This is a genomic window from Paraburkholderia fungorum (assembly GCF_046027215.1).
GTDB classification, from domain to species: Bacteria; Pseudomonadota; Gammaproteobacteria; order Burkholderiales; family Burkholderiaceae; genus Paraburkholderia; species Paraburkholderia fungorum_D.
Genome location: NZ_JAQQEN010000001.1, coordinates 4,529,700 through 4,587,199, shown reverse-complemented (window position 1 = coordinate 4,587,199; position 57,500 = coordinate 4,529,700). Strand labels below are relative to the sequence as shown.

The 57,500-nt window shown below is 62.1% G+C and carries 50 protein-coding genes (2 of these 50 cut by a window edge); 25 read left to right on the top strand and 25 right to left on the bottom strand.

Features of this window, described 5'->3' with window-relative positions; genetic code table 11:
• On the top strand, window positions 1–661 hold the 3' portion of the coding sequence (locus PQR27_RS20640) for a diguanylate cyclase (RefSeq protein ID WP_408525352.1). 449 nt of this gene lie to the left of the window's left edge; 661 of the gene's 1,110 nt are visible here — the last part of the coding sequence; its start codon lies off the left edge, out of view; the stop codon is at window positions 659–661.
• A 2-nt stretch (window positions 662–663) separates the two neighbouring features.
• Here PQR27_RS20640 and mdeB read toward each other — a convergent pair whose 3' ends face one another.
• Entirely contained in the window at window positions 664–3,399 is a 2,736-nt protein-coding gene (mdeB, locus tag PQR27_RS20635) for an alpha-ketoglutarate dehydrogenase (RefSeq protein WP_408525351.1), read from the bottom strand.
• Window positions 3,400–3,551: 152 nt separating this feature from the next.
• Between mdeB and PQR27_RS20630 the strand changes: the two genes are divergently transcribed.
• Window positions 3,552–4,079, top strand: coding sequence for an Lrp/AsnC family transcriptional regulator (locus PQR27_RS20630; RefSeq protein ID WP_408525350.1), 528 nt, complete (start codon window positions 3,552–3,554; stop codon window positions 4,077–4,079).
• On the opposite strand, the gene PQR27_RS20625 is transcribed toward PQR27_RS20630, so the two are convergent.
• Window positions 4,076–4,888, bottom strand: coding sequence for an SDR family NAD(P)-dependent oxidoreductase (locus PQR27_RS20625; protein WP_408525349.1), 813 nt, complete (start codon window positions 4,886–4,888; stop codon window positions 4,076–4,078). The genes PQR27_RS20630 and PQR27_RS20625 overlap by 4 nt on opposite strands.
• Before the next feature lie 177 nt (window positions 4,889–5,065).
• On the opposite strand from PQR27_RS20625, the gene PQR27_RS20620 reads away from it, so the two are divergent.
• From PQR27_RS20620 to PQR27_RS20610, 3 genes are all read left to right on the top strand, one after another.
• A complete protein-coding gene (locus PQR27_RS20620; RefSeq protein WP_408525348.1) occupies window positions 5,066–6,001 on the top strand; it encodes a GlxA family transcriptional regulator in 936 nt (311 codons plus the stop codon).
• 71 nt (window positions 6,002–6,072) lie between these two features.
• Complete coding sequence (locus tag PQR27_RS20615; RefSeq protein ID WP_408525347.1) at window positions 6,073–6,498, top strand: HIT family protein; 426 nt, start codon at window positions 6,073–6,075, stop codon at window positions 6,496–6,498.
• Window positions 6,499–6,891: 393 nt separating this feature from the next.
• Window positions 6,892–7,605: a fimbrial protein gene (locus PQR27_RS20610; RefSeq protein WP_408525346.1), complete on the top strand. Its 714-nt coding sequence runs from the start codon at window positions 6,892–6,894 to the stop codon at window positions 7,603–7,605.
• 163 nt (window positions 7,606–7,768) lie between these two features.
• Here the strand turns inward: PQR27_RS20610 and PQR27_RS20605 are convergent, their stop codons facing one another.
• Window positions 7,769–8,182 carry a hypothetical protein gene (locus PQR27_RS20605; protein ID WP_408525345.1) on the bottom strand — a complete coding sequence of 138 codons (414 nt, stop codon included), beginning with the start codon at window positions 8,180–8,182 and terminating at the stop codon, window positions 7,769–7,771.
• Between the two features lie 28 nt (window positions 8,183–8,210).
• Here PQR27_RS20605 and speG point away from each other — a divergent pair, with 28 nt between their 5' ends.
• Both speG and sap1 read left to right on the top strand, forming a co-directional pair.
• The gene (gene speG / locus PQR27_RS20600; RefSeq protein ID WP_408525344.1) at window positions 8,211–8,753 is read left to right on the top strand and encodes a spermidine N1-acetyltransferase; all 543 of its coding nucleotides are present in this window, start codon (window positions 8,211–8,213) and stop codon (window positions 8,751–8,753) included.
• 454 nt (window positions 8,754–9,207) lie between these two features.
• Window positions 9,208–9,546 (top strand): surface attachment protein Sap1, encoded by a 339-nt coding sequence (sap1, locus tag PQR27_RS20595; protein WP_408525343.1) that lies wholly within the window; start codon window positions 9,208–9,210, stop codon window positions 9,544–9,546.
• 243 nt (window positions 9,547–9,789) lie between these two features.
• Here the strand turns inward: sap1 and PQR27_RS20590 are convergent, their stop codons facing one another.
• The 5 genes from PQR27_RS20590 to PQR27_RS20570 all read right to left on the bottom strand — a co-directional run bounded on the left by PQR27_RS20590 (window position 9,790) and on the right by PQR27_RS20570 (window position 16,860).
• Window positions 9,790–11,523 carry an IlvD/Edd family dehydratase gene (locus PQR27_RS20590; protein ID WP_408525342.1) on the bottom strand — a complete coding sequence of 578 codons (1,734 nt, stop codon included), beginning with the start codon at window positions 11,521–11,523 and terminating at the stop codon, window positions 9,790–9,792.
• Window positions 11,524–11,585: 62 nt separating this feature from the next.
• Entirely contained in the window at window positions 11,586–12,590 is a 1,005-nt protein-coding gene (araH, locus tag PQR27_RS20585) for an L-arabinose ABC transporter permease AraH (RefSeq protein WP_408525341.1), read from the bottom strand.
• 57 nt (window positions 12,591–12,647) lie between these two features.
• The gene (gene araG / locus PQR27_RS20580) at window positions 12,648–14,198 is read right to left on the bottom strand and encodes an L-arabinose ABC transporter ATP-binding protein AraG (RefSeq protein ID WP_408525340.1); all 1,551 of its coding nucleotides are present in this window, start codon (window positions 14,196–14,198) and stop codon (window positions 12,648–12,650) included.
• A gap of 70 nt (window positions 14,199–14,268) precedes the next feature.
• Window positions 14,269–15,273 carry an arabinose ABC transporter substrate-binding protein gene (locus tag PQR27_RS20575; RefSeq protein ID WP_408525339.1) on the bottom strand — a complete coding sequence of 335 codons (1,005 nt, stop codon included), beginning with the start codon at window positions 15,271–15,273 and terminating at the stop codon, window positions 14,269–14,271.
• Between the two features lie 138 nt (window positions 15,274–15,411).
• On the bottom strand, window positions 15,412–16,860 hold the full coding sequence (locus tag PQR27_RS20570) for an aldehyde dehydrogenase family protein (protein ID WP_408525337.1): 1,449 nt from the start codon (window positions 16,858–16,860) through the stop codon (window positions 15,412–15,414).
• A 176-nt stretch (window positions 16,861–17,036) separates the two neighbouring features.
• On the opposite strand from PQR27_RS20570, the gene PQR27_RS20565 reads away from it, so the two are divergent.
• Both PQR27_RS20565 and PQR27_RS20560 read left to right on the top strand, forming a co-directional pair.
• Window positions 17,037–18,014: a LysR family transcriptional regulator gene (locus tag PQR27_RS20565; RefSeq protein ID WP_408525336.1), complete on the top strand. Its 978-nt coding sequence runs from the start codon at window positions 17,037–17,039 to the stop codon at window positions 18,012–18,014.
• Window positions 18,015–18,156: 142 nt separating this feature from the next.
• Window positions 18,157–18,705, top strand: a complete 549-nt coding sequence (locus tag PQR27_RS20560) for a YaeQ family protein (RefSeq protein ID WP_408525335.1) — start codon at window positions 18,157–18,159, stop codon at window positions 18,703–18,705.
• A 125-nt stretch (window positions 18,706–18,830) separates the two neighbouring features.
• Here PQR27_RS20560 and PQR27_RS20555 read toward each other — a convergent pair whose 3' ends face one another.
• Window positions 18,831–19,256, bottom strand: a complete 426-nt coding sequence (locus PQR27_RS20555) for a VOC family protein (RefSeq protein ID WP_408525334.1) — start codon at window positions 19,254–19,256, stop codon at window positions 18,831–18,833.
• A gap of 405 nt (window positions 19,257–19,661) precedes the next feature.
• Here PQR27_RS20555 and ada point away from each other — a divergent pair, with 405 nt between their 5' ends.
• The 4 genes from ada (at window position 19,662) to PQR27_RS20535 (ending at window position 24,306) form a co-directional block, all read left to right on the top strand.
• A complete protein-coding gene (gene ada, locus PQR27_RS20550) occupies window positions 19,662–20,801 on the top strand; it encodes a bifunctional DNA-binding transcriptional regulator/O6-methylguanine-DNA methyltransferase Ada (protein ID WP_408525333.1) in 1,140 nt (379 codons plus the stop codon).
• Window positions 20,798–21,715 (top strand): DNA-3-methyladenine glycosylase family protein, encoded by a 918-nt coding sequence (locus tag PQR27_RS20545; RefSeq protein ID WP_408525332.1) that lies wholly within the window; start codon window positions 20,798–20,800, stop codon window positions 21,713–21,715. The genes ada and PQR27_RS20545 overlap by 4 nt, the downstream gene beginning before the upstream one ends.
• A 252-nt stretch (window positions 21,716–21,967) precedes the next feature.
• The gene (gene gshA / locus PQR27_RS20540) at window positions 21,968–23,584 is read left to right on the top strand and encodes a glutamate--cysteine ligase (RefSeq protein WP_408525331.1); all 1,617 of its coding nucleotides are present in this window, start codon (window positions 21,968–21,970) and stop codon (window positions 23,582–23,584) included.
• Between the two features lie 209 nt (window positions 23,585–23,793).
• Complete coding sequence (locus PQR27_RS20535) at window positions 23,794–24,306, top strand: hypothetical protein (RefSeq protein ID WP_408525330.1); 513 nt, start codon at window positions 23,794–23,796, stop codon at window positions 24,304–24,306.
• A gap of 347 nt (window positions 24,307–24,653) precedes the next feature.
• Here PQR27_RS20535 and PQR27_RS20530 read toward each other — a convergent pair whose 3' ends face one another.
• Both PQR27_RS20530 and PQR27_RS20525 read right to left on the bottom strand, forming a co-directional pair.
• Entirely contained in the window at window positions 24,654–26,219 is a 1,566-nt protein-coding gene (locus PQR27_RS20530; protein ID WP_408525329.1) for a DHA2 family efflux MFS transporter permease subunit, read from the bottom strand.
• A 133-nt stretch (window positions 26,220–26,352) separates the two neighbouring features.
• Window positions 26,353–26,895: a MarR family winged helix-turn-helix transcriptional regulator gene (locus tag PQR27_RS20525; protein ID WP_408525328.1), complete on the bottom strand. Its 543-nt coding sequence runs from the start codon at window positions 26,893–26,895 to the stop codon at window positions 26,353–26,355.
• Window positions 26,896–27,144: 249 nt separating this feature from the next.
• Here PQR27_RS20525 and PQR27_RS20520 point away from each other — a divergent pair, with 249 nt between their 5' ends.
• Window positions 27,145–27,486 carry a hypothetical protein gene (locus tag PQR27_RS20520; RefSeq protein WP_408525528.1) on the top strand — a complete coding sequence of 114 codons (342 nt, stop codon included), beginning with the start codon at window positions 27,145–27,147 and terminating at the stop codon, window positions 27,484–27,486.
• A 1,035-nt stretch (window positions 27,487–28,521) separates the two neighbouring features.
• Window positions 28,522–30,093, top strand: a complete 1,572-nt coding sequence (locus PQR27_RS20515) for an efflux transporter outer membrane subunit (protein WP_408525327.1) — start codon at window positions 28,522–28,524, stop codon at window positions 30,091–30,093.
• An 86-nt stretch (window positions 30,094–30,179) separates the two neighbouring features.
• Here PQR27_RS20515 and gspN read toward each other — a convergent pair whose 3' ends face one another.
• From gspN to gspG, 8 genes are all read right to left on the bottom strand, one after another.
• The gene (gene gspN / locus PQR27_RS20510; protein ID WP_408525326.1) at window positions 30,180–30,959 is read right to left on the bottom strand and encodes a type II secretion system protein N; all 780 of its coding nucleotides are present in this window, start codon (window positions 30,957–30,959) and stop codon (window positions 30,180–30,182) included.
• Window positions 30,960–30,981: 22 nt separating this feature from the next.
• Window positions 30,982–31,485 carry a type II secretion system protein M gene (locus PQR27_RS20505; RefSeq protein WP_408525325.1) on the bottom strand — a complete coding sequence of 168 codons (504 nt, stop codon included), beginning with the start codon at window positions 31,483–31,485 and terminating at the stop codon, window positions 30,982–30,984.
• Window positions 31,482–32,891, bottom strand: coding sequence for a type II secretion system protein GspL (gene gspL, locus PQR27_RS20500; RefSeq protein WP_408525324.1), 1,410 nt, complete (start codon window positions 32,889–32,891; stop codon window positions 31,482–31,484). The genes PQR27_RS20505 and gspL overlap by 4 nt, the downstream gene beginning before the upstream one ends.
• 28 nt (window positions 32,892–32,919) lie before the next feature.
• Entirely contained in the window at window positions 32,920–34,017 is a 1,098-nt protein-coding gene (gene gspK / locus PQR27_RS20495) for a type II secretion system minor pseudopilin GspK (RefSeq protein ID WP_408525527.1), read from the bottom strand.
• A 703-nt stretch (window positions 34,018–34,720) separates the two neighbouring features.
• The gene (locus PQR27_RS20490) at window positions 34,721–35,407 is read right to left on the bottom strand and encodes a PulJ/GspJ family protein (protein WP_408525323.1); all 687 of its coding nucleotides are present in this window, start codon (window positions 35,405–35,407) and stop codon (window positions 34,721–34,723) included.
• Window positions 35,385–35,789, bottom strand: coding sequence for a type II secretion system minor pseudopilin GspI (gene gspI, locus PQR27_RS20485; protein ID WP_408525322.1), 405 nt, complete (start codon window positions 35,787–35,789; stop codon window positions 35,385–35,387). The genes PQR27_RS20490 and gspI overlap by 23 nt, the downstream gene beginning before the upstream one ends.
• 1 nt (window position 35,790) lies before the next feature.
• On the bottom strand, window positions 35,791–36,270 hold the full coding sequence (locus PQR27_RS20480) for a GspH/FimT family pseudopilin (protein WP_408525321.1): 480 nt from the start codon (window positions 36,268–36,270) through the stop codon (window positions 35,791–35,793).
• Between the two features lie 196 nt (window positions 36,271–36,466).
• Window positions 36,467–36,931: a type II secretion system major pseudopilin GspG gene (gspG, locus tag PQR27_RS20475; protein ID WP_408525320.1), complete on the bottom strand. Its 465-nt coding sequence runs from the start codon at window positions 36,929–36,931 to the stop codon at window positions 36,467–36,469.
• 229 nt (window positions 36,932–37,160) lie between these two features.
• Between gspG and PQR27_RS20470 the strand changes: the two genes are divergently transcribed.
• Window positions 37,161–37,574 (top strand): type II secretion system protein N, encoded by a 414-nt coding sequence (locus PQR27_RS20470; RefSeq protein ID WP_408525319.1) that lies wholly within the window; start codon window positions 37,161–37,163, stop codon window positions 37,572–37,574.
• Window positions 37,575–37,641: 67 nt separating this feature from the next.
• On the opposite strand, the gene gspF is transcribed toward PQR27_RS20470, so the two are convergent.
• The 3 genes from gspF to gspD are packed head-to-tail and all read right to left on the bottom strand — an operon-like array spanning window position 37,642 to window position 42,765.
• Window positions 37,642–38,859, bottom strand: coding sequence for a type II secretion system inner membrane protein GspF (gene gspF / locus PQR27_RS20465; protein ID WP_408525318.1), 1,218 nt, complete (start codon window positions 38,857–38,859; stop codon window positions 37,642–37,644).
• Window positions 38,860–38,863: 4 nt separating this feature from the next.
• Window positions 38,864–40,414, bottom strand: coding sequence for a type II secretion system ATPase GspE (gene gspE / locus PQR27_RS20460; RefSeq protein ID WP_408525317.1), 1,551 nt, complete (start codon window positions 40,412–40,414; stop codon window positions 38,864–38,866).
• Window positions 40,411–42,765: a type II secretion system secretin GspD gene (gene gspD, locus PQR27_RS20455; protein ID WP_408525316.1), complete on the bottom strand. Its 2,355-nt coding sequence runs from the start codon at window positions 42,763–42,765 to the stop codon at window positions 40,411–40,413. The genes gspE and gspD overlap by 4 nt, the downstream gene beginning before the upstream one ends.
• Before the next feature lie 510 nt (window positions 42,766–43,275).
• On the opposite strand from gspD, the gene PQR27_RS20450 reads away from it, so the two are divergent.
• Both PQR27_RS20450 and PQR27_RS20445 read left to right on the top strand, forming a co-directional pair.
• Window positions 43,276–43,722: a lytic transglycosylase domain-containing protein gene (locus tag PQR27_RS20450; protein WP_408525315.1), complete on the top strand. Its 447-nt coding sequence runs from the start codon at window positions 43,276–43,278 to the stop codon at window positions 43,720–43,722.
• Between the two features lie 207 nt (window positions 43,723–43,929).
• The gene (locus tag PQR27_RS20445) at window positions 43,930–45,267 is read left to right on the top strand and encodes a GTP-binding protein (RefSeq protein ID WP_408525314.1); all 1,338 of its coding nucleotides are present in this window, start codon (window positions 43,930–43,932) and stop codon (window positions 45,265–45,267) included.
• Between the two features lie 110 nt (window positions 45,268–45,377).
• On the opposite strand, the gene PQR27_RS20440 is transcribed toward PQR27_RS20445, so the two are convergent.
• Complete coding sequence (locus PQR27_RS20440) at window positions 45,378–45,656, bottom strand: HU family DNA-binding protein (RefSeq protein WP_408525313.1); 279 nt, start codon at window positions 45,654–45,656, stop codon at window positions 45,378–45,380.
• A 423-nt stretch (window positions 45,657–46,079) separates the two neighbouring features.
• On the opposite strand from PQR27_RS20440, the gene mnmC reads away from it, so the two are divergent.
• The 7 genes from mnmC (at window position 46,080) to PQR27_RS20405 (ending at window position 55,269) form a co-directional block, all read left to right on the top strand.
• On the top strand, window positions 46,080–48,047 hold the full coding sequence (gene mnmC, locus PQR27_RS20435) for a bifunctional tRNA (5-methylaminomethyl-2-thiouridine)(34)-methyltransferase MnmC2/FAD-dependent 5-carboxymethylaminomethyl-2-thiouridine(34) oxidoreductase MnmC1 (RefSeq protein WP_408525526.1): 1,968 nt from the start codon (window positions 46,080–46,082) through the stop codon (window positions 48,045–48,047).
• A gap of 855 nt (window positions 48,048–48,902) precedes the next feature.
• Window positions 48,903–50,108, top strand: a complete 1,206-nt coding sequence (locus tag PQR27_RS20430; RefSeq protein ID WP_408525312.1) for a cation:proton antiporter — start codon at window positions 48,903–48,905, stop codon at window positions 50,106–50,108.
• A gap of 103 nt (window positions 50,109–50,211) precedes the next feature.
• On the top strand, window positions 50,212–51,327 hold the full coding sequence (locus PQR27_RS20425) for a YbdK family carboxylate-amine ligase (protein ID WP_408525311.1): 1,116 nt from the start codon (window positions 50,212–50,214) through the stop codon (window positions 51,325–51,327).
• 537 nt (window positions 51,328–51,864) lie between these two features.
• Window positions 51,865–52,503, top strand: coding sequence for a MarR family winged helix-turn-helix transcriptional regulator (locus PQR27_RS20420; protein ID WP_408525310.1), 639 nt, complete (start codon window positions 51,865–51,867; stop codon window positions 52,501–52,503).
• Between the two features lie 125 nt (window positions 52,504–52,628).
• The gene (locus PQR27_RS20415; RefSeq protein ID WP_408525309.1) at window positions 52,629–53,342 is read left to right on the top strand and encodes a glutamine amidotransferase; all 714 of its coding nucleotides are present in this window, start codon (window positions 52,629–52,631) and stop codon (window positions 53,340–53,342) included.
• Between the two features lie 73 nt (window positions 53,343–53,415).
• On the top strand, window positions 53,416–54,528 hold the full coding sequence (locus tag PQR27_RS20410; protein ID WP_408525308.1) for an NADH:flavin oxidoreductase/NADH oxidase: 1,113 nt from the start codon (window positions 53,416–53,418) through the stop codon (window positions 54,526–54,528).
• A gap of 219 nt (window positions 54,529–54,747) precedes the next feature.
• Window positions 54,748–55,269, top strand: coding sequence for an SET domain-containing protein (locus PQR27_RS20405; protein ID WP_408525307.1), 522 nt, complete (start codon window positions 54,748–54,750; stop codon window positions 55,267–55,269).
• Window positions 55,270–55,332: 63 nt separating this feature from the next.
• Here the strand turns inward: PQR27_RS20405 and PQR27_RS20400 are convergent, their stop codons facing one another.
• Window positions 55,333–56,835 (bottom strand): ATP-binding protein, encoded by a 1,503-nt coding sequence (locus PQR27_RS20400; RefSeq protein WP_408525306.1) that lies wholly within the window; start codon window positions 56,833–56,835, stop codon window positions 55,333–55,335.
• A 134-nt stretch (window positions 56,836–56,969) separates the two neighbouring features.
• On the bottom strand, window positions 56,970–57,500 hold the 3' portion of the coding sequence (locus PQR27_RS20395; RefSeq protein ID WP_013590077.1) for a response regulator. Its footprint extends 156 nt past the window's final position; the window shows 531 of its 687 coding nt (coding positions 157–687); the start codon falls outside the window, past its right edge; it ends in the stop codon at window positions 56,970–56,972.

Genomic DNA, 57,500 nt, shown 5'->3' with positions numbered 1-57,500 from the left:
CGACTACCTGGTGAAACTGCCGGACCGTATCGAACTGATCGCGCGGATTCGCTATCACTCGCGCTCGTATCTGAACCTGCTGCAACGCGACGAGGCCTATCGGGCGCTGCGTCAGTCGCAGCAGCAGTTGCTTGCCACCAACCTGGAACTGCAGCGGCTCACACATTCGGATGGTTTAACGGGTTTGTCGAATCGCCGTTACCTCGATCAGTACCTGGCAGCCGAATGGCGACGCGGCACGCGCGACCAGACCGGCCTCGGCTTTCTGATGATCGATGTGGATAATTTCAAGGCCTACAACGACACCTACGGCCACGTGGCCGGCGACGAAGTACTCAAGCGCGTCGCGCATACCGTCGAGTCCTGTCTCGGCCGCTCGCCCGATCTCGCGGCACGCTTCGGTGGCGAAGAATTTGCCGTGGTGTTGCCGGGGACATCGTCGGGTGGATTGCGCTTGCTGGCCGAGAAAATCCGCCTCGCTATCGAGGACCTGAAGATTCCGCACGCCGGGTCCGCAGCCGGCATCGTGACGATCAGCATCGGCGCGGCGACGCTCGTGCCGTCCGCCACCGAACCCGTCACGACGCTAATCGAAGCGGCTGACGTCGGGCTCTATCGTGCGAAACGCGACGGGAAAAATCAGGTGGCGGTGAGTAGCTGACTTCAGCATTGCCAGGAAGCGCTCGCTAACGGCGCATCGCCACGATATTTGCGGCGCGCTTCGACAAGCACGGCTGGCTCGATTGCACCCTCGTCCACCAGCGCCTTCAAGGCGGCGATCACGATCGCCTTGCGATCCACCTCGAAAAATTCGCGCAAGGCCTGGCGTGTGTCGCTACGGCCGAAGCCATCGGTGCCGAGCGTCACGTAGCGGCGCGGCACATAGGCACGGATCAGTTCCGGCACCGCGCGAACATAGTCGGTCGCGGCAATCACCGGACCTGACGATGCTTCGAGCGCTTTCGTCACGTAAGGCACATCCGTCGCCTCGCCATGACGTTCGAGCCGCTCCGATGCCATGCCGTCACGCTGCAATTCGGTGAAGCTCGTCACGCTCCACACGACGGCGTCGATCTGCCACTCGTCTTTCAGCATCTGCTGCGCGGCGATCACTTCGCCGAGGATCGCACCCGCGCCGAGCAACTGCACCCGGGCGGTCTGCGCGGCGAGTGCGGAGTCGTGCGCCAACGGATAAATGCCCTTCAGGATGCCTTCCCGCGTGGCCTCCAGATCGCCACCCGGCACCGACGGCTGCGCGTAGTTCTCGTTCATCACCGTCACGTAATAGAACACGTCGCGCTGCTGTTCGACCATCTCGCGCATGCCCTCGTCGACGATCGCCGCGACTTCATACGCGAACGCCGGATCGTAGGCGCGGCAGTTCGGTATCGTCGATGCCGCGAGATGACTCGTGCCGTCCTGATGTTGCAGCCCTTCGCCGCCGAGCGTGGTCTTGCCCGACGTCGCGCCGATCAGGAAGCCACGCGCACGCTGATCCGCTGCCGCCCAGATCAGGTCGCCGATACGCTGGAAGCCGAACATCGAGTAGTAGATGTAGAACGGCAGCATCGGCAGGTTGTGCACGCTGTATGAAGTCGCCGCCGCGATCCACGACGACACCGCGCCCGCTTCCGAAATCCCCTCTTCGAGAATCTGGCCCTTCGTGTCTTCGCGGTAGTACAGCATCGAGCCGAGGTCCTCCGGCTCGTACAGTTGCCCCAGCGGCGAATAGATGCCGACCTGACGGAACATGTTCGCCATGCCGAAGGTGCGCGCTTCATCCGCGACGATCGGCACCACGCGCTGGCCCACTTCGGCGTCTTTCAGCAAAGCGGTCAGCATGCGAACCAGCGCCATTGTGGTGGACATCTCGCGGCCGTTCGATTCCAGCGCGAATTGCCCCCAGGAGGACACCGGCGGGACGATCAGCCCCGCCGATGCGACTTTCCGCCTTCTGGGCAGATAGCCTCCCAAGGCAGCCCGGCGCGCATGCAGGTATTGCATCTCGGGGCTGTCGTCCGCTGGTTTGTAAAACTTCACCTGTTCGACGTCCTCATCCGTGAGCGGCAGGCGAAAACGATCGCGAAACGCCTTGAGGTCGTCGAAGCCAAGTTTCTTTTGCTGGTGCGTGGTCATGCGGCCCTGGCCCGAGGTGCCCATGCCGAAGCCTTTCATCGTCTTGGCGAGAATCACCGTAGGCTGGCCGCGATGCGCGAGCGCTTTGGCGTAGGCCGCGTGCAGCTTGCGCACGTCGTGGCCGCCGCGACGCAGGCGGTCGATGTCGTCGTCGCTCAATTGCGCGGCGAGCGCGGCAAGCTCAGGGTTCTGGCCGAAGAAACGCTCGCGGTTGTACGCGCCGTCGTTGGCCGAGAAGGTCTGGAACTGGCCGTCGACGGTATGCGCGAACGCGCGCAGCAAGGCGCCGGTGCGGTCGCGCGAAAACAGCGCGTCCCAGTCCGAGCCCCACACCACCTTGATCACATTCCAGCCGGCGCCAATGAAGTGCGCCTCGAGTTCGTCGATGATGCGGCCATTGCTGCGCACCGGACCATCCAGGCGCTGCAGATTGCAGTTGATCACGAACACGAGGTTATCGAGCCCTTCGCGTGCGGCAATCGACAGCGCGCCGGTCGATTCCGGCTCGTCCATTTCGCCGTCGCCGAAGAAGCCCCACACCTTGCGGCCACCCGTTTGCGCGAGACCGCGGTTGGCGAGGTAGCGCATGAAGCGCGCCTGGTAAATCGCATTGATCGGGCCGATGCCCATCGAGCCGGTGGGAAACTGCCAGAAGTCCGGCATCAGCCACGGATGCGGATACGAGCACAGCCCCGGCCCGCCGATCTCGCGGCGATAGTGCTGCAGGTTTTCTTCGGAGAGAAAGCCTTCGAGATACGCACGCGCATACACGCCCGGCGACGAATGCGGCTGGAAATACACGAGGTCGCCCGTGCCCTCCTCGCCGCCTGGCGCCGCCGCCCGGAAGAAATGATTGAAGCCGACTTCGAACAGATCCGCCGCCGACGCATAGCTCGCGATATGGCCGCCGAGTTCACCGTATGCCTGGTTGGCGCGCACCACCATCGCGAGCGCATTCCAGCGCAATGCGCCGGCGAGCCGCTCTTCGAGTTCGAGATTGCCTGGATAGCGCGGCTGCTGTTCGAACGGGATCGTGTTCGTGTACGGCGTGACGTTGGTCCGCGCCGACTCCACGCCGAGCGACAGCGCATGGCCGGCCAGCTTGTCGAACAGGAACTGCGCGCGATCCCGGCCCACATGCTCGACCACGGCATCGAGCGCTTCCAGCCATTCGGCGGTTTCCTGCGGGTCGGTATCGTCACGTTCCGCACGTCCGGCATTCAAGGTGTGCAACTGCTCGCTACCGCTGGACAAATCCGTCATGGCACCACTCCCGCATCGACGTGTTCGGTTCAAAATCGAGTGAAATAATGGTACCCATGAGCTTACAAAATGAGCGTCTCATTTGCTTGTGATCTTGCTCTGCGATAGGCTATTTATTCCGAATTTTGCGCCCGCCACGGAATATTTCATCTATGACCACGCCACCCAGACGACTCGACCGCATCGACATCGGCATCCTCAGCCAGTTGCAGCAGAACGCGCGCATCACCAACGCGGATCTCGCCCGGTCGGTGAATCTGTCGCCCACGCCCTGCTTCAACCGGGTCCGTGCGCTAGAAAAGCTTGGCCTGTTCAAGCAGCAGGTCACGTTGCTGAATCCGGAGCCGCTCGGGCTGCGCATCAACGTGTTCATTCAGGTGAGTCTGGAAAAGCAGGTGGAAGACGCGCTGCTGCGTTTCGAGCAGGCGATTGCGGAGCGCCCCGAGGTGATGGAGTGCTATCTGATGACCGGCGATGCGGACTATCTGCTGCGTGTGGTGATGCCGGACATGCAGACGCTCGAGCGCTTTATCGTCGACCATCTGACGAAAATTCCGGGCATCTCCAACATCCGCTCCAGCTTTGCCCTGAAACAGGTGCGGTATAAGACGGCGCTGCCGTTGCCGTCGTCGGGACTGACGCTGGTCGATCCCGACGACGTCGCCACCGACTGGCGTTAAGCCGCCGTCGCCGGTTGCGTGTAGCGCTCTGCCGGCAACTTGTGCGACAGGTTCGGCCCCAGGTTGACGCGGGCAGTATTGAAGCGCTCCCAGTCGGCCACGTCCGGCAACGAGGGAATCGTCACGAGTTCGCGCCGGTCGAGGCCTACCAGCGCGGCGTCCACCATATCCTCGGCGGTCATCACGATCTGCGTGGGCAAATGCTCGACCGCGAGGCCGGCCCGATCCCAGAATGCGGTGCTGGTGGCGCCCGGCAACACGGCTTGCAGCTGCACGCCCTTGCCGCCCACTTCATGATGCAGCGACTGCGTGAGATTCAGCACGTAGGCCTTGGTGCCGCTATAAGTACCGTTCAGCAGCTCCGGCGACAGCGCCACGATCGACGAAATATTGACCACAATGCCGTTGCCGCGCTCCACGAAGCCAGGCACAACGGCAGCGGTCAGGCGCGTGAGCGCCGTCACGTTCAGTTCGATCATGCTTTCGAGCTGATCCACGTCCGAATCGATCAGCGGGGCCGTTGCGCCAACGCCCGCGTTATTGACCAGCATCGTGATGCCGCGGTCGCTGCGCAGACGTTCTTCGATACGGCGTACGTCCGCCTTGACGGTCAGGTCGGCGCCGACGACATCGACGTGGCGGCCGGTTTCGCCGGCCAGACGCTCGGCGAGGCCAGTCAGGCGCTGGACGTCGCGGGCCACCAGAATCAGATCGTAGCCGCGGCGCGCCAGACGATCCGCGTATACCGCGCCGATACCCGACGAGGCGCCTGTCACCAATGCCGTGCCCTTGTGTGCTTGCGTTGCCATGTGAAACTCTCCTTGCGGGCTATGCGCATCGCGCCTCGGCCCTGATCGATGAATGGGAAAAATCCGGAACCTCCACCGCCGTGCCTGTTTGGCAGGCACTGCGATGTTGACGAGGGAAGTTTAGGCGCGTAGCCTCTTGTCTCAAATGTCGTATTTCCCTCTTTTCAGGACACTGCAATGAGACGCGTCGGCGTAGTGGTTTTTCCCGGCTTCCAGATCCTCGATATGGTGGCGATCTCCGTGTTCGAACTGGCGAACCTGGATGCCGCGCAGCCGGAATATGCGGTGGAAGTCATCTCCGAGCACGGCGGCATGGTGCGCAGCTCGGCCGGCGTCGAGATCGCCACGCAGCCGTTCGGCGATCCCGCGTATGACACGGTGGTGGTAACAGGCGCAATGGCGGTCGAGCCGTCGTCGCCGGGCATGCTGGCGTTCCTGAACCAAGCGCTCGCCGCCTCGCGCCGCACCACCAGCATTTGCACTGGCGCCTTCGTGCTGGCTGAAGCGGGCATTCTCGACGGCCGCCACGCCACCACTCACTGGCACCACGCGCGCGAATTGCGGCAGCGCTTTCCCACTACGCGTGTCGACGAAGACCGCATCTTTATCGTCGACGGTTCGGTGTGGACATCGGCCGGGATGACCGCGTGCATCGACCTCTGCCTGGCGCTGGTCGAAAACGATCTGGGCGTCGAGGCGTCGCGCGCCATTGCCAAAAAGCTGGTGGTTTATCACCGGCGCGCCGGCGGACAGTCACAGTTTTCGGCCATGCTCGATCTGGAGCCGAAATCCGACCGCATTCAGGACGCCCTCTCCTACGCCAAAAACCATTTGCGCGAGCCGTTGAGCGTCGAACAGCTTGCCAATGTCGCGCACCTCAGTCCGCGCCAGTTCAGCCGCGCCTTTCGCGACGAGACGCGCCAATCGCCGGCCAAAGCCATTGAGGCGTTACGCGTGGAAGCCGCGCGCGCGATGCTCGAAGCGGGTCGTCATTCAATGGAAGCGGTCGCTGCGGACACCGGTTTCGTCGATACCGAAAGGATGCGGCGGGCCTTTCTGCGTGCGTTCGGGCAGCCGCCGCAGGCAATCAAGCGCGCAGCGCGCGCGTTGTAACAGTTGTGGTGGACAATGTCGGTGACAGCGATGAAAGCCTGATTCGAACCGGCAACCAGAGAGGAAGCGAGATGAACTACGACGACAGCAATCCGTTCGCGAAGATTCTGCGTGGCGAACTGCCGTGCATCAAAGTGGCGGAAACCGATGCCGCGCTCGCCTTCATGGATCTGATGCCCCAGGCCGACGGCCACCTGCTGGTGGTGCCGAAAGAGAAGGCAGCGGAAATTTTCGAATTGTCGGACGCCTCGACGGTTGCCTGCATGCGCATGACGCAAAAACTCGCCATCGCCCTGCGCGCAACCCTACGCCCAGACGGCATGTTCATCGGACAGTTCAACGGCAGCGCGGCGGGGCAAACCGTGCCGCATGTGCATTTTCATGTCATCCCCCGGTGGGAAGGACAGCCGCTGCGCATGCATGCGCGTGATCTTGCCGATGCCGCCACGTTGGAGGCTCTCGCCACACGTATCCGCGCACATTGGCGCGCGGACTAGGATCGTCCACGGAGTCATGCGTCGAAACATGTGTAAAGGCCGCTGAAACTCGCGGCACGCGCCGCGCGATTAGACTGGCATCTGCCTTGTACCCACAGGGCATTGAGTGTGGATCTCTTTTTGGCCTGCCCGAAACGGCAGGCTTTTTTATTGGCATTTCGTAATTGCGGATGTGCGGCGCATATCGAGGCGATAAAATCAGCATAAATAGATCACTCGCACCTGAACGGCATTAAAAGCTGCACGACATTATGCGTCTGGCATTAACGTGACAGGAGTTTTACCTTTAACCTTCTTGCCACTCCAGAAATCATCCAATTCCTGCGACAATTGCACGCACGGCCATCCCTGTTCGAAACATCATCGCGTGGTATATAGTCAATTGCCATTTAAATGCAATCCTTAAGTGGTGAATATCTTCTTCTACTTTTAATTCGAGATTTTGATATGCATTTTAATCGAATAATGCTTGCGACCGCGTCCGCTGTATTGCTATCCACAGGCTCCTCCGCGAATGCGGCGACCGAATGTCTTTTTGACCAGAGCTATGCCGTGGATTTGAAATACACCGTTTCGAACATCGTCTTTGATGGCGTTCAGGCGCCAACGGATGGCTACAAACAACTCGGCTCGGCCTACGAAATGTCGCCAACTTCCGGTGTAAGTTCCACGTGCAACAGCGGACAAGATGGACAGGCGTTGAAATCGAGAGCTGATCCAGTTGGCAATCCGCTTACTCAATATACGGTCATAAATGATAAGCAGGTATTGCTTTTCAATACCAGTACGAAAGGCATTTACTATGCCGTCAATATGTACAACAAAGAATGTACCGATAACCAGGGATATATTCCGCCGGACAAAAGTAACGTATGGCTAGCCGACGTCGGGGATGACAGAGAAAAGAGCTGCATGAAACCCGGCACCTTCGGGTTCAAAATACTATTTTTTGTGGGCAAAGACTATAAGCCCTCCGCGAGCGCAACGTTCAATAGCGCGGTCCCCGCTACACACGGATATTTCCTGCTCTCTGGGGCCGAGGACGACGTTGAAAAAAACGAAACGCACGTAAAATTGGTCCAGTTCACAGGGCAATTGAACAATTGAATTGAGACAAGATTTTCCGTATTTTTTATTCTTCCTGTGAAGAAATTCCCGGAATTAATAAATTCCGGGAATTCGACGGTCCACACTTCAAGGCAGAAGGTCGATTCATGGAGTGCAGTACAGCGCACAGGAGAGATTCAACCAGCAGGCGCGTGCGGCTCCGTCAGAAACGAGGCCGCGAGCGGCGCAGCGGATGCCGCCAGTCGATGCGGTGCGGTCTTACAGGCCTGGACTGCATGTCGTGCAGTTGCCGGTATTCTTGCCACAATTCGTCGGAGAAAAGAAACGCGACGATCACGAGCGGAATGACCAGAAAGGCGCCCAAAACTAGTTGCTCGACCACGGTAGCCTCCGATCGCAAGAACTTGATTTCATTGTAGAGCACCTTGCGTGCCCACACCGTGCCGCGCCGCTCACAATTTCGCGATAACCGGCCTGCGACAACGCGACGCCCTGCCCCGCCCGATCCGCGCAGGGCCTCGCGCTTTGCAAAATTGCGCTGCGTGTGATGCATCCATTGCAAGAACTCCCCGCTTTGAGTCCTGACTAACAGAAACGCGCGCTTCGGCTCGCGCATTCAACCAATAATTCTCAAGGGGAATCCAATGACTATCGAACGCAGCAGCCTTCTTACTTTGCGCCCGCTCGAACGAACCGACCTGCGGTTCGTCCACGAAGTAAATAACAACGCGAAGATCATGCGTTACTGGTTCGAGGAACCCTACGAAACGTTTTCCGAGCTGACGCAACTGTACGACCAGCACGTGCGCGATCAGCGCGAGCGGCGCTTCGTTGCAATCGACAATGCGGGCGAAACCGTCGGCGTGGTGGAACTGATCGAACTTGACCATATCCACCGCCGTGGCGAGTTCCAGATCATCATCGCGCCGCTTGCGCAGGGCCGCGGCTACGCGACCGCCGCCACGCAACTCGCGATCGACTACGCGTTTTCCGTTCTGAACCTGCGCAAGCTCTACCTGATCGTCGACACGTCCAACACCGCCGCCATTCGCGTCTATGAGAAATGCGGCTTCCGGCATGAGGCGGAGCTGATCGAGGAATTTTTCGGCAACGGCCGCTATCACAATGCATTGCGCATGTGCCTGTTCCAGTCCGAGTTCTTCACGGCAAATCGACCCGCCGAATGAGCGTGAATGACACGCATGGGTGCGCTCAATGGCGCTGCCTTGCCCCGTTGCTTGAACACCTGGCATCATTAATCTTCTGCAAACACACCGTTATTTCGCCATTTTTGATTAGTCGGCGGAATGACTTTGTGTGCAATGCACCAAATACTGGCTTTAATTGTATTAATTCGCTTAATTGATACTGCGCGTTTACGTGAATACGCCGCACAGAGCGTTGCTGGTTAAAGCGCAGCGCCCTGTCCGTCTTTTAGTTATCCATTTCAATATTGGTGATTTGAACCTCAGCCCACCGCTCAAACAGGTGCGGCAACGGGTGCGACAATTCGCCACTGTTGCGACCGCACACAAGATGTGCTTGTCGTTCGTGCGCGTTCTCCTAAAGTGCAAGATGCGGGGTCGACGTTAAAGTTAAATACATAGCTAACCTGAGTATCAACCCGCACCGGAGGAAAATATGAAAATGCGAATCGCCCTTGTTTTCGCCATTGCGGGATTGGCTGCCGCTTCTGTTCAGGCGCAAGACGTCGTGATCAAGCCGCAGCAAACCATCCAGTTCAAGGCCAATGCGTACGGCTGCTTGTCGAAAGACAAACTCGACGCTGCCGACGAGCACGCCCAGGCGGGTGAACAGCAAAAGATGCAGGAATTCTTCTCCGGATATCAATGTGTGTCCACACCGCAAGACTCGAGTTTCCGCGTGGTGCGAGTGGTCGGTCACGATGTTGAGTTCGTGAATGCCGGCAATAGCGATACGCAAGGCCTCTGGGCAAACGATCGATTTATCAAGCAATAACCACTGGCGCGTCGGCGAAATAAACCGACGCCCGGGTTGTGCTGTCGATCCTCTGGCTTTAAAAAGCCGGGGCGGCAAACCTGCGAGTAATAAAACGGCCCGGCCTTTTTGCCCGGCCGTTTTTTATTTGTGGCGGCGCGTAAATCGTCGGATGGAGAAAAAGACCGATGCGGACTTTCGATCCGCATCGGCATCACGCCTTCTCGCAAAGCGCAGGACAACCCTCAAATCGTCAAACGTCGATCAATGCGAATCGCGCGGCACCGGCGCGCCGCTCGATCCAACCAGGAAGTCGAGATCCGCGCCCTGGTCCGCCTGCAGCACGTGTTCGACGTAGAGTTTGTAGTAGCCGCGCGTGGGCGGCGCAGGCGGCTGCCAGGCGGCGCGACGGCGTGCGAGTTCGTCGTCGCTGACGTCCAGATGCAGACGGCGCGCTTCGACATCAAGCTCGATCATGTCGCCGGTCTGCACGAACGCCAGCGGCCCACCTGCCGCCGCTTCAGGCGAGACGTGCAGCACCACCGAGCCGTAGGCCGTGCCGCTCATGCGGCCATCCGAGATCCGCACCATGTCCGTGATGCCTTTTTGCAGCACCTTTTTCGGCAGCGGCATATTGCCGACCTCAGCGAAGCCCGGATAGCCCTTCGGCCCCGCGCCCTTGAGGACCATGACGCAGTGCTCGTCGATGTCGAGCGACTCGTCGTCGATCTTCGCATGCAATTCTTCGATGTTCTCGAACACCACGGCACGGCCGCGGTGTTTGAGCAAAGACGGTGTTGCCGCAGACGGTTTGATCACCGCCCCGTTTGGCGCGAGGTTGCCCTTGAGCACCGCAATGCCCGCCTTCGGCTTGAACGGCTCAGCGAACGTTGTGATGACCTTCTCGTCATGGTTCGGTGCATTACGCACGTTGTCCCAGAGCGTTTTGCCGTTCACGGTCAGCGCTTCTTTATGCAGCAGCCCCTGCTCGCCGAGTTGCTTCAGCACCGCCGGCAGCCCGCCCGCGTAGTAGAAGTCTTCCATCAGGTATTCGCCTGACGGTTGCAGGTTCACCAGGCACGGCACGTCCGAGCCTAACTCCCAATCCTCCAGCGACAACTCGACGCCGATCCGCTTGGCCAGTGCGATCAGGTGAACCACCGCATTGGTCGAGCCGCCGATCGCCGCATTCGTGCGGATCGCGTTTTCAAACGCCTGGCGCGTGAGGATCTTGTCCATCGTCAGATCCTCGCGGACCATATCGACAATGCGTCGTCCCGCCAGATGCGCCAGCACCTGGCGACGTGCATCCACGGCAGGAATCGCCGCGTTATGCGGCAACCCCATGCCGAGCGACTCCACCATCGAGGCCATGGTCGAAGCCGTGCCCATCGTCATGCAATGACCGCGCGAGCGGTTCATGCACGACTCGGCTTCGGTGAATTCTTCCTGCGTCATCGTACCGGCGCGCACTTCCTCCGACATTTGCCAGACGCCCGTGCCCGAGCCAATTTGCTTGCCGCGGAACCGGCCATTCAGCATCGGGCCGCCTGACACCGCCAGCGCCGGCAGATTGCATGACGCCGCGCCCATCAGCAGCGCCGGCGTGGTCTTGTCGCAACCCACCAGCAGAATCACGCCGTCCATCGGATTGCCACGAATCGACTCCTCGACATCCATCGAAGCGAGATTGCGAAACAGCATCGCGGTCGGCCGCAAATTGGTTTCGCCAAGCGACATCACCGGGAATTCCAGTGGCAGACCGCCCGCTTCGTGCACGCCTTTTTTCACGTACTCGGCGAGCTCGCGAAAATGCGCATTGCACGGTGTCAGTTCCGACCACGTATTGCAGATGCCGATCACCGGCCGACCATCGAATTCGTCGTGCGGAATGCCCTGGTTTTTCATCCACGAGCGATGTAGAAAGCCGTCGCGGTCCTTGAGGCCAAACCACGCCTGGCTGCGCAGCGGCTTTTTAGTCTGGTTGGAATCAGCCATGAAATCTCCTGTTGGCAAGCATGTAAAGCGGGGGGCGTCTGGCCCGAGGCGCGCACCGGTTGTCAGTGCACGCGCTTGCTGCGGCGGAACTGGTCGAACAGCACCGCGAGCAGCAGGATCCCGCCGCGAATCAGATATTGGTAGAAGGTCGGCACGTTCATCAGGCTCATCGCGTCCTGCACGGAGCCCATGATCAGCACGCCGACCAGCACACCGGAAATCGTGGCAACGCCGCCCGTCAGCGAGACGCCGCCGAGTACGCACGCGGAAATCACGCCAAGCTCGAGCCCGACTGAAGTCTTCGGGTCGCCCAGACTCATCCGCGATGCAAGCATCACGCCGGCAAAACCAGTTACGAGGCCCTGCAATACGAATACCGTGATCTTGATGCGCGTGACTGGCAGGCCCGCGAGCAACGCGGCTTCGCTGTTGCCGCCGACGGCCAGCACGTTCTTGCCGAACACCGTCTTTTTCAGCAGAAAGCCGAACAGCACGAAGCCGACAATGTTGCTCCAGATCGGATAGGAAATTCCGAGGAAGGCGCCGCCGCCGAGGTCGAAGAAACGCTCTTCCGAGATCATCACCGCATCGCCGTTCGAGGTGATGAAGGCGAGGCCGCGCACGACTTCCATCATCGCGAGCGTGACGATCAGCGAATTGATCTTGTAGCGCGCAACCAGCACGCCGTTCACGAGACCGACCGCGCCACCTGCGAGCACGCCCGCGGCGACGCCGAGCAACACGCTATGCGTCGCGGTGATCAAAGTGGACGCAACCACGCCCGCGAACGCGACGATCGACGCCACCGACAAATCGACTTCGCCCAGCGCGAGCACGAACATCATCGTCACCGAGATCGAGCCGATCAAGGTCACGGAGAGCAGCAAGCCCTGGATATTGCGCGAGCTCAGGAAGTCGGGCACGGTGAACGACAAAGCCGCGAACAGGATGATGAACACCATCACGATGCCGGACTTGTTGATCAGGTCCCACGTACGCGCGGCGCGCGCGCTGAAGCCCGCGGAAGCGACAGTTGGAGCAGAGGACTCGGTGGAGGGTGTATGCATGAGGTTTATTCCGTTTTCAATGGCGCAGCAATTCAATCGCTCGACGCGTACGGCGGCCTAGCGCGGCAGGGCGAGCTTGATCAATGCATCGGGCGTGGCCTCGGCCTTCGGCAGATCGCCGACAATGCGCCCTTCCTTCATCACGATCACACGATCCGCCACACCGATCACTTCGGCCAGATCGCTCGACACCACGATCACCGTGCGGCCCGCTTCGGCAAGGCCGTACAGCAAGCCGTAAATCTCGCTGCGCGCGCCGACGTCGATACCACGCGTAGGTTCGTCCATCAGGAACACATCGATCTCTTCGGCGAGCCAGCGCGACAGAATCACCTTCTGCTGATTGCCGCCAGAGAGCGTGCCGATCGGCGTCTCGCCGTTGCGCGTCTTGATCGCGAGCTTGCCGATGAACTCCGTCGCGGTCTGCGCTTCCTTGCGTCGGTTGAGCACGTTGAAGCGGCTGAAGTGGCGCCGGCAACTGATGTTGAGGTTGTCGGAAACAGAGGCGATCGAGACGATGCCTTCCTGCTTACGATCTTCCGGACACAACGCCACGCCCGCTCGCACCGCATCGCGCGGCGTCGCGAATTGCACGCGTTTGCCTTTGAGCGCGATCTCGCCGGCGACCGGTTTGACGGCGCCGTAGATGAGCTTCATCAATTCGGAACGGCCCGCGCCGACCAGACCGAAGAAGCCGACGATTTCGCCTTGATGTGCAGTGAACGAAGCCGGTTCGCGCAAGCCGCGTCCCATCAGGCCTCTGACTTCGAGTTGCACGTCGCCGAGTTCACGCGAGCGATAGCCATACACGTCCGCGATCGAGCGACCCACCATGCAGCTGATCAGGCGATCGCGGTCGAGTCCTTCGCCCGCTTCGAATGTATCGATACGGCGGCCGTCGCGGAACACCGTCACGCGGTCGCACAGTTCGTAGACTTCATCCATCCGATGCGTGACGTAGATGATCGCGCGGCCTTCGGCCTTCAACGCGCGAATGATCCGGAATAGCTGCGTCGTCTCGCGTGAGGAGAGCGAACTGGTCGGTTCGTCGAAGGCAATGACGCGCGCATCGCGCATGAGCGCCTTGCCGATTTCAATCATCTGCCGTTGACCGATCGACAGATTCTTCACCTGCTGCTGCGGATCGATCATCTCGCCGAGCCGCTCGAGTTCTTTCACGGCGCGTGCGACCAGCGCCTTTTCGTCCAGCACACCGAAACGATTCGGCAGGGCGCCCAGCATCAGGTTTTCCGCCACCGTCAATTCCGGCACCAGATGCAGTTCCTGATAGATGATCGCGACGCCCGCCGCAATCGCGGCCTTGGTCGTGACGAACTGCTGTTCGACGCCCTTAAGCGACAAGGTGCCTGCCGCCGGTTGATTCACGCCGGAGAGCACTTTGAGCAGCGTCGATTTGCCGGCGCCGTTTTCGCCCATCAGGCCATGCACTTCGCCGCGCCGCACTTCGAGCGACACCTGGTCGAGCGCGAGCACGCCGGGAAAGCGTACGGAGATGCCGTCCAGTTGCAGGTACGGCTCAGTGGCCGCAGACGTGGGCGAGGGCGCTTGCGCCGGAAGCGCCGCTTCGTCAATGTGTAAAACCGTCATCGAAAACCTCTGGCAGATGGATCTCGGGCGCGGGCCGATTCGCCTGGAACCGGCCCGCGCCCGCGCAGACTCAGATACCGAGTTCTTTACGCACGTCCTGCCAGTTGCCGCGCACCATCAGCTTGCCGGTGGTTTGCGTATCGGCAGGCGGTTGCTTGCCAGCCTTGATCCACTCGACGAGGTTCTCCGTGCTGTCCTTGCCGTGATTGGTCGAGCTCACCGCGATCGTGCCGTAGAAGCCAGTGGGTTCCTTCTTCTGGAATTCGGCAAACGCTTCGCCTGCGCCGTTGATGCCCACGCCGATCACATCCGTTGCCGGAATATGCAATTGCTCGGTCGCGCGCACGCCGCCCAGCACCGTTTCTTCGTTCAACGCGAAAATCACCCACTTCTTGATGTTCGGATGCTGCGCGAGTACCGGCGAGGAGGCATTGAAGCCGCCTTCGTCGTCGGTGGTTTTTTGCGGCGCGTCGAAGATGTTTTCCTTCTTGAAGCCGCCGGCCAGCAGCGATTGCGTCGCGCCATCGGTGCGCAGTTTGGCGGTCGGCAATTCGTAGTTCGTGATGCGCAACGCGCCGACTTCTTCCGGCTTCCAGCCGCGGCGCTTCATTTCATCGGCGATTGCCTGGCCCACCTGGTTGCCGATCTTGAACGCGGACATGCCGAGGTGCGGCACATTGGGCAGCGGTTTGCCGGTGGAGTCGACCAGCTGATCGTCGACGGTGACGAACTTCATGTTGTAGCGCTTCGCACGCGCCTGAATCGCCGGTCCGAGCCGCACGTCGGGCGCGCAGATCACGAAGCCTTTGGCGCCTTGCGCGCCGAGGTTGTCGATTGCGGCCAGCACTTTTTCACCGTCCGGCGTACCGATGTTGACCACCGAGAAGCCGTCCTTCTGACCCAGCGCGGTCGCGGCTTTCTGTTCGTTGATGAACCACGCCTGCTCCGGCATCTTCACGAGAAAGCCAACCTTGAGCTGCTGATCGGCATGCGCGGAGATTTGCGCGGCAAAGGGTGCGGCGAGGGCAGCGGCGGCCACTGCGGATAACGTCAAACGGCGAAGCTTGCTGGTCATATCTGTCTCCTGTCCCATGCAACATGGTTGCTGAGGTTGAAAAGCTGCATTGATTTCGTTTAGTTGCAGCGGGGCGATGCGCGCCCGGTGTCAGCCGGGTCGCGGAAAGGCGGTGGAACAGGTTGGCGTCGTCATCGATCAACCTGCCACGTAGGCCGTTTTCAGGGCCGTCCAGAAGGCCGCATCGGTCGTGCCGTAGGCCGAGGCCTTGCGGCCGCCAGTGGGCGCGTGATGCTCGACGGCGGTAGTTGGCAGGTTGATGGTGACCAAACCGCTATGGACGTGCCGCCGAAAATGCCGGGCGCGGCTCAACGAGCGCGTGCAGATGCCGGCGCATAAGCCGTAGGCGGTGTCGTTCGCGAGGTGCAGCGCGTGGTCGTAGTCGTCGGCGATCAGCACGACGGCGAGCGGACCGAACATGTCCTCCCGGGCGATGCGGTGTTCGGGTTCGCCGATAAACAATGCGGGTTCAAAGTAATAGCCGCGCGTCGCGCGTTCCAGCTGACGGCCGCCTCGTAGCAGATGCGCGCCTTCCTGCTGACCGATGCGCACGTAGTCCAGATTGCGTTCCAGTTGCGTGGCATTTGCAAGCGGGCCGATGTCGGTACCGTGCTTGAGTGCGTGATCGACGGTGAGTCGCGCGAGCTTGACCTGCAACGCGTCGACGAACGGTTCGAACACGGCACGCTCCACAATCAGACGCGACGACGCCGTGCTGCGCTGTCCGGCCGAGCCGTATGCGCCGCTCAGGGCTGCCTCGACAGCGCCGTCGAGATTGGCATCCGCCAGCACCACGAACGGATTCTTGCCGCCCATGTCCAGTTGCACGCGCGCTTGCCGGGCGGCGGCGGTCTGCAAAATGCGCGTACCGGTGTCCGCCGAGCCGCTGAAGCTGATTGCCGCCACCAGTGGATGGGACACGATGCGCGCGCCGACCTGACGCCCGCTCCCCATCACGAGATTGAACACGCCGGCCGGCAAACCCGCGCGGCTGAAGAGGGTGGCCAACGCCGCCGCGCAGCCCGGCGCGGATTCCGCCGGTTTGAAGACGACGCAATTGCCGTGCGCGAGCGCGGCGCCGAGCCTGGCGGCGGCGATCGCCAGCGGCGCGCTCCACGGCGTGATGATGCCGACCACGCCGAGCGGTTCACGCGATACATCGATCTCGACGCCGGCGCGCGCCGAGGCCACGGGTTCAGCGAGCGTACGGAGCGCCTCCGCGGCAAAAAACTTGAAGGTCTGACCGGCGCGCGTGGCTTCGGCCACGGCGTCCGGCAACGTCTTGCCGACTTCACGCGCCAGTAACCGGCCCAGCTCGTCACGGCGCGCGAGCATTTCGCTGCCGATCGCATCGAGGGCGTCCGCCCGGCGCTGCGCCGAGCCCCATGACCACTCGCGAAAGGCCGCGTTCGCCGCTTCGATGGCGGTATCGGTCTGCCGGGCATCGGCCCGCACGTAGTCGCCGACCGGTTCGTCCAGATCCGACGGGTTGAGCGACACGCCCGTGGTCGCGCCCGTCTCCCAGCCGCCATTGATGTAGTGGCGGAACGGACTTGAGACGAGTGGGACGAGCGGATCGCGATTCATCGAAGGGAAGAAGTGACGGAAGCCCACGTGAAGATGCCCAGAAAGTCCACGAATGGTATGAGCCGCCCCAATAACTTTCCAATCCCTTTTTGGGCCATCACGATATCAATTTCGGTATGGCATGATGGAGCCTTCCCGCCGACAGACGGCTTTAAGCCGCTTTATGGAGACAAGCCATGACGCGTGGCTATTCGAACTGGTTCGTGCGTGCACGGCTCAAGACCCGGCAGTTGCTGCTGCTCGCGGCCATGGAGGAGGAGGGCAACGTGCGGCGCGCCGCCGACGTGCTCGGCATGACGCAGCCGGCGGCGTCCCGCTTGCTGAAAGAGCTGGAGGACATGCTGGAGGTGAGCCTGTTCGACCGCACGCCGCACGGCATGCGCGCCACGCTCTACGGTGAGGTGATGATCCGCCACGCGCGCATGGTGCTCTCCAACCTCAGCCATGCACACGATGAAATCTCGGCGCTGCGCGCCGGTCTGGCGGGCCAGGTGCGCATCGGCGTCATCGCGGCGGCGGCCGCGACCATGGCGTCGCGCGCGATTGCCGCTGTGAAGGAACGCTATCCGCAGCTGCAAATCTGGGTGGAGGTGGAAACTTCGGACGTCATGCTCCCGCGACTCGCCGAAGGCGAACTGGACATCATGGTCGGCCGGGTGCTGGAGCGGCAAAATCAGTTCAAGACGGAAGTCCGCTACGAGCCGCTCGCCGACGAACCGCTATGCGTGGTCGCGCGTCCAGGCCATCCTCTCGAAAATGAGACAGATTTGACGCTGCGGGGAATCGTCAACGCGAGTTGGGTTTTGCACCCGCCGGGCAGCGTTTTACGTCACCGTTTTGATCTGATGTTTGCGCAGATCGGACTGAATCCGCCGCAAAACGTGGTCAATACCAACAATTTTCTGGCGATTTCGAGCTTGCTGCTCCAAAGCGACATGTTGGCGGTTTTACCTGACGAAGTGGCGCGTCAGTACCAACAGTATGGCGTTCTGAAACAGTTGCCGATCGATTTACCGTGCAGGATGGATACATTCGGTATCATCACGCGCCAGTCGCATCTGCTTTCGCCTGCGGCCTCCGTCGTACTCGAAGCCTTGCGGGAAGCCGCTGCGGAGGTCTACGGCACACCGTTTGAACCCGCGGTGGCGCGATAAATGCTTCTCCCGTTGGCATTAGCGGCCGGTCATCGGCGCGGGAGAACGGGCGATGTACAACAAACACGGTAAACGGCAACGCGCCGTCGACGATTCTTTTTCTGTTCGCTCCGGTGGAGCGAGCGCCTGGTTTAGCAACGGCATGGCTCTCAAATCGACGATTTATAAGGCAGAACTCCAGATCGCCAACATGGACCGGCACTATTACGCCGACCATTCGCTGACGATCGCCCGCCATCCCTCCGAAACCGACGAGCGGATGATGGTGCGCGTCGCCGCGTTCGCGCTGTTCGCGCAGGAACGCCTCGAGTTTTGCAAAGGTTTGTCGGACGTCGACGAACCCGACCTGTGGCAGAAGGACCTCACCGGCGCGATCGAAACATGGATCGAAGTCGGTCAGCCGGATGAACGGCGCATCGCCAAGGCGAGCGGCCGTTCGAATGAAGTCGTGGTGATCGCCTACGGCGGCCGCACGTCGGACATCTGGTGGCAGGGCGTGAAAAACAAGGTCGAGCGGATGCGCAACGTGACGGTGTGGACGCTCGGTGAAGATATCGCGGCCGAGCTCGGCTCGCTGGCGGAACGCACCATGCGCCTGCAATGCACCGTGCAAGACGGCGAAGCATGGCTCGGCAGCGCCGAGGCCGATGCGGTGAAGATCGAGTGGACGGTGTTGAAGGCGCCGGCATAACGGGTGAGCAGCCGGCTGGCCCGTCTGCCGGCCAGCGGTTGAGATCGTCGCCGGCGAGTTGTTCCGCGTGCGCTACCGCTTCCTGCACATCCAGCGTGCGGTCAACAACGGCCAGCATTAGATCGCTACAGCGAAGTCACACGCGCCGCTTCAGGCGGTCCTTTCAGTTCGACCATATTGCCCTCCGGGTCGAACAGATACAGCGACGGCCCATAGCCGTCCGCGCCATAGCGCAGCGCGTGCTCCCCGAGCCGCGCACCATGCCCGCTCAGATGCGCCGTGAGTGCCTCCGCGTCGAACGGATCGATGCGCAAACAGACGTGATCCATATTCCGGCCGGCGCCAGGGATGCCGTTTTCGGCATGGTCGAGCTTTGCGCCGACCTGCAACAGATCGATCAGCGAGCGCCCGGCGCGCAGCTGCGTTAATCCCAGATCGAGTTGCTCCTTTTCGACGCTGCAACCGAGCACGTCGCAGTAAAAGCGCGTCATTTCCGCGACGTTCGACGCCCGGATGACAACGTGATCGATCTCGCGAATGTGAATTTTCATGTTGAACGCCCCCGGCTGGCCCGTAAAACGGATGAATAGCCAGTGTAGGAGAAAGGACGGGGCAGCGAGAATCGGCCGTAACGCCAAGCCGCAGCGCGAGACAAAGGGACTGATCGGAAGTGTATAGGCGAAAAAAAGCCCGCTCTATGTGGAGCGGGCTGAATCCATATCAGGAGGAGACATGGAGGAGACAAGTACTAATATACACATGGGGTTGGTGCGACGCAATAACTTTTTAAGGGAAAACCCGATATCGTGCCAAAATGTCGCACTTTGGGGCAAAACGAGCGCCTGGCGGGCCTTCCAGGTGACGAGGAACCGCAATGACAGAGCAAGAACCGGAGCGTAGTGTGGTGGTATGCGGTCTACATTGGTGAGCATCGATACCGCCTTTCCGGGACCATCATGAACCGCACCGATCACACCATCACGTCTACCGACACCAGCAGCTGGGCAACCGACGCCGAGCGTTGGGACGCCGTCACCCACCGCGACGCACAGGCCGACGGCAACTTCTTCTACGCCGTCAAAACGACCGGCGTGTTCTGCCGTCCGTCGTGCGCGTCACGCCTGCCACGCCGCGAAAACGTCGATTTCTTCACCGACGTGGAAACCGCACGCGCCGCAGGTTATAGAGACTGCAAGCGCTGCCAGCCTGGCGGCCTGCCGCGCGAACTGGAGATCGTCAAGCGCGCCTGCGCCGCGCTGGATGCCGATCCGCAGCAGCGCCTCACGCTCGCGCAATTGAGCGACGCCGTGCACGTTAGCCCGTTTCACCTGCAGCGTCTGTTCAAGCGCGTCGTGGGCGTGTCGCCGCGTCAGTACCAGGCCGCGCAGCGCGGCGCCGCGCTACGCGATGCGCTCCACAACGGCGCGGACGTCACGCGCGCCACGCTGGATGCCGGTTTCGGCTCGCCATCGCGGATGTACGACAGCGCGTCGGCCGAATTGGGCATGGCGCCATCCGCGTTTCGCCGCAAGGGCGCGGGTCTGACCGTGCGTTACGCCAGCGCGCCCACGTCGCTCGGCTTCGTGCAGGTCGCCGCGACCGACAAAGGCATCTGCAAGATCGCATTCGGCGACGATCCCGCATTGCTCGTCGACGATCTGAGCGGCGAGTTCGCCAATGCCGAACTGGTCGAGGATGCGGCACGGCTTGCTCCGTTCATCGCGCAGATCGATGCTTATTTGCGCGGCACGCGCCACGAGTTCAACCTGCCGCTCGACATCGCGGCGACCGCGTTCCGGCAACGCGTGTGGGACGCGCTACGGCGCATTCCGTACGGCGAGACACGCAGCTATTCCGACATTGCTGAAGCCGTCGGCTCGCCTCGCGCGGTGCGTGCGGTAGCAAGCGCGTGCGCGACGAATCCGGTCGCGCTGGCGATTCCCTGCCATCGCGTGGTGCAAAAGGGCGGGGCGCTGGCGGGTTATCGCTGGGGCCTGCCACGCAAGGCGGCGCTGCTTGACAACGAGGCGCAGCATGCGCGCGAAGACCGCGAAGCGGCCATTGCAACCACTACCGATATGGACCACGCCGCGTGAGCACGCTTGACGACGTCGCAACCCTCGAACTGCCCTTCAAACCGCCATTCGACTGGCCACGTCTGCTGCGTTTTTTCGGCGGACGCGCGACGCCCGGCGTCGAGGCCGTCGAAGACGGCGCCTATCGCCGCGCGATCGACTGGGCTGGCGACAGCGGCACGCTGACGGTGCGTCTGCATCCGCGCAAGCGCTGCATTGTCGCGAACATTGAAGGTCCGGCAAGCCGGCACGCCGAGGCACTGGCCGTGCCAATCGGCAGGATGTTCGATCTGCGCGCCGATCCGAAAAAGATCGGCGCGGAACTCGCTGCCGACCCCTGGCTCGCGCCGTTGGTCGAAGCGGTGCCGGGACTGCGCGTACCAGGCGCCTGGTCGGGCTTCGAACTGGTGGTGCGCGCCATTGTCGGGCAGCAGGTCAGCGTGAAGGCAGCGACCACGATCATCGGACGACTGGTGCAGCGTGCCGGCGAGCGCATCGAGGGGCATCCGCATGAGAACACTGCCTGGCGCTTTCCTACGCCCGCCGCGTTGGCCGCGGTGGATCTCGCGCAGATTGGCATGCCGGGCAAACGCGTAGCGGCCTTGCAGGGCTTCGCGCACGCGGTAGCTTCTGGTGACGTGCCGCTCGACAGCAACGTCGCTGACGCAGACAGTCTGCGTGCCGCGTTGCTCGCGCTGCCGGGTATCGGCCCATGGACCGTCGAATATGTCGCCATGCGTGCGTGGCGCGACGCCGACGCCTGGCCTGCGTGGGATCTGGTTCTGATGCAGTCGATCTGCGCGCGCGATCCCGCGCTGGTGCGGCCAACCCAGCAACGCACCCGCACTGACGCGTGGCGCCCATGGCGGGCGTATGCAGCGATGCACCTCTGGAACGAAGTAGCGGACCGGGCCGGCGCCGCCCGCGGCGGCTAAAGCCGGCAGGGTTGGGGTGAAACGCGGATCGCGCGGCGGACGCGTGACGCGTAGAGTAGCAAGGCGCGCAGCCGCTTGATTCGCCCTCCAAACAGGCGGCCGAGGATCGCCCGGAGCGGCCTCAAGCAGCCGTCGTGGCGAGATGTTAAAGTGCCCGCTACTGAAAATTCCGCCGAACGTTGTCAACCGCGCAGTGCTGCAGGTATTGCAGCGAAGCGGCACATGGCGGCCGACAACGCCCGACTCGCATCAATGCCAAACACCACACCTTCCCGCACGACCGACGCGTTCTCGCACCGCCTGTCCGTGCTGACCTCCGGCCCGCAGCGCGATGCGCTGACGCGTGGCCTGCGCGGCATCGAAAAGGAAAGCCTGCGCGTAACGCACGACGGCCAGCTCGCCTTGACGCCGCATTTGCGCGCGCTCGGTTCAGCGCTTACGCATCCGTCGCTTACTACTGACTATTCCGAAGCCCTGCTTGAACTGATCACGCCAGCTGAAAAGGACGTCGCGATCACGCTCGAGAAGCTCGATACGTTGCACCGTTTCGTGTACGCCGAACTCGGCGACGAAATTCTGTGGAACAACTCGATGCCCGGCCTGCTGCCCGAAACCGACGACGGCATTCCGATCGCGGACTACGGCACCTCGAATATCGGCAAACTGAAGTACGTCTACCGCATTGGTCTGGCGCTCCGTTACGGCCGCACCATGCAGTGCATTGCGGGCATCCACTACAACTATTCGCTGAATGAAGAAGTGTGGCGGGTGCTGCATGCCGACCAGCAATCCACCGCGAGCGCAGTCGATTTCCAGTCGGAACGCTACCTCGCGCTGATTCGCAATTTCCGCCGCACCAACTGGCTGCTGATGTACCTGTTCGGTGCGTCGCCGGCGCTGGATCGTCGATTCCTCCGCGATCGCGAACACACGCTCGAAACCTTCGACGCCGACACGCTGTACCGCCCGTACGCGACGAGCTTGCGCATGAGCGACCTCGGCTATTCGAACACTACGGCACAGGCCGCGCTGCGTGCCGACTACGACACGCTGCCCGGCTATCTCGACGCGCTCGCGAAAGCCGTGAGCCAGCCCTATCCCGCGTACGAAGCAATCGGCACGCAGCGCGACGGCGAGTGGGTGCAGATCAACACGAACGTGCTGCAGATCGAAAACGAGTTCTATTCGACGATCCGGCCCAAGCGTGTCACGTATCCCGGCGAGCGCCCGTTGCACGCGCTGGCCGCACGCGGCGTGCAGTACGTCGAAGTGCGCTGCATGGACATCGACCCGTTTGAACCGACCGGTATTTCGCTCGAGACGTCGCGCTTTCTCGACGCCTACCTGCTGGTCTGCGCGCTCGACGACAGCGCACTACTGCCGTCGCGAGCATGCGCTGAAGCCAATCAGAATTTTGGCCGCGTGACGATGGAGGGCCGCAAACCCGGCCTCGAACTGACGCGCGACGGGCAAGCGATTGCCATGACGGATTGGGCAGCAGAACTGCTCATCAAGATCGACGCCGCTGCGGCGGTGCTCGACGCGTTGCAGGGCGGTGACGCGCACGCACGCGCCGTCGCGGTTCAGCGCGCGAAGCTGGCCGATGCCTCGCTGACGCCATCGGCGCGCGTGCTTCAGACGATGCGCGACAAACAGCAGAGCTTCCTTACGTTCGGCCTTGAGCAGAGCGAAGCGCACGCTGCGCATTTCCGGGCGCGCCCGCTCGATGCAGCGCAGACGCAGGCGTTCACTGACCTCGCGGCGCAATCGCTGGCTGAGCAGGCGAAGCTCGAAAAAGAAGAGGTCGGCTCATTCGATGCATTTGTCGCGGCATACCGGGCGTACACGCTGAACCGCTTTAGCGTCTGAACGAGCCGCGCACGTGATTGCACCCAGGGCGGCCCTCGAGGCCGCCTTTTTATTGCTTGCAGGTAACGTCTACGCGGGGTCCGTCGCGCGTTGATTTGCGATCGGCAAAATCTCCGTGGGACCGTACGATTCGTCTGTGCGCATGAAACACCGCGCCTGGGTAGCGGTCCAATACTTATGTGACCGCTACTGGAAGAGGAGGAATCAACGTGACGACAAAAGGTCTGTTGGTCGTGCTGTGCGCGGTGGCGGCGGGAGCGGCGGGGTGTTCGACGCAGGGGCAGGTCGATCCTGACGTCATGCAGATCGCGACGACGCCGTTGACGTGTTCGGGGAAGGCCGAGTGCGACATGTGGTGGCAACGCGCGCAGACATGGGTGGCGAGCCATTCGACGTACAAGATCGAGGCCTCCACGGACACGTTGATCCAGACGGGTGGGCCGGGCGGCGGCAAGCGCGCGTTGGCCTACCAGATCACGCGAACCCTGAACCCTGACGGCACGGCAACGATTGGCTTTGCTGCGCATTGTGACGGTTCGCCTGGCTGCAAGCCGAACCCATGGGAAGCTGGCGCGGACTTCAAGGAATATGTACGAGGCGCAACGGCGGGCGCGCCGCAGGGCGGTACGAAACCAGCCCAACCCGCGCCAACGGCGATGCACCCCGATGCGCAGCAGGGACAATCGATTCCGGACACGAATGGAGAAGCGATAACGCAGTGAGGGCGTGGACGAAGCGCCACGGATGCCAGCACCAAAGAGAAGAACTGACGGTTGGTGAAGTACCGCATCGGCGCGCGCAGCGCCGCCGGAAGAATGACGGCCTTGTCACTCATAAGGGAAGGTGCGCAGGCCCGATCTCTACGGAGCCGCGATCCCCTCCAAGCCAGGGGACCCGCTTAAAAATTAGCGGTGTGAGCCGCTTTCTTTTGCCTACTTTTCTTTGCGGCCGGCAAAGAAAAGTAGGTGCCGCCCCGCACAGGGGCAACGCTAATAAACCAATAAGCAAACAGGGAAAGGCCAACGCCGTCGGCATGCAAACAAACCCCATCGCCGCAGGCAAAAAAAGCTCAATGGCCTAAAGAAGGCCCTACCCCCTTCCGAGGTTTAGTAATCCAAACAAGCACAGCAAGAACAAGAAACGCCGCACAAGAGATCCTAAAAAAATCATTAGTGGCCATCATATAGGCCTGAGCAGTAACAACCTGATTCAATTGGGCGGTGATCCCATCACCAGAAAGCCCAATCCCGGCTAACGCATTGGTATAAGAATTGGTATTAGCCGCATAAACATTCACCGAATCCACCAACATCGAATGATGATAAATCGTGTCATTCTCCCAGTACGTGGTACTGATCGCGGTCCCAATCGCCCCCGACAAAGTCCGGAAAAAATTAGATAACCCAGAAGCACTGGCGAGTCGCTCATCCGACACGCTGGACAGCGTAATGGTAGTCATCGGCACGAAGAAACAGGCCACCCCGATACCTTGCACCAGCCGTGGCCAGATCACATGATTAAACGGCACGTCGAGCGTAAAAGTCGAATTCCAGAACGACACGAACGCGAACACGATGAACGCAAAACTCGCCACCACACGCAGGTTCAGCCGATGCATGTTCTTGCCGATCATCGGCGACAAAAACAGCGCGAGCAATCCGACCGGCGCAGTCGCCAGGCCGGCGAGCCCAGCCGTGTAGCCCATCACCGTTTGCAGCCAGAGCGGGAAGATCACCACCGACCCGAAGAAGGCCATAAACCCGAATGAAATGATCAGCACGCCGAGAGCGAAGTTACGATCCTTGAATAGCGAAAGATCGACGACGGGTTCTTTCTCCGTCATCTCCCACACCAGCATGAACGCGATCGACACCACCGCGATAACCGCCAGCGCGACGATGAACGTCGAGTTGAACCAGTCGCGGTCCTTGCCGAGGTCGAGCATCATCTGCAGGCACGACACGCCGATCACGAGCAACGCAAGGCCGATCGCATCGATGCGCTGTCGGGTGATCTTCGTCTCGCGCCCGCGCAGCAGCAGGAATGCACAAACCGCCGAGAACAACCCGATCGGCACGTTGATGTAGAAGATCCACGGCCACGTGTAGTTGTCGGTGATGTAGCCGCCCATCACGGGGCCGAAGATCGGCGCGCAAATCACGGTCATCGCCCAGAGCCCAAGCGCGAGTCCGCGTTTTTCCAGCGGGTACGAGCGCATCAGGATGGTTTGCGAAAGCGGGACCATTGGCCCCGACACGAGCCCTTGCAAGAGCCGGAACGCAATCAGCGATTCGAAGTTCTGCGCGAAGCCGCACAGCGCCGACGCAAGCGTGAAGAGCAACACGGAGAGCGTAAAGAGCCGCACTTCGCCGACGCGCCGCGCGAGCCAGCCGGTGAGCGGCACGGCGATCGCCGAGGCGACTGAATACGAGGAAATGACCCAGGTGCCCTGACTGGTCGCTACGCCGAGGCTACCGGAAATGGTCGGCACAGCAACGTTCGCAATCGAGGTGTCGAGCACTTCCATGAACGTGCCGAGCGCAAGACCAACGGTGAGCAGCGCGAGAGCTCCGCCTTTTAGCGGGGCGGGTTCGACGCCGGCGGGCAGGGCAGCAGCGGAAGCCGTAGCAGCCATAGATTTCTCCTCAGCCGGGAAAGCTTGTCGCGGCATCTTTATCACGCGCTCCGGTTGGCGCGCTTACATGCCGGATCATCCTCTGCCCAGACAGATATTCTCAGACGTTGGCGCGTTTAAAAGCGCCTCGTGGTTATTCGTCGCCGCGTTTCGCTGACGGCTCTTCGGGTGATTCTTCAAGCGATTCCTGCGACGGCCCCAGCCCGCACCCAGCGCTTTCCCCTGCGCCGATGCCGTTCGCGATGAAGCGGCCGAGGAGGTCGATCAAAGCGGCATGCTCCGCCGGCGAGAATCCGCGCAGCTGCTCGTTCAGCACTGCGGCGCCGAGGCCGGGCAACTGCCGCGCTGCTTCGTGGCCTTGCGATGTCAATTCGAGCTTCACCATCCGGCGATCGGCGTCGCTGCGCGTGCGGACGACAAAGCCTTTCTTTTCAAGGCGATCCAGCAGGCGTGTCATTGATCCACTGTCATAGGACATGACCCGCGACAACTCGAACGGCGTACTCGCGCGCTGCGCCGATAGCAGCAGAATCACGCCGATTTGCTGGGTCGTCAGTCCCAACGGCTTGACCGCGCGGTCCATCCGCTCGACCAGCACATTGCGCGCTTTCGTCAGGTAGTAGCCAAGACTCGATTCAAGGTGAATTTCGTCCGCGTTGTAGGGACCATCAGTCATCGTGTATCCAGGTCATGGCCAAGCAAACGGATTTTAACTGCCTAAGCAGACAAGTCAAATTCGATTTCGCGTAGCGCGAACGGCGGAAAAACAACACCGGGCGTGCATACGAGGCAAAGTATCTTGAAATTTGATTGCATAGTCAATATTATGACAGGCAACGAGTTACGCGCGATCCGCGCCACCCGAGACCATGTTCTGACCGATTGCAGCGCGCCACGTGTGTGGCGTGCAACAAGGATTCCCGCGATGCTGTACCTGAAAAACACTCTTGGCGGCTTGAGCCGCTCCCTGACCGATTCCGCGCTGAGCAGCTTTCAAGGGCCGCATCGCTGGTGGAAACTGGCGTTGTTTGCTGTGCTGTTTGTGCTTCCTGGCGGGTCGGTGGGGGTCGCGGTGCTTGCCTGGATTGAGCATCGGAAAGGGCGTTCCGTGGGGTCCACGGGGGTGGAGGGGGGCACTGCGGTTGTGGCTACTGCTGCGGTTGGGGGCACTGCGACTGCTCCGGGCGCCTGCCAGGCGAAAGGGGAGACGCGGTCAGCCTGTCGGGCGGCGGCTGGGAAGAGCGCTCGGCATGCCTCGATTGAGTAGGGGGTTTTTTGCCTTTGGCGGCGGCATTTCCTGGTTCTGGCTTCTTTGGCCTTTCCTTGTTTTGATATCGGTTTATTAGCGTCGCCCCTGTGCGGGGCAGGCACCTACTTTTCTTTGCCGCCGCAAAGAAAAGTAGGCAAAAGAAAGCGGCTTCAAACCGCTAATTCTTAAGCGGCTCCCCTGGCTTGGAGGGGATCGTGGCTCCGTAGAGATTGAGCCTGCGCACCTTTGGGCCGGAGTGACCAGGCCGTCATGCTTCCAGCGGCGCCGCGCGCGCCGAGGCGGTACTTCTTCAAACCACCCACCGAGTTTTACGCCATCCGAGTTACCCGGCGCGGTGGCTCGCGGTTGCATGGCTTGGCGTGACTTGCTGGCTTCGATACTACCAAGCCGCCGCTCAATCTCTCAGTTGAACACCGCTAGCGTGACCTGCCAACCTCGGTGTCGGCGCACCCGCACTTCCAAAACACTCGGTATTTTCGGCGCCTCGCCGAGGCGAAGCCGATGGCCCCGATCACGCACAAACGAAGCGCGCGGTTTCCGTGGTGAACTCGTCCGCGACGCACGCAGTGCGGAGTGGGAGCGGATGACGGCTGTGTCACTGGCGGTTATGGACCTAGGTGTGATCCGTTTATCGCACCACCAGCCCCTCCAAGCCAGGGGACCCACTTAAGAGTTGGCGGTTTGAGCCGCTTTCTTTTGCCTACTTTTCTTTGCGGCCGGCAAAGAAAAGTAGGTGCCCCCCGCACAGGGGGAACACTAATAAACCGATAAGCAAACAAGGAAAGGCCAATGCCGCGGGCGAACCAAATAATGCCGCCGCGAAAGGCAAAAAACCAAAAAGTAATAGCATGTAACCATCCCACCACCTTCAGTAACACACCTCCCCATCAGCAAGCATTACCCTTCCACTTTCCCGCGCCCAAGCGGGCCCATACGTTAACATTCTGGCAAACCCACGACATCACCCAGCAGGCACCACCGGCAATGCGCCGCCATTGCCTCAATTGCGGGCGTCCAGAAGGAATCCATTGCATGCAGTTTCACCGACCCTCGCGCGCGCGAACTGCGCGAACCATTACACCTCGCGCACTGACCCTCGCGGTAGCAGCAACCCTCGCCACGATGCTGGCCGGTTGCGCCGTCGGCCCCGACTACAAGCGCCCCGGTGCCGAAATCCCCGCGTCGTACAAGGAAGCCGCCCCCGGCTGGAAAGTCGCGCAACCGTCCGATCAGCAAGACCGCGGCGAATGGTGGGCCATTTACGAAGACCCGCAACTCAACGCGCTCGAAGACAAACTCAACGCGTCAAACCAGACCGTCGCCCAGTTCGCGGCCGCCTACCGGCAAGCGCGCGCGCTGGTCGGCGAGGCCCGTGCGGCGTATTTCCCAACGGTCGGCGCGTCCGCGGGCGCGACGCGCTCGGGTAACGGTTCATCGTCCAATTCGATCTCCAACACGAGCCGCTCCGGTGTAAGCAACAGCTTCAATGTGCAACTGGATGCAAGCTGGGAACTGGATTTGTGGGGCTCAATCTCGCGCACCGTGAACGCCCAGAAAGCCGGTCAGCAAGGCGCCGCAGCGGATCTCGCCAACGCGCGCCTCTCCGCTCAGGCCACGCTCGCGCAAACCTACTTCTCGCTGCGCTCGCTTGACTCCACCCAGAAGCTGCTCGACGACACCGTCGCGGCCTATCAGCGCTCGTTGCAACTCACGCAGAACCAGTACGCAGCAGGCGTGGCCGCTCGCTCGGACGTGATTCAGGCGCAAACGCAGTTGCAATCGGCGCAAGCAGCGGCAATCGACAATGGCGTCCAGCGCGCTCAGGATGAGCACGCGATCGCGGTGCTGGTCGGTGAACCGGCCTCCACTTTCTCGATTCCGCCAATGCCGCTCACCGCGACGCCACCGGCCGTGCCCGCGCAAATGCCGTCGGCGCTGCTGGAGCGGCGTCCAGATATCGCGTCCGCCGAGCGCAAGGCCGCGGCCGCGAACGAGCAGATCGGCGTCGCGATCGCGGCGTTCTTCCCGTCGCTCACGCTGTCCGCCACCGGCGGCTTCGAAAACTCGGTGTTCTCGCAATTGCTGACCGCGCCATCGCGCTTCTGGACCCTCGGCCCGCAACTCGCAGCCACGATCTTCGACGCCGGTCTGCGCCAGGCACAGACTGAGGCCGCCCGCGCAGCCTACGATCAGGATGTCGCGAACTATCGCCAAACGATCCTGGCCGCGTTCCAGGATGTCGAAGATAACCTCGCGTCGCAGCGCATCCTCGAGCAGGAAATCGTCGTGCAGCGGCAGGCGGTGGATTCGGCTCGCCAGGCACTCGCCATCGTGACAAATGAGTACAAGGCAGGCACCGTCGGCTACGTCAACGTGCTGACCGCGCAAACCACGGCCTTCACCGCCGAGCAGAAGCTGGAAAGCATCGCGGGGCAGCGCATGGTGTCGTCAGTGGGGCTGGTAAAGGCCTTGGGTGGCGGCTGGGACGCGTCGCAGATGAATCGCGAAACGGGCGACGTGGCGGCGCCTGCGCCGTTGCCGGCGTCATCGGCCGCGCCGGTGGCGCAAAACGCCTCGACGGCGCAAAAGACGCAAAGCAACTAGCCGCGTCGTTGGTCGGGACCGCGCAAAAGAGGCATCGCCGCGCACTGCGGCGATGCCTCTTTTTTGATTGGCTGGGCGCGCGAGCCTTAGTGCACGAAGGTCAAAGCGACGGTATCCGGTCCGCTTGGCCGCCCCAGCAGGTTCAGCAGCCCCGCGAGGTTATCGCGCGCTTCGGGCGCCGAACTCGCGGTGCCGTGAAACGACGTCGAACCTGCCGACACCGTGCCACTGCCGGCTAACATCAACGGCCCCTTGAAGGTGGTCAGATCCAGCGTGGACGAGGCACCTTGCGCCTGGAACAGCAGCCGGTACGACCCCAGCGGCTTGACCATCGAGACGGCCGAGCTGACGTCGTTCAGCGTCACCGTCAGCTGGCCGAACGCTTCCCGGTTGAAGCTGCGCCAGTCCGACCATGACAACCGTACATCGCCCTTCAGATCGAGCGTGTTGAACGGCGCGCCCAGCCCGGTCAGCAGCGAAGCCGGCACAGCGATGGCGCCAGCGGTTACCGTTGCGCCGCGTGGGCTGGCGTCGACGGTGATCGGGTCGGGCATGGCTTCCGTGTGACGCATGGTCATCCGCACACGGCCGGTGAAAAGCGGCCAGAACGCCGTATGCCATTCGATCCGCCCCGGTAGCAGGGTGGCGGCGCTCATGTCGGAACCGGCGGCAAGCATCAACGTTGCCGACCCGTGCCACAGCGAGCCCGCCGGATCGACGAGGTTGACGTGACCGTCGGTCTGTTTGGCGAACTGCGGCGTGATCCACGCAGCCGGCAACAGCGCGAGCACCACCACGACGCCCGAGAGCAGCGCGATCACGAGCCAGGGTAGCGCGACGCGCACGCGCCGCATCCAGTAATTCATGCGAGATCCCGTGACTGCTCGGTCATTTGGCAGTCGACGGCTGCAGCGACGCCGTCACATCCACCTGGCCGTCTTCCTTGAGCGCGCTCACATGCGCCTCGGCGACCTGCACCTTGAACTGTTTGCGCACATCGTCGACCCAGCTCGTCCACGCCGGAAACGACGCGTTTTTCATCTGGATCTGCACGGCGTTGCCAATCACCTGCACCTGGGTCGCGGCGAGACCGTGATCGCCGAGCGATGCCGTCAGCGCGTCTTTCAGCGCGGCGCCGGTGGGCGCGACGCCTTGTGCCGCGCCCGACAGCTGGCGCGCTTCGCCCGCCTGGGCGGTCATCTGCGCCAACTGGCGCTGCAGCGAAGGCAGCGATTCGCGCAGATGCGCGCGGCCTTCCTGCGCCGGCGCCCACAGCACCGACCACGCGATCACCACCGCCAACGCCCCGCCGCCCCACGTCAGCAGTGTCTTTTCGCGCTCGGAGCGCTGGTCCCAGAATCCGGCCCATGCCTGGGTGAGTTCAGCTTTCATTGTCCGTTCCTGATGGTCCACTTGCCGGTATTGCTGTCGATCGCGCCGTTCAGCCCGTTGCGCTCGAGACGTTTGGTGAGGTCGGCGTCGACCTTCACCTCAGGCTTGAACGTGATGTCGAGCCGCCGGTCGTGATAATCGAGCCCGGCGATGCCGTTGACGGGTATCGGCGCGAGCGAACGGGCGAGCCCGTCGGCCAGCGACAGGAAATCGTCCGGTGACAGTTCGCCCGCCGCGACGCGTAATTGCTGCAACTGGCGCGACATCTGGTCGGGTGCATCGAGCACGACCGTCGTTTTCGGGAAGGCATTGAGCAGGAGCTCGGTCATCTGCGTATTGATCGCGTCGCGTTGGCGCGCGAGCAGCACCCATTGCACGTTCGCACCGACGATCGCGATCACCAGTGCGCCGACGGCCAGCAATATCGGCAGACGCAGACGCCGGATCGTCGCGCGGTCGAGCCGCCATGGCTGCGACGCGAATTCGAACTGACAGAGGTCGAAGCGGCACTCCAGCGCGCGCCGCGCGAGTTGCTCGAATGGCAGGGGACTCGCCCCGTGCACATAAGCGGCGAGCCTCGCCGGGCCGGTTGCGCCAAGACGCGGCTCGTTGCCGGGCACTTCGGTCAGCATGTGCAGCGTGAGCGTCGCAGCGCCGGCGAGGGCGCTGAGCGTGGCGTTCACGGCGTTTGCCGGCACGGCCAGGCCTTCGCCCTGCACACCGCGCGCAATCGCGAGTTCGACGCGCGGCACGCCGTTGTCGATCGCGCCTTCGAGCAGCATGGCGGGCGCCGTCTGAACCACCGAGCCGAGCACGGCGGCCACCATCGGCACCACTGCGGCGACACCTGGCGCAACCACCGGCGCGACGCCCGGCAACGATGTCGCCACGCTCATCGAGTCAGCCGTCACCGGCTCACCCGCGTTGACCATTTCCGCAACTTCGGCGGGCGTATCGAGCGCGACGGACTGCGGCAGACAGCGCGTCACCGGCACGGCCCGCAGGTTGCGATGATGTGTGGAGTTGAAGGCTTCGTAGATGAAGCGAAACCAGCCGCGGTCGACGATCGCCAGCAGCCGCCGGCCGCCCGCGAGCGGTTGCGGATCGACGGCGATGTGACAGGTTTGCGGATCCTGGATCAGCTGATCCTCGACCACGTTCGGCAGCGCCTGACGCAGCCGCGGGCCGCGCAATGGCGGCAGCGTGGCGGGCATCATCAGGAGGTCGCGCGCGGCGACCATCAGCACCGTCGACGTGGCGCGCGGCAGCAGCGCGAGCGCCGAGCGGCCTGCGCGTTGGGTGCGGCCCGATTTGTCGAGCAGCACAAACGGCAACTCCGGCAGTTGCCATTCCTGCGACGGCACCGCCGGGTCACGCGGGGGCAGTAGAACGATCAGCGTGCTCAAAGGCCACTCTCTCTGGGAAAGGCGTTATTCATAGTTGGTCTTGTACCCGCACGATACGCGTAGTGTGAGTCAATGGGTCGCGATAGACGAGGGTCGTGCGGTCCACTTCCGCGCGTTCATGCTGGACGCGGCCGTGAATCAGAAAGTAATTCGAGTTGACGTCGAGATCATTGGGGTCGATCGAAACCGACTGCACGCCGGCACCGGTCAAAGCAAGCTGCAGGTCGCTGGCGTTATGGAAAAACACCGTTTGCCGACGCGCGACCAGGCCCTGCGCGGCGGACAGATTCATGCCTGGCACGACTGCCGCGATGACTTCGGCGAACGCCGTATTCATATTGACCGCCGTGGCGGTGGGCAACACGGTGACGAACGGACGCAGGCGCGCGACCATTTCCGGCGTGTAGCCGGGAATGTCGAGCAGGGAATCCACGCCGGTCATTTGCAATGGTGCGAGCGCCGGGTCGCCGCCGCCGTCTTCCATACCTGGTTTATCGGTGAAGTTGCTGCCGCCGGTGTCGCCGCCCTCGACGGCCGGCGTGGCTGACGCACCAGCGCCGTTCGTGGCTGTCTGAAAGCGCGTGGCCGATTGCCCGAGGCTGGCGCGCATCTGGACCGCGGTGGCTTTTGCCAGTTGGCTGTTCACACCGAGCGAGGCGAGCAGGCGTTGATAGGCGCCGATTTGTTGCGTGTCCAGTTGCAGGACGCCGGGGGCAGGGCTCGTGACCAGATTGCGGAGGTTGAATTTTGCCTGTGCATCTTCGATCGAACCCGAGAGGTAGGTTGCCGCGCCTTGTTGCGCGCGGACTTCACCGATTTGTCCGAGGAAATCCGACAGTCGCGTTTTGGCGATGGGGACGCCCCATATCCCACCCAGGTAGGTGATACCGGCGGAGGTGTCGCCCTCCGAGCGGAGGATCAGGCGCGTCCAGTCTAATGCGCCTCGGGCAACCCATTGCGCCTGGGATAGCAGGCGTTGGTTTTCGATCCTTCGGATTTGGACTTGCTGGCGCCAGAGCATGCCTGAGACCAATATCGCTGATAGGGCGACTACCAGGAGTGCGCTAATTATGGCTACGCCGGATTGGGTTTTCTGTCTGCCTACGGCGTTGGGGTTTGTTCGTATGCCTACGGCGTTGGCCTTTCCTTGGCTGCTTATTGGTTTATTGGCGTTCCCCCTGTGCGGGGGGGCACCTACTTTTCTTTGCCGCCGCAAAGAAAAGTAGGCAAAAGAAAGCGGCTTCAAACCGCTAACTCTTAAGCGGGTCCCCTGGCTTGGAGGGGGTAGTGGTGCATCTGGAATCTGTGCTCCCGCACCTTCCCACGCAAGTGACAAGGCCGTCATGCTTCCGGCGGCGCTACGCGCGCCGAACGGTACTTCACCAAACCACGGGGTGTGTCTGCGCGCAGCGCCGGCCATCGGCTTCGCCTCGGCGCAGAGCCGCAAAATTGGGTGTGCGTGCTCCACGGGCGCGGAATTGCACGGGTGGTTTTGTGAAGTACCGCTCGGCGCGCGCAGCGCCGCCGGAACGAATGACGGCCTGGTCACTCCGGCCAAAAGGTGCGCAGGCTCCATCTCTACGGGGCCACGATCCCCTCCAAGCCAGGGGACCCACTTAAGAATTAGCGGTGTGAGCCGCTTTCTTTTGCCTACTTTTCTTTGCGGCGGCAAAGAAAAGTAGGTGCCCCCCCGCACAGGGGGAACGCTAATAAACCAATAAAAAATGAAACACCCAACGCCGTAGGCATACAGCAAAAATGCCGCCGCCAAAGGCAAAGACAAAGACAGAACCCGCGCCCGTCTGGAAGACAAAAAAGAGAACCTCATATCATTCTCCGACGAGAAAAACCCGCGTAATCGGCCGCGCCAGCGACTTAGCCCCCACACTCACCTCAAGCCCCGTCACCGACCGCGGCAGCGGCGCATTCCCCAGTTGGGGAACCTTCAGATTGTTATCATTCTCCGTAGTCGCGCTCTGCACATCCTTCATCTGCGTGGTCCAGCCGACCTTCGGCACATACATCCGCGCTGAAATCGCGCCGACGCCGCCCATCAACGGCACCCCCGTCCATCCCTCACCCTCGCCACCGCGTAAAGCCCGCCGCAGGTCGCCCACATTCTTCAACGGCGCCGACGCATACCGGAATACGCGACCGTCAGAAATCCGGTACCGCACCACCATCAGCCGGGGCGCCGTCCCCGGCAAAACTAATTGCCGCACGATCTGCAACACGTTGCCATTCACCGACACGGCCGGCTGTCCCGACTCATCGTCCGACGCCGCCTGCCGCGCGTCAATCCGCATCTGGTCGAAGAGCTGCGCAAACACGCGCTCGTCTTCCATCGCGTTCGTGATGGTCGCCCGACCGCGGATGATCTGGTCAAGCCCGCGCCACGACAGCACGGCAATCACGGCCAGGATCGCAATCGCAACCAGCAACTCGATCAGCGTAAAACCACGCGCGCCCCTCGCGCCCAATGGGCGGCGGCGCTCAGAGCGAACGGTTGGTTTCATTCGCGACCACCGTGACCATCTGGGCAAGATTGCCGGAAAGCCCAGGCATCGTCACCATCACTTCCACGCGGCGAAACACCGGATTCGGTGTCGCCGTCACATGCTCCGTACAGATCAACTGCAAGTTCCCCTGCGAACAGTCAAAGCTCGTGTCGCCGACATTCGGCCATGCATGCGTCAAATACAACTGCGCCAACGCATTGTCCGCACTCCAACCGGCCAGCAGGCGTCGATGCAGATCCGCTTCGCCAGTGGCCAGACTCCCCACCGCGCGCAGCGATGCGGCCAGCGCAACCGCAATGATCGCGAGCGCCACCAGCACTTCAATCATCGTAAAACCGCGCTGCAATGCGCGAGCACTCATCCCCCCGCAACGACGCATCTCAGTGCACCTCATAGCGGCCATTGCCGGTGCTGACAATCGTCGCGCGCCCCGCCGCCGAAAACAGCGTGATCTGCACCGGCACGTCAATCGCCTCAGTGCCGAACACGACGCGGCTCGGTTGCGCGTCCGAGCCGGGATAATTGATCGCCACACCCGTCACGCCGCCTTCCCACTGGCGCGGCCCCAGCAGGTCGTCACGCAGCGGACGCCAGCCGTCCTCAGTGCGCATGTCGAAACGAAAACCGCCGTCGAGCGGTTGCCATGCGATGGGCCGCGCCCGCACCTGCGCTTCGTCGCCGGCCGATTCGAAGAGCAGCGCGAGACGCTGCGCCTCTTCATTGAGATCCGTGCGCGGATTGCGTGTCATCGTCAGCGCGGTCAGCGACACCAGCAATCCCGCGATCACCAGCACCACCATCATCTCCAGCAGCGTGAAACCCGCCGCCCGCCTCGCCCCGCGCCGATTCATGCGACCCATGCCACCCCTGTCGCGTGTGCGCGCGCCGGCACACGCCGCGCGCGGCACCAAGGCCGTGTACGGAGTGTCCAAACGGGACTTGCAAGCGGACAGTCGCATAGTGCCGGCCACGAACGATCAGAAATCGGTCAATCGATAAGACGCGCAATGGATCGCGAGAGAAGAGGGCGATCCGGCGCGCCGGAATTTCAACGCTTTACTGCCACGAGCCTACGTCGGCGTCATTGCCTTCGCCGCCGGGCTTACCATCCGCGCCATAGCTGAACACGTCGATTTCGCCATGCACGCCCGGGTTCAGATACTGGTAGCTGTTGCCCCACGGATCGTTCGGCAGGCGTTCGAGATAACCGCCGTCTTTCCAGTTGTTCGGCACCGGGTCCGTGCTCGGTTTTTCGATCAGCGCGCGCAGGCCCTGCTCCTGGGTCGGGTAACGGCCGTTGTCGAGACGGTAAAGTTTCATGGCCTGCATCACCGTGCCGATGTCCTGCTTGGCGGCCACGCGGCGCGCTTCGTCCGGACGACTCATGATCTTCGGCACGATCAGCGCGGCCAGAATGCCCAGAATCGCGATCACGACCATGATTTCAATCAGCGTGAACCCGCGTTGACGACGGCTGCGCGGACCCGCGATTTCCATACGTCGAGTGGTCGACAGTTGCATAGCTTGCTACCTCTTTTCGGTGAAATTTTTGATCGGGCGGGATTCGCGCTTCGGCAGGCATCCCCGAAATCAGGCTGCCATTGAACACGCCCAGCCGATCATTTTAATGTCATGGTGTTGAAGGGTTGCCAGAAAACGCCGGACCGCCCCTCGGGGGCCTGGCGCGAAACGCCAGATTAGGGCCACTTTCCCGCAACGCAATTTTCACAATAGTCCGTACAATGTGCGTATGAACGCTATCCAAATCCGCCTTCTGTCGCTCGCGCTCTTCGCCGTGTTCTGCGCGACGCTGACCTACTGGGTCATCACGGTGTCCACGACGTCCGGTGCGCCGGTGCCCGCCGCCGCCGCGCACGCGCAGGTCTCGACCGACCAGGCGGCCACGCTGTTCGGCGGCCAGCTCTCCCGCAACGCCAACCAGGATGTGCATCTGTTCGGCATCCTTGCGTTACGTGAAGGCGCCGCGGCGATCGTCAGCGTGGGCGGCGAACCGCCGCATGCGGTATCGCTCGGCAGCGCGCTGATGCAAGGCGCCAAACTCTCCGAAGTCCGCGCCCGCTCGATCATCATCGACCGCAATGGCGCGCATTCCGAAGTGTTCCTGCCGGCCAATCCGGCAGGTCCTACAATCTACGTGCGCTAAAGCATCCCATTCCGCTTCAGCCGGTTGCGCGGCCACCGCCGCCGCGCAATCCAGAAACCGCTCCGCTTTACTGCACCAGGTTGTTCAACTCGATGATCGGCAGCATCACCGCCAGCACGATCACCAGCACCACAGCCCCCATCGCCAGAATCAGCAGCGGCTCGAGCAGACTCGTGAGGAACATCGTGCGGCGCTCCAGTTCGCGCGCTTCACCATCGGCCGCGCGGTCGAGCATCGTGGTCACGTCGCCGGTTGCTTCGCCCGAACGGATCAGATGCACCAGCACCGGCGGAAACGTCTTGGTATTGCCAAGCGCGCGTGACAGCGACGTGCCTTCACGCACGCGCACAATCGCATCGTCGATGTTTCCGCGCATCGCGTTGTTGCTGAGCGTTTCGGCGGCGGCCTGCAGCGCGCGCAGAATCGGCACGCCCGCGGCCGTCAGAATGCCTAGCGTGCTGGCAAAGCGTACGGTGTTATAGCCGCGTACCAGTTTGCCGAGGAGCGGGGCGGTCAGGATCCACCGGTCGAAGGCGAGACGCGGGCCGGGCTGCTTGAGAATGGAGCGCACCACGTACACCAGCACCGCAACGCCGATCAGCATCGCCCACCACCAGTGCCGTACGAAACCGGACAGCGCCATCATCATGATGGTGAGGAAGGGCAATTGCTGCTTGGTGCTGGCGAACACGTTCACCACTTGCGGCACCACATAGCTCAACAGAAACGTGACGATGCCGAAGGCGATCAGCGTGACGATGGCCGGGTAGGTGAACGCGAGCACGATCTTCTGCTTGAGCGCGTTGCGTTGCTCGATGTAGTCAGCCAGACGCGAGAGCACGAGGCCAAGCTTGCCGGTATGTTCGCCGGCCGCGACCAGCGCGCGATAGATCTCCGGGAAGTCTTTCGGATGCTGCGTCAGCGCGTTCGCGAGCGAATGCCCGCCGAGCACTTCCGCGCGAATCGAGGCCATCAGTTCGCGGATGTAGTCGCGCTCCGATTGTTCGGTCAGCACCGAGAGCGCTTCGTCGAGCGGCAGACCGGCGATCAACAGGCTCGCAAGCTGGCGCGTCAGAATCGCCTGCTCGCGTTGCGACAGGCGCCGCCCCAATGACAAACGCTGAGTGCGCTCGCCGCGCGTGCGCGTTGCCGCCGGTTCGACCACCAGTGGCGTCAGTCCTTGCGAGCGCAGGTTGGTCCGCGCGCCGCGCGCGCTGTCGGCATCCAGCACGCCTTTTTGCGCCTTGCCCGCCGCATCGATCGCTTCGAAACGAAATGCCGGCATGCGCTTATGCTCCGCCCGTTACGCGGATCACTTCTTCGAGCGATGTCAGCCCGGACGCGAGCCAGCGATCGGCATCTTCGCGCAGCGTGCGCATGCCTCGTGCACGGCCGGTCGCGAGGATCTCCGCATCAGATGCATTGCGGTGAACCAGCGCGCGGATGTCGTCGTCGATCAGCAGCAGTTCGTACACGCCGCGCCGTCCCGCATAACCCGACTGGCCGCACTTGTCGCAGCCGACTGGATGCCAGCGCACGCTGCCGTCTTCTTCGACGCGCTCTTCGCGGCACACCGGGCACAGCCGCCGCACCAGCCGCTGTGCCAGCACGCCGAGCAGCGACGACGCCAGCAGATACGGCTCGACACCCATGTCCGTCAGACGCGTGACGGCGGATGCGGCATCGTTCGTGTGCAGCGTGGCCAGCACAAGGTGGCCGGTCAGCGATGCCTGCACGGCAATCTGCGCGGTCTCCAGGTCGCGGATTTCACCGATCATGATGATGTCCGGGTCCTGCCGCAGAATCGAGCGCAGCGCCCGCGCGAAGGTCATGCCGATCCGCTCGTTCACCTGGGTCTGGCCAATGCCGGACAGGTCGTATTCGATCGGGTCTTCGACCGTCATGATGTTGGTGGTCGCGGTTTCGAGGCGCGACATCGACGCGTACAGCGTAGTCGTCTTGCCCGAGCCGGTCGGGCCGGTCACCAGCACGATACCGTGCGGCTTGCCGATCAGCTTGTCGAACTTGACGAGCGTATCCGCCGCCATGCCGAGCGCTTCGAGGTTCAGCCGCGACGCATCTTTTTCCAACAGACGCAGCACCGCGCGTTCGCCGTGACCGGTGGGCAGCGTCGAGACGCGCACGTCGACCGGACGGCCGCCGACGCGCAGCGTGATCCGGCCGTCCTGCGGCAGACGCTTTTCGGCGATGTCGAGCTGCGCCATGATCTTGATCCGCGAGATCAGCGCACCGTGCAGGGCTTTCTTCGGCCGCACGACATCGCGCAACGTACCGTCGACGCGGAAGCGCACCACAGAAGACGTCTCGAACGGCTCGATATGAATATCCGATGCCTGTTCGCGCGCGGCCTGCGTCAGAAGCGCGTTGATCATGCGGATGATCGGCGCGTCGTCTTCCGACTCGAGCAGATCCTCGACCTCGGGAATGTCCTGCATCAGGCGCGACAGATCGACTTCGCCTTCCACTTCGCCGACCACTTGCGCCGCGCTGCCGTCCTGGCGCGCATACGCCTGGTTGATGGCCTGCGCGAGTTCATCGGCTGGCAAACGCACGACCGACAGCGCGCCGAAATTGCGCGCGACTTCGGCGAGGGCGGCATCGCTGGTGCGTTCGCTGATCCAGACTTCGAGACCATCGACGTGCTGATGCGCGACCAGAATCTGGCCACTGCGCGCAAAACCGTAAGGCACGAGCCGCGCCGCAACCGCCGATGGCGCGATGCGTTCGGCGTGCTCGGCCACGACTGCGGGCGCGATCGCCTGAGCGCGCGCCGCTGCTGACGACGCAGAAGCCGACGGCGGCGTGGACGGCGTGCTCACGGCTGCACTCCCGGCGATGCGGTAGAAGGCGCGGTCGGCACAGGGTTGGTCTGGACAGCACCGCCATTCGTTGCCGGAGCAGGCGCGACCGCTGGCGGCGGCGCTAGCCGCGGCGCCGCCTGCTGACGGCGCATCTCGTCGAGATTGAACAGGTTCATCGCGGGCGAACCTCCCTGGCTGGGGCCGATCGGCATCGGCGGAACCACCGGATCGTCGTTGTCCTTGATCAGGTTGTTGTCCTGCTTGTACGCGCCCTGCACACCCTGAATGTAGTCGTAGCGGTTCGACGTCACGGCCTGGGCGGTATTGTGATCGTTGATGATCACGGGGCGCAGGAACACCATCAGGTTAGTCTTGTTGCGGTTCTTCTGCTCCGAACGGAACAACTGGCCGATCCATGGAATATCGCCCAGTAGCGGCACCTTGCTGTTGCTGACCTGGTAGTTATCCTGCATCAGGCCGCCGAGCACGATGATCTCGCCGTTGTCGGCGAGCACCGTCGACTGGATCGAGCGCTTGGTGAACTGCGGGCCAGAGGGATTGGTCGCCGCGTTGGTCGTGCCGTTCACGATCGCCGAGTCTTCCGTGTAGAGCTGCAGCTTGAGAATTCCGCCATCGGTGATCTGCGGCTTGACGTGCAGCGTCAGACCGACGTCGACGCGATCGAACGTATTGAACGCCGAGCTCGGGGTGCTGCTCGTCAGGTTCGAATACGAACCCGTCTGGATCGGCACGTTGGTGCCGACGACGATCTTGGCTTCCTCGTTGTCGAGCGTGATGAGGTTAGGTGTCGACAGCACGTTCGCGTCGGCGCTCTGCGACAGCGCCTGCAGCAAAGCGCCAAGGCCCTGCACACCGAAAATGTTGTGCACCCAGCCGACGTTGAGGCCCTGCTGGAGATTGTTGGCGACGAGCGACCCCGCGAGACCGCCAGTGGTCGCTGCCGCCGCGGTCGCCGCAGCCCCTGCCGTCAGATTGATAATGCTGTTGCTGCCGCCGGTCGCCAGATTGGTGCCGGCAAAGACGGCACCGTTTGCGATCTGCCATTGAATGCCGAGATTGCCGCTCGTGTTCGAGTTCAGTTCGACGATCAGGGCCTCGATATAGACCTGCGCACGCCGCGCATCGAGCTGGTCGATGACCGCCCGCAGGTTGCGGTAGACCGGTTCGGCCGCCGTGATGATCAGCGAATTGGTCGCGGAGTCCGCCTGGATCATGCCGCCTGGCTGGTTGTCGTCGCTCTTGTCCTTGTCGCCGCCAAGCAGGCCGGCGGAGCCGGAACCACCGGCCGAGCCGTAGCCTCCACCGCCTCCGCCGCCGCCGCTCAGCGGCGACGACAGCGAGCTGCTGCTGAGTCCGCCCGAGGGCAGCGGCGGCGTACCCGACGAACCTGTCGAATTGCCGCCCAACCCACCGCCGCCTCCGCCGCCACCGCCGTTCTGATTAAACGAATTGGCGTCGTTCGAGTTGGCCGACGAGCCAGTGTCGCCGCCTTTGCCGAGCATCCCGCGCAGGGTCTTCGCAAGCCTCGTCGCGTCCGCGTTGCGCAGCGGCACGACGTGAATGTTGCCGGGCATGCTGGTCGGCGCGTCGAGCTCCCGTGCCAGCTGCCTTGCCGCCGCCAGTCGCGCCCCGTTCGTCGCGCGAATCAGCAGCGAGTTAGTGCGCGGGTCGGCGGTAACCGAGACCTTCAGCGTCGCATCGGTGCTGCCGATCGTGCCGGGGTCGAGCATCTTGTTCAATTGCGTGGCGATGTCGAGCGCGTTCGCGTTCTTCAGCGGCACCACCGAGACCGACTGACCTGCCGCCGTGTCGACACCTGCAATGATCTGCGCAATACGCCGCACGTTGTCGGCATAGTCGGTCACGACGATCGTGTTGTTGGCCGGATAAGCCGCCACGGTGTTGTTCGGCGAGATCAGCGGTCGCAAGACCGGCAGCAGGTTGTTGGCCGATTCGTTTTTTAGCACGAACACCTGCGTGACCACCTGATCGCCGCGCGCCACCGGGGTATTGCCGATATAGGTCGGCACGCCTTGCAGCTTGGCATCGGCTTCGGGCACGACCTTCAGGACGCCGTGGTCCTGCACCAGCGCGAAGCCCTGCATCCGCAACGCAGACTGCAGGGTCTTCAGCGCCTGGTCTTCAGGCACTGCATTCTCCGACACGAGGTTCAGCTGACCCTTCACGCGCGGGTCGACAATGATCGTTTTACCGGTTGCCGCGCCGATTGCCTTGGCTACCTGGTCGATATCGGCGTTCACGAAATTCAGTGTCACCTGTGCCTGCGCGATCTGCGCGGTGATCAAACCAGCCACCAGCAGCGCCGTGGCGACGCGACGCAAAGCCATACGATTTCTTCTCATGGAATGTGGTATCGATGCCGGCAGCAGCCGGCGCTCACGCAATGCGGACATAAGAATAAGGCGCAGCCCCCTCGGTCTGCCAGCCGGCGTCACGCGCGATTATTGCCCGCGATGCCAACCATCCAATGTCCGAAAAAAATGAACAGTAACAGTTTTTCATGTCTGATTTGTCACAAAACAACCAGGCTCGTGCGATTACCCTAATGGGACCTGTGCATTGTTAAGTAATTGAAAGCTTTCGTTCTTCTGTGCGCCGTGCCGCAGAACCCCTTCGCGTTTTGCGGGACTATGTCGCTTAGCCAACTTGACGCTTGAGTGTCTGCCGGTATGATACGAGCGGTTCCAGTTGCTGGTTGTAGCTTGTCGAGGCGGGTTTTCCCCGATGCCCCAGCCAGCCGCGGCCCGTGGACCTCGTCGGCCATCAGCGACTGACTTTTGGCCGATAGATAGCCTTACCAAACCTTACCCTTGCGATTTGTTTAGTCGTCTTGACCGATGAAACAGGCCTTCGTCACCGTCGCCGCAGGACTTACCGTGCTGATTGCAGCAGGGTCCGCGCGCGCCGATTGCTTTGACCAGGCCGCAGGGTACCAGAAGGTCAATCCGCTGATTCTGCGCGCAATCGCGTGGCAGGAGTCACACAATCGACCGGACGCGTTGCATAAGAACGCCAACGGCTCGACCGATTACGGTGTGATGCAAATCAATTCGGTCCATCTGCCAACGCTTGCCCAGTACGGCATCTCGCAAGGCACGCTGATGGAGCCTTGCAAGAACGTCTATATCGCCGCTTGGCATCTGCGCCGCCAGATGAACAAGTACGGTAATACCTGGCAGGCGGTCGGGGCATACCACTCCGAAACGCCGGCGCTGCGCGACAAGTACTCACAGCAGATTGCGGCGATCCTGCGTAAGTGGAATCTGATGCCGGCCTCACACTGAGCCCGGTCTATACCCGCGCGGCTATCTGGCCGCCGCGTTTCGTTGTTGCTCAACACGCTTCGCTTATCCGGCCTGTCACGCGGCCGCTGCCCGTTTGATGCACAATGCGGCTTCGTGCTGCCGTCGGCGATTGACCATCATCTGGTCGGGCGTCATACGACCCCAAGCCCGGCACGCCCTCCAATCCTCTTGTGTTTCCGTACTGCGATGAACCAGCCGCTATTGCCCGTCACCGTGCTCTCCGGTTTTCTGGGCGCCGGCAAGACCACGCTCCTGAACCACATCCTCGCCAATCGCGCCGGTTTGCGCGTGGCTGTGATCGTCAATGATCTGGCCGCTGTCAATATCGACGCAACCCTCGTGCGCGATGCCGCCGCGCTCGCGCATGTCGAAGAGCAGCTGGTCGAACTGTCGAACGGTTGCATCTGCTGCACCTTGCGCGACGACTTGCTGATCGAGATCAAGCGTCTTGCGGGTGAAAATCGCTTCGACGCGATTCTGATCGAGTCGACCGGCGTGGCCGAACCTATGCCGATCGCTGAAACTTTCACCTTTGTTGACGATGATGGCGTGTCGCTGTCCGACGTTGCGCGGCTCGATACGATGGTGACGGTAGTCGACGCGTTCAACTTTCTGCGCGACTACAGCTCCGCCGATGCGCTTGCTGAGCGAGGCATCGCCGCGACTGAGGAGGACGATCGCACGCTGGTCGAACTGTTGATCGAGCAGATCGAGTTTTGCGACGTGCTGGTGATCAACAAGGCGGATCTGGTCAGCGCCGATGAACTTACGCGCCTGCAACGCATTCTCGCCCGCATCAATCCGCGAGCCGTGCAGGTGGTGAGCCGGTTTGGCGCGGTGCCGCTAACCGAGGTGCTCAACACCCATCGCTTCGATTTCGACGAGGCCGCGGGCGCGCCGGGATGGCTTACGTCGCTGAATCACGAGCACGACCATGATGACCACGGTCACGGCCATGCCCACCACGGTGAAGCGGACGAATTCGGCATCGGCAATTTCATCTACCGGGCGCGCCGGCCGTTTCACCCGGAACGCCTGTGGGCGCTGCTGCACCAGGAGTGGCAGGGCGTCTTGCGCAGCAAAGGCTTCTTCTGGCTTGCCACGCGTAACGACATCGCGGGTTCGCTGTCGCAGGCGGGTGGCGCCTGCCGGCACGGTCCGGCAGGAATGTGGTGGGCCGCTCAGGATCGCAGCGAATGGCCGGACGGCGACGACGAGCTGTCGGCCGAAATTGCCGCCGACTGGTTCGGCGATCCGGACGACCTGAGCGTTGGCGATCGCCGCCAGGAACTGGTGATGATCGGCATCGGCATCGACCCTGCTGCATGGAAGGCAAAGTTCGACGCGTGTCTGCTGACAGATGCCGAATATGCGCAGGGACCGCAGGCGTGGCAACAGTTCGCCGACCCGTTCCCGGCATGGGACTTCGACGAGGACGACCACGACCACGACCACGACCACCATGATCATGATCATGGCCACGATGGTCACGGCCATGGCGAAATCGTGCATCGTCACGACTGAGCGGACGCTCCCAGCCTGTAGTCAGCCGCGGCGCCCGTCACGGCTGACCTTAAATCGCAGACGAAAAAAACCCGCCGTTGGCGGGTGTCAACTGCCAGGCAGTAATCTGCTTAGCGCTTGTTGACTGCGTCCTTGAACACCTTGCCAGCCACGAACTTGACGGTCTTGGCGGCCGGAATCTGGATGGTTTCGTTGGTCTTGGGATTACGACCCGTACGTGCTGCGCGCTTGCCCGGAGCAAAGCTGCCGAAGCCGATCAACTGTACCGCGTCACCCTTCGACACAGACTTCTTGATCACTTCAAGCAGCGTGTCCAGCGTTTCACCGGTTTGAGCCTTGCTGGCGCCCGTCTGACCTGCGACGGCGTCGATCAGTTGCTGTTTGTTCATTAAGGTTCCTTTCTGAGTTTAGGTTGACACGAACAGCGCGAACGCGCCGATTATACGTGCGCGAGCCGCGCCGTCGAGCAGCTGCCGCGCCGGATCCCCTCCGGACAATAGCGCCGGACAGTTCGTTATCTGCCTGTCCGTCGGCCGAGCTGCCGCTTCCCTTTGCGGCGCTTGCTATGATAGCGCAGCGCAAACCCAATCAGGATAAGGGTTTCGAAGAATTACGCGGTTCCGGGGGCGCGACATCAGGGAGATCGCTCCTTTTGCTGTCGAAAACCTCCAACCAAGGGCTGAAACCCAGTATGGACGGGGCTTAGCGTTGGTTTTTGCCAACGTTCGGCACGTCTTTTTCGCCGTCCGGCGACCTGTATGCGCTGGCGGTAACGCTTGAACCGCTCTCGCGGGCGTCCATTTCCGCTGCGCATGACCGATCCGCTGATCCCCGCTGTCCTCGCATTTCGCGACAACGGCACACCTTTCTCGCCGCTCTACAACGATATCTATCACAGTGCTGTGGGGGGTCTCGAGCAGGCTCAATACGTTTTCCTGCGCGGCAATGCGCTGCCGGACCGGTGGCAGGGCCGACGTACTTTCACCGTGCTCGAAACCGGTTTCGGCATGGGCATCAACTTTCTGATGACCTGGGCCGCGTGGCGTGCCGATCCTGCGCGCTGTGAACGGCTGCATTTCGTCTCAATCGAGAAGCATCCCTTTACTCAAGCCGATTTACGCAGTGTCTTTCAGGCGACGGTCTCCGATCCCACGATTGCCGCGCTCGCACAAACGCTGGCCGACGCATGGCCAATGCTCGTGCCCGGCACACATCGGCTCGAATTCGAAGGGGGACGCGTCACGCTGACGCTGGTATTCGGCGACGCAGCGCAAAGTCTGCCGGCCCTGAGGTTGCGCGCCGACGCCTTTTACCTGGATGGCTTCGCGCCGGCGAAGAATCCCGAACTATGGACGCCCGCGATCTTCAAGGCGCTCGCGCGTCTGGCGGGCGAGGGCGCTACCTTCGCCACCTACAGCAGCGCCGGCGACATCAAACGGGCGTTGACGCAATGTGGCTTCGAATATCGGAAGGTTGACGGCTTCGGCTGGAAACGGGCGATGCTGGTCGGCCAATTCGCACCGCGCTGGCGGGTGCGCCGCTATGAGCCGCCAGCGCCGCTCGCCGTCGACGAACGGCATGCGGTCGTGATTGGCACCGGACTCGCCGGCTGCGCGGTGATCGAGCGCCTTGCCGCGCGCGGCTGGCGCATCACGTCGCTGGAACGGCATGCTTCGGTTGCCCAGGACGCATCGGGCAATCCCGCGGGCGTGTTCCACCCAATGCTCTCCCGCGACGACAGCGTCGCCTCACGCGTCACGCGCGCCGGCTTTCTCTACGCCCTCGGACGATGGGCAGCGCTCGAACAGCAGGGGCACCGGCTGCTGCGCGGTGGACCGGGCCTGTTGCAGATCGCCGCGGACGATGAAGAAGCACGCCTGATGAGCGAGGCAATCGCGGCGTTCGGCTATCCCTCCGACTACGTCACGCCGGTATCGCGAACGCAAGCGCAACGGCTTGCCGGCATGCCGCTCGCGCACAGTGGCTGGCTGTTTCCCACCGGCGGCTGGATCGACCCGGCCTCGCTGTGCGCCGCTCAATGCGCAGCGGCCGGCACGCTACTTGAACGACGCTTCGGCGTGGAAGTCTCGCGGCTCGAGCGCTCGGACAATCAATGGAGCGTATTTGACGCAGCAGGGCAGGAAGTCGCGCGCGCACCGGTGGTAATCGTTGCGTCCGCACACGATGCCTCACGCATCGCAGGTTTGCAGCACGCGCCGACGCGTAGCATTCGCGGCCAGTTGACCTTGCTGTCGCCCGGCAGCGTGCCGACGCTGCAGATGGCGGTGATCGGCGAAGGCTACGCGGTCCCGCTACCGGACGGTGTGACGCTGGCGGGCGCCACGTACGAACTCGACGACCTCGACACGTCGCTGCGTGCGCAAGGTCATCTGGAAAACCTGGAGCGCGTCGCGCAGATGTTGCCGGCCTTTGGCGATGCGGTCGATCCGGCACGGGCGGCAACGCTCGCTGGACGCGTCGCGTTTCGCTGTGTCACGAGTGACCGGATGCCCATGATCGGGCAATTCGCCGACGAAGCCGCGGCGACGCGTGACGCCCAGCGTCTGCGTGGCGCCTGGCCGCTCGATCTGCCGCGCACCGACGGCTTGTATGGCGCGTTCGCGTATGGCTCGCGTGGCCTGGTGTGGGCGGCGCTCGGCGCGGAACTGATCGCCTCTCAGATCGAAGGCGAGCCTTGGCCGCTGGAACGCGATCTGGCGGAAGACCTCGATCCTGCCCGCTTCCTGCTGCGTGCGTTACGTCAGGGGACAGTGGGTTAACCGCGTATACCGCATCTTCCGCAAACCACTACGGTAAAAAAGTTATCCACCGAAACATGTGGATAACCGCTCGGTTTACCCACGCAACTCATGTGGAAGCGTTGTGGACGTAAACGGGGTAACTTTGCCGCGCCCGAAAATCCCCAAAAGTTACCCTTGTATACCCGCTGCTAGCTCACATCCTGTGCAGCGGGTTATGACATCTGCAAGCCGATGATTCATTTCGGTAAACCAAGGTTATCCACAGAAAACGAGCCAGCTTGTTAACTGTTACTACGTATACATACGGTAAACCAGTAAACAGAAAGACTGCGGGTGGATCCGCGCTCATCACCGATGCTCAACCTCCAGAAAACCGGACAAGAACAGCCCCACCGTTCTCCTGAAAAGCACGTCCAAATCCGTCCATGAGCGCCTTTCGACAGGCAGATCAACGCCGAAAACGGTCGCTTTTTCCGCACCTTGCGAAGATAACGTACGTTTTTACCGTTTTGCCTGCATGTTGGCGTGTTTTCGGTCTAGGCTGAAAAAGCTATGGCACAATCGCCGTTCTTCCCGCGTCGTGCCTCATGTCTCTAGCGGCACACGCACCAACGGAACGGTGCCGGTCAATCAGAATCTGATTCAGAGTCGACGGCGTTCTTTCACCGTGCCGGGCCGGTTGCTACGGCTGCACCCCCGAATGCGCTGCGTTCTCCGCGGCTGCGGCGCGTTCAGATCATCCGATCGTTGAAAACTCGCAACGCTGGTTACGTGAAGCGATTGCGACGGTGAGCGCCTGATGCGCTCACCCGCTCGCCGGCTTTTGCGCCGGTTCGTGTCGCCTGCCGTTGCTGCAAAGGAGAACCCACCAACATGAAGTCGGCGTTTTCATTTTTTCCAGCTTGGCCACTCTCGCCCGACGCCATCTTTTGGGCTGGTCTTGCGTTGCTCGCCGCAGGTCTGTGCGGTGAGCTTTGCTATCGCGCGTGGCGTTTGCCGCGCATTTCCGGTTATGCGGTGATCGGTCTGGTCGCAGGCGCCGCCGGATTTGGCGTCATCGACGCGGATTCCGCGAGCGCCGCGCGGCCGTTGCTCGATGTCGCACTCGGTCTGCTGCTGTTCGAGCTCGGTAGCCGGCTCGATCTGCGCTGGATTCGTCGTAATCCGTGGCTGATTTTGTCGAGCATTGCCGAAGCCACGCTGACTTTTGCACTCGTCCTGCCGGTCCTGTTGTTCCTCAATGTGCCGCTGATCGTGGCAACGGTGCTGGCCGCGATCGCCATGGCGACTTCGCCTGCCATGGTGATTCAGCTGAAGACCGAGTTGCGCGCGGAAGGGCAGGTGACCCAGCGTCTGCTGACCTTGACCGCGCTGAACAGCATGTACGCGGTTGTGATCGAAAAATTGGTCTCGAGCTGGTTGCATCAGGAGGCCTACGGCAATGTTTTCGCGACAATCCTGCAACCGCTGTATCTGTTGATCGGCTCGCTGGTGCTGGCTTATGCGCTCGCGCGCACCTGCACGTTCTTTTATCGCCGCATGAACATGCAGGACGAACACTCGTTTGTCGCGCTGTTCGGCCTGGTGCTGCTGGCTATCGCGATCGCTCACCTGTTCAAACTTTCGACGATTCTCTCGCTGCTGGCCGCGGGCATCATCGTAAAAAATCACGAAGCGCGCCCGCAACTGTGGCCGCAGCATTTCGGCACCGCTGGCTGGCTTTTGACGGTGATCCTGTTCGTGCTGACCCTGACGTCGTTCGAATGGAAAGACATCGCGCTCGGCGGTGTCGCGGCGCTGGGCCTGATTGTTGCAAGGCTGGTTGCAAAGCTGGTGGGCGTGATGGCGTTTGCCAAACCGAGCGGTTTGAACTGGAATCAGGGGCTGGCGCTGGGTTTGTCGTTGTCACCCATGTCGGCGCTTGCCTATCTGCTGGTCGACGATACCTACAACCTTTATCCGAATTTCGATCCACAGTTGCGGGCCATTGTGATGTGTTCGATTTTCGTGCTGCAGATTCTCGGGCCCTGGCTCGTGTATCGCAGCCTCGCGGCGGTGGGTGAGCGGCGCGAGGAGTAAGGCCACGCCGCTTCTTGACGCTGTCACGCATTTCCAGACTTATTCGATTCAAAAACGGCCGGGCATGTGACAAACACCCGGCCGACCTGACTCAGGGAACGCCATGTCACTCGAACCCTTCATCGATTCGAAACCGTTCACGTTCGGTGTCGAACTCGAGATGCAGATCGTCAATACGCACGACTATGATCTGACCAAAGCCGGTACGGATCTGCTGCGTCTCACCAAGGCCGAAACCATCCCCGGCAACATCACCCCGGAAATCACCGAAAGCATGATCGAATTGTCGACAGGCATCTGCACGACGCACGAACAGGCCGTTACCGATTTGCGCAAGATCCGCGATACGCTGGTTTCAGCGGCGGACCATCTGAATGTCGGCCTGTGCGGCGGCGGCACGCATGCGTTCCAGCAATGGAGTGAGCGGCAGATCGTGGATACGCCGCGCTTTCAGTACATCTCAGAGTTGTACGGCTACCTTGCCAAGCAGTTCACCGTGTTCGGCCAGCATGTGCACATCGGCTGTCCGGATCCGAACAGCGCGCTGTATCTGCTGCATTCGATGTCGCGCTTCATTCCGCATTTCATCGCATTGTCCGCTTCGTCGCCGTTCGTCCAGGGTGTCGATACCGGATTTCATTCGGCACGCCTGAATTCCGTGTTCGCCTTCCCGCTGTCGGGCCGCGCGCCATTCGTGCTGACATGGGACAGCTTTGAGGAATATTTCTCGAAGATGGTCCACACGGGCGTGGTCAACAGCATGAAAGACTTTTACTGGGATATCCGGCCGAAACCGGGGTTCGGCACGATCGAAGTGCGCGTGATGGATACGCCGTTGTCGGTCGAGCGCGCGGCGGCGATTGCCTGCTACATTCAGACCCTTGCACGGCATCTGTTGCTCGACAAACCGATCACGCCGAAAGAAGACGATTACCTCGTCTACACCTTCAACCGTTTCGAAGCATGCCGCTTCGGTCTGGCCGGCAACTGCATCAATCCGCAAACGAGCGAGCGTAAGACGATTTCCGAGGACATTCTCGAAACGCTCGAACTGATCGCACCACATGCCGAAGCATTGGGTTCGGGGAACGCGCTGGTCGAGATCGGCGCGATCGCGCGTGGTCAGGTCAACGATGCAACGTGGCTGCGTGGCGTTTTCGAACAGGAAAAATCCTTGCACGAGGCCGTGCGGCAGCAGTGTTTGCAGTGGCGAGCCTAGCCAGAAGAAGGATTGCTTGCGGTAAAACGTAAGGGAGACCCGCCTTGAGCGGGTTTTTTTTCGTAATTTAAATTTCCAGCTCGGGGGGCTTTAGGTTTTTCTAAAGTTTACGTATACAAACGTAATAGTAGTTAACAAGCATTGCACAGGCCTGTGGACAACTGAATAATTCCCTGCAAAGTCAACACACTGCGTAAACCATAACCGGGCGGATCGAGGACGCTTCGGCGCCGGTAAACGAGGATAACTCTGGAGGGGCCGGGAGCGTACAGGGGCTTATCAAGAATCGACGCACAAGCCATCCCCTGTGTTTTTCCATGGTTATCCACAGCTTGCGTTGGATAACTTAGCTGTACGATTCGCCGCTCTCGCATAGAATGTCGTTTTCGCCACTTTGGCTTGCAAGGCGATAAATTTTTGAGATAGTAGAAACCGTCTCGTCTGTTTTGGGCGAGGCTACCCCACACAGGCTACGGGCGTGTTCGGCAAGCGGTTTGCTGGCATCGCACCAAGCTGTAAATAAACCAAACGAAGATTATGAGCGAAGGCGTATACGGAGAACAGGCAGCCGGGCGAGTGACCCACAGCCTATTGCGACTGAGCACGGCAATGCGAAGCCAGGCTTGGGAATGGGCAGAAGGCGCGGGTCTTACGCCAACCCAGGGTGAAATTCTCGTCCTGTTGATGCAGCGCAAAGGCCCGATGCGTTTGGGCGAGATTGCCCGCGAAACGGCCCTGACCGCCGCGACGACCAGCGACGCGGTAAGCACGCTGGAAACCAAGGGTCTGGTTGAAAAGCGCCGTGCTCTCGACGACGGCCGCGCCCTCGCGGTCCGTCTGACGGCACGTGGCCGCACGGCTGCCAAGCGCGCGGCGCAATGGCCGGACTTCCTGGCCAAAGCGGTCGGCACGTTGCGTGACGACGAGCAGGCGGTGTTCTATCGCACGCTGCTCAAGACCGTCCATCACCTGGAAGCGCAAGGCACGATTCCGCCACATCGCATGTGCCTGAGTTGCACGCACTTCGAGCCGAGCAAGAATCCGAAGAAGACGCCGCATCATTGCGGGCTGCTCGACATGAACATGTCGGATACGGATCTGCGTCTCGATTGCTCGGTGTACGAAATGGCCGACATCGCCACCCAGAAGAAGACCTGGAAGATCTTCGCCCAATAAGGCGGCTTCTTCCGGGACATTCCGCTACACTGCCAAGCCGTCTGGCGGGCGGCACCGGCCGCCAGGCAGACGGTTCGGGCCGCGTCGCGGCAAGTCTTTAGTCAACCTGAAGGTGGGGCAGGCCGATGAATCGCGAAGTTCTGGCCATTCGCCACGTGCACTTCGAGGATCTGGGCAGTCTTGAACTGGTGCTCGGTGGGCGCGGGTGCCCGGTCCGTTATCTCGATGTCGGTTTTGCCCGCATCGAGGCGCCGGACCCGGTTGCCGCTTCGTTGATGGTGGTGCTGGGCGGTCCGATCAGCGCGACCGACGACGCGTTGTACCCGACGCTCGTGCCGCTTCTCTCGATGATCGAAAAGCGCATAGCGGCCGGTTTGCCGACACTGGGCATTTGTCTGGGCGCTCAATTGATTGCCCGTGCGCTCGGCGCTCGGGTCTATCCCGCGGGCCATACCGAGCTCGGCTGGACACCGCTTACGCTCACCGATGCTGGCCGCACTTCCGTAGTACGCCATCTGGACGGCGCGCACACCTCCATGCTGCATTGGCATGGCGACACGTTCGATCTCCCCGACAACGCCACGCGTCTTGCGTCCACACCTGCCTGCGAAAACCAGGCATTCGCCTGGGGCGGCCACGTGCTGGGTCTGCAATGCCATCCGGAGATTCGAGCCGACCGCTTCGAGCCCTGGCTGATCGGCAATGCGGGAGAAATCGCCGGCCATGGAATTGATGCACGTCAATTGCGGGCCGAGACCGCGCGGTTCGGTCCAGGACTGGAAACCGCCGCCCGCCAGATGTTCAGCGAATGGCTCGATCAGGTCGAGTCGAAACCCTGAATCGGATGGGCCTGCATTTATTCATCTGCGGTGCTATGCTCGATTGCTCTTGGGTTTTCACTGGGCGTAATCCATGAGCGCGCTTTTTTCTCCGCTCACGCTGCGTAGCGTGACGCTTCCCAATCGTATCGTCGTGTCCCCAATGTGCCAGTATTCCGCCGAGCGTGGCGAGGCGACGGCCTGGCACATGGTCCACCTCGGCGGTCTCGCGCTATCCGGCGCCAGCATGCTGTGCATCGAGGCGACCTCGGTCGAGCCGGACGGCCGCATCACTCCGGGCGATCTCGGCTTGTGGGACGACGTGACCCAAGCCGCATTGGTACCGGTGCTCGCTGCCATCCGCAAATATTCGCACATCCGCGTGGCGATGCAGCTGTCGCACGCCGGGCGCAAGGCGTCAAGCCATACGCCGTGGGAAGGCGGGCAGCTGATTCCCGTGTCGCAGGGCGGCTGGCTGCCACACGCGCCGTCGGCCCTGCCGCATAAAGAGGGCGAGGAGCCGCCGCTGGCGCTGGACACCGCCGGATTGAACCGGATTCGCGAAGCTTTCGCGGCTTCGGCGCGCCGTGCGACGCGTCTTGGCATCGACGCGCTCGAAGTACACGCGGCGCACGGCTATCTGCTGCATCAGTTCCTCTCGCCGATCGCCAATCAGCGCTCGGACGACTACGGCGGTTCGCTCGAAAACCGCATGCGCTTCCCGCTTGAGATCTTCGATATCGTGCGCGCGGCGTTTCCTGCCGATAAACCGGTGGGTGTGCGCGTCTCGGCAACGGATTGGGTTCCCGGGGGCTGGACGCTCGAGGATACGATCGTATTCGCACACGAGTTGAAAAAGCGCGGCTGTGACTGGATCGACGTGTCTTCTGGTGGCGTCTCACCGCTGCAGAAGATTCCGCTTGAACCGGGCTATCAGATCCCGTTCGCGAAGGCTGTCAAGGAAACGACCGGCCTCACCACCATCGGAGTGGGACTGATCACCGATCCACTACATGCCGAGCAACTGATCGAAGCGGGTGACGCCGACCTGATCGCGCTCGCCCGCGCGCTGTTGTACAACCCGCGTTGGCCGTGGCACGCCGCAGCCAATCTGGGCGCGACGGTTGAAGCGCCGCCGCAGTACTGGCGTTCGCAACCGCGCGAGCAGAAAGCACTGTTCGGCGATATTTCGTTCGGACAACGGTGAACCTGGCCATGCGCCTTGCGTGAACGCGTCTTTTTGACGGTTGAATGAAGCCGTCTTGAGCGTGTAGGATGCCGGATGTGGCGCATGAGCGTCGCAAGTTGACGCGGCGCTCGCAAGGCGCCGCGTTTGCTATCCGCGTCGGAAAAGCAGCGCGTTAGACGCGGGCTTTTCTGGCGGCCGTCGGACATTCACCCCCAGTTCTTCACAAGGATTCATTCAATGAGTTCACGCAGGATCGCCGTGCGCCGTTCGGGTGTGCACGGCAAAGGCGTGTTTGCCGTCGAACCGATTGCGGCCGGCGAGCGGCTGATCGAATACAAGGGCGAGCGGATCTCCTGGAAGGAAGCGTTGCGCCGTCATCCGCACAATCCGGCCGAACCGAATCACACGTTCTATTTCGCGCTCGACAGCGGCAAGGTGATCGACGGCAAAGTGGACGGCAACAGCGCGCGCTGGATCAATCACTCGTGCGCGCCGAATTGCGAAGCCGAAGAGATCGACGGTCACGTGTATGTGCACGCGTTGCGCGATATCGCTGAAGGCGAGGAAGTCTTTTACGACTACGGGCTCGTGATCGACGCGCGTCAGACCAAGAAGCTCAAGAAGGAATACGAATGCCGTTGCGGCGCGCGCAAGTGCCGCGGCACGATGCTGGCGCCGCCGGAGAAAGCGAAAGGAGCTGGCAAAGCCGACAAGTCGGCTAAAGCCACGAAGAAGGCGAAAAGCGCCAAAAAGAAATGACCCACGGGCTGCTGGAGGTGAACACGTCTGAACCTCAAGGCAGCTCGTTGATCCGCAATATCGTCACATATCGATCGGCGCCGAGTGCGCCGGTTTTTTTGCCGGGCGCCTTGCGTCGGTATCCGGATCACGCTGAACGCTGGTCGTCACGAGCGGAATGCGTACGATGAAACGTGCCCCGCCATCCGGCGCATCTTCGTAATGCACGCTGCCATGATGCAGCACCATGATGTCATGGACGATTGCGAGTCCAAGACCGGCGCCGCCGTCCACACCCGTGTCGCTTTGAGCGTCGCCACGGAAAAAGCGTTTGAACAGATCGACCTGCTGCGTGTGCGGCACACCCGGTCCGTTGTCTTCGACGACGATTTCGGCCATGCGCAGATCGTCGATCACCGTTTGCGACACCGTCACGGTGATACGGCCGCCGTCGAAGCGCGACGGCGGCACGTACTTGAGCGCGTTGTCCAGCAAATTGGCGATCACCTCGTGCAGCAGGACCGGATTGCCGCGCGCGATCAAGGGAAACTGGTTGGCGGCATCGTCGAGGCGTTGAAAGCCCAAGTCGACGTGGGAGGCCAGCGCGCGGGGGACCCATTCCGCACCGGTATCGAACGCGAGCGCCGCCATATCCACATTGACGAAACGCGCCGCCTGTTCGGCCGGCTCGGCACGCGCAAGCGAAAGCAACTGGTTTGACAGCCGCACCGCGCGATCGGCCGCCGCGCGCAACTCACGTACTGCGGCGAGGGTTTGCTGCGGATCGCGCGCCACGGCGGCCTGTTCGGCGTGCAGCTTGACGGCGGTGAGCGGCGTGCGCAATTGATGCGCGGCGTCGGCGATGAATTTGCGCTGGCCGTCGAGTGCGGTTTTCAGACGACCGAGCAGCGCGTTCACGGCGCCCGTAAGCGGCCGGATTTCAACCGGGACGTAGGTTTCGTCGACCGGCTCGAGTGAGGTGTGGGTCTGCCGGTTCAGCGAATCCGCAAGATCGGTCAGCGGATTGAGCTGTTGATTGACGACGCGCCACACGATGACCCAGCCCGCCAGCAGCAGCAACAGCAGCGGCATCATGATGGCGACGAGAAACTCGGCGGCGATCCGGAAACGGTGATGCACCGGTTGACCCACTTCCACGACGATCGGATTGCCGGTCGGCTGTTCGACGCGCACCTGCGCCACGCGTACGGTCACGCCCTGGTGCTGGGTTTCGAACACGTACGCGTAATGCATGCGCCGAACGCTGGTGCCTTGCAGTGGAAGAGTGTGGTCGCCGGCGATTTCGGTATCGCCGTTGCTGATGCGATAGACGAGCTGTTCAACCGGATCCGAGAACATGGCCTGCGCGAGCGGGGGCACGGTGACCCTGGCGTCCGGACCGGCAATCTGGATCTGTTTGGAGATCGCGGTGGCGAGATCGGCAAGCGAGCGGTCGACCACATGCTGCGTGTACTGCCAGGCGAGCCAGTAGGCGATCAGGCCGCTCATCAGCGCGAGCAGTGACAGAGGGGCGGCGAGGCGCCGCAGCAGCGTACGGCGCAGACTATTGGCGGCCGGCTGGGGCATGATGGAAGGCGCGGGAAAGAGGCAACGGCGAAAACGCCGTGAAATTTCGCCGGATGCCGGCGAACTGCGCACCGAGTGCGCGGCGCCGGCCCGGCGCCGTCGGGCCGCAACGCGAATCGCGGCCTTCACGACGATTATGCGGCTTGGCGGATTTCCTGCAACAGGTAACCAAAACCACGCACCGTGACGATCTCGACACGGCAGTTTTCCAGCTTTTTGCGTACCCGGTGCACATAGACTTCGATCGCGGTATCGCCGAGATCGCCGCCGAAGTGCGTCAGATGGTCTTGCAACTGGGCCTTGCTCACCACGCGACCGTGGCGCAGCAGCAGCATTTCGAGCACCGCGAATTCACGCGGCGACAGTTCGAGCGGCTTGTCGTCGTTGAAGATGCGGCGATCGACGCCCGACAGGCGCACACCGCCCAGCGATACTTCCGGACGCGGCATATCGCCGTGCGGACCGCTGCGGCGCATCACCGCACGGATGCGCGCTTCGAGTTCGGTGGGTTCGAACGGCTTCAACATGTAGTCGTCCGCGCCGGAATTCAGGCCTTGCACGCGGTCGTTCAGTTCGTCGCGCGCGGTCAGGATGATGACCGGCGTGTGGCGATTGCTCTGACGGAAGCGCGAGAGCAGCGTCATGCCGTCGATGCCGGGCAGACC

Bases quoted from the DNA above. Each gene is read 5' to 3' on its own strand.
- PQR27_RS20575 (WP_408525339.1), bottom strand. From the start codon at position 15,273: ATGACCAGCAAGCTTCGCCGTTTGACGTTATCCGCAGTGGCCGCCGCT.
- PQR27_RS20445 (WP_408525314.1), top strand. From the start codon at position 43,930: ATGAACCAGCCGCTATTGCCCGTCACCGTGCTCTCCGGTTTTCTGGGC.
- PQR27_RS20565 (WP_408525336.1), top strand. From the start codon at position 17,037: ATGACGCGTGGCTATTCGAACTGGTTCGTGCGTGCACGGCTCAAGACC.
- gspG (WP_408525320.1), bottom strand. From the start codon at position 36,931: ATGCAACTGTCGACCACTCGACGTATGGAAATCGCGGGTCCGCGCAGC.
- PQR27_RS20530 (WP_408525329.1), bottom strand. From the start codon at position 26,219: ATGGCTGCTACGGCTTCCGCTGCTGCCCTGCCCGCCGGCGTCGAACCC.
- gshA (WP_408525331.1), top strand. From the start codon at position 21,968: ATGCCAAACACCACACCTTCCCGCACGACCGACGCGTTCTCGCACCGC.
- PQR27_RS20420 (WP_408525310.1), top strand. From the start codon at position 51,865: ATGAGCGAAGGCGTATACGGAGAACAGGCAGCCGGGCGAGTGACCCAC.
- mdeB (WP_408525351.1), bottom strand. From the start codon at position 3,399: ATGACGGATTTGTCCAGCGGTAGCGAGCAGTTGCACACCTTGAATGCC.
- PQR27_RS20615 (WP_408525347.1), top strand. From the start codon at position 6,073: ATGAACTACGACGACAGCAATCCGTTCGCGAAGATTCTGCGTGGCGAA.
- PQR27_RS20450 (WP_408525315.1), top strand. From the start codon at position 43,276: ATGAAACAGGCCTTCGTCACCGTCGCCGCAGGACTTACCGTGCTGATT.
- PQR27_RS20490 (WP_408525323.1), bottom strand. From the start codon at position 35,407: ATGAAACCAACCGTTCGCTCTGAGCGCCGCCGCCCATTGGGCGCGAGG.
- PQR27_RS20590 (WP_408525342.1), bottom strand. From the start codon at position 11,523: ATGGCTGATTCCAACCAGACTAAAAAGCCGCTGCGCAGCCAGGCGTGG.
- mnmC (WP_408525526.1), top strand. From the start codon at position 46,080: ATGACCGATCCGCTGATCCCCGCTGTCCTCGCATTTCGCGACAACGGC.
- PQR27_RS20625 (WP_408525349.1), bottom strand. From the start codon at position 4,888: ATGGCAACGCAAGCACACAAGGGCACGGCATTGGTGACAGGCGCCTCG.
- PQR27_RS20400 (WP_408525306.1), bottom strand. From the start codon at position 56,835: ATGCCCCAGCCGGCCGCCAATAGTCTGCGCCGTACGCTGCTGCGGCGC.
- PQR27_RS20505 (WP_408525325.1), bottom strand. From the start codon at position 31,485: ATGAAAGCTGAACTCACCCAGGCATGGGCCGGATTCTGGGACCAGCGC.
- PQR27_RS20520 (WP_408525528.1), top strand. From the start codon at position 27,145: ATGCTGTACCTGAAAAACACTCTTGGCGGCTTGAGCCGCTCCCTGACC.
- PQR27_RS20440 (WP_408525313.1), bottom strand. From the start codon at position 45,656: ATGAACAAACAGCAACTGATCGACGCCGTCGCAGGTCAGACGGGCGCC.
- sap1 (WP_408525343.1), top strand. From the start codon at position 9,208: ATGAAAATGCGAATCGCCCTTGTTTTCGCCATTGCGGGATTGGCTGCC.
- araG (WP_408525340.1), bottom strand. From the start codon at position 14,198: ATGACGGTTTTACACATTGACGAAGCGGCGCTTCCGGCGCAAGCGCCC.
- PQR27_RS20480 (WP_408525321.1), bottom strand. From the start codon at position 36,270: ATGGGTCGCATGAATCGGCGCGGGGCGAGGCGGGCGGCGGGTTTCACG.
- PQR27_RS20610 (WP_408525346.1), top strand. From the start codon at position 6,892: ATGCAATCCTTAAGTGGTGAATATCTTCTTCTACTTTTAATTCGAGAT.
- gspD (WP_408525316.1), bottom strand. From the start codon at position 42,765: ATGGCTTTGCGTCGCGTCGCCACGGCGCTGCTGGTGGCTGGTTTGATC.
- araH (WP_408525341.1), bottom strand. From the start codon at position 12,590: ATGCATACACCCTCCACCGAGTCCTCTGCTCCAACTGTCGCTTCCGCG.
- gspI (WP_408525322.1), bottom strand. From the start codon at position 35,789: ATGCGTCGTTGCGGGGGGATGAGTGCTCGCGCATTGCAGCGCGGTTTT.
- PQR27_RS20605 (WP_408525345.1), bottom strand. From the start codon at position 8,182: ATGCGCGAGCCGAAGCGCGCGTTTCTGTTAGTCAGGACTCAAAGCGGG.
- PQR27_RS20570 (WP_408525337.1), bottom strand. From the start codon at position 16,860: ATGAATCGCGATCCGCTCGTCCCACTCGTCTCAAGTCCGTTCCGCCAC.
- PQR27_RS20430 (WP_408525312.1), top strand. From the start codon at position 48,903: ATGAAGTCGGCGTTTTCATTTTTTCCAGCTTGGCCACTCTCGCCCGAC.
- PQR27_RS20425 (WP_408525311.1), top strand. From the start codon at position 50,212: ATGTCACTCGAACCCTTCATCGATTCGAAACCGTTCACGTTCGGTGTC.
- PQR27_RS20405 (WP_408525307.1), top strand. From the start codon at position 54,748: ATGAGTTCACGCAGGATCGCCGTGCGCCGTTCGGGTGTGCACGGCAAA.
- PQR27_RS20515 (WP_408525327.1), top strand. From the start codon at position 28,522: ATGCAGTTTCACCGACCCTCGCGCGCGCGAACTGCGCGAACCATTACA.
- gspF (WP_408525318.1), bottom strand. From the start codon at position 38,859: ATGCCGGCATTTCGTTTCGAAGCGATCGATGCGGCGGGCAAGGCGCAA.
- PQR27_RS20410 (WP_408525308.1), top strand. From the start codon at position 53,416: ATGAGCGCGCTTTTTTCTCCGCTCACGCTGCGTAGCGTGACGCTTCCC.
- gspN (WP_408525326.1), bottom strand. From the start codon at position 30,959: ATGAATTACTGGATGCGGCGCGTGCGCGTCGCGCTACCCTGGCTCGTG.
- speG (WP_408525344.1), top strand. From the start codon at position 8,211: ATGACTATCGAACGCAGCAGCCTTCTTACTTTGCGCCCGCTCGAACGA.
- PQR27_RS20560 (WP_408525335.1), top strand. From the start codon at position 18,157: ATGGCTCTCAAATCGACGATTTATAAGGCAGAACTCCAGATCGCCAAC.
- PQR27_RS20555 (WP_408525334.1), bottom strand. From the start codon at position 19,256: ATGAAAATTCACATTCGCGAGATCGATCACGTTGTCATCCGGGCGTCG.
- PQR27_RS20630 (WP_408525350.1), top strand. From the start codon at position 3,552: ATGACCACGCCACCCAGACGACTCGACCGCATCGACATCGGCATCCTC.
- ada (WP_408525333.1), top strand. From the start codon at position 19,662: ATGAACCGCACCGATCACACCATCACGTCTACCGACACCAGCAGCTGG.
- PQR27_RS20620 (WP_408525348.1), top strand. From the start codon at position 5,066: ATGAGACGCGTCGGCGTAGTGGTTTTTCCCGGCTTCCAGATCCTCGAT.
- PQR27_RS20470 (WP_408525319.1), top strand. From the start codon at position 37,161: ATGAACGCTATCCAAATCCGCCTTCTGTCGCTCGCGCTCTTCGCCGTG.
- PQR27_RS20525 (WP_408525328.1), bottom strand. From the start codon at position 26,895: ATGACTGATGGTCCCTACAACGCGGACGAAATTCACCTTGAATCGAGT.
- PQR27_RS20415 (WP_408525309.1), top strand. From the start codon at position 52,629: ATGAATCGCGAAGTTCTGGCCATTCGCCACGTGCACTTCGAGGATCTG.